General features: G+C 44.1%; 63 protein-coding genes and 6 pseudogenes (1 of these 69 cut by a window edge). 38 read left to right on the top strand and 31 right to left on the bottom strand.

Features of this window, described 5'->3' with window-relative positions; genetic code table 11:
* Positions 1-219: 219 nt before the first annotated feature.
* From EAE93_RS11840 to EAE93_RS11810, 7 genes are all read left to right on the top strand, one after another.
* Entirely contained in the window at positions 220-795 is a 576-nt protein-coding gene (locus EAE93_RS11840) for a hypothetical protein (RefSeq protein ID WP_250150995.1), read from the top strand.
* Positions 795-1,016: a hypothetical protein gene (locus EAE93_RS11835; protein WP_040150370.1), complete on the top strand. Its 222-nt coding sequence runs from the start codon at positions 795-797 to the stop codon at positions 1,014-1,016. Before EAE93_RS11840 ends, EAE93_RS11835 begins: the two co-directional genes overlap by 1 nt.
* Before the next feature lie 163 nt (positions 1,017-1,179).
* Positions 1,180-2,040 (top strand): hypothetical protein, encoded by an 861-nt coding sequence (locus EAE93_RS24530; protein ID WP_248000793.1) that lies wholly within the window; start codon positions 1,180-1,182, stop codon positions 2,038-2,040.
* Positions 2,037-2,510, top strand: a complete 474-nt coding sequence (locus EAE93_RS11825) for an Imm42 family immunity protein (protein WP_214039726.1) — start codon at positions 2,037-2,039, stop codon at positions 2,508-2,510. Before EAE93_RS24530 ends, EAE93_RS11825 begins: the two co-directional genes overlap by 4 nt.
* A gap of 201 nt (positions 2,511-2,711) precedes the next feature.
* Positions 2,712-3,323: a hypothetical protein gene (locus EAE93_RS11820; protein ID WP_250150994.1), complete on the top strand. Its 612-nt coding sequence runs from the start codon at positions 2,712-2,714 to the stop codon at positions 3,321-3,323.
* 2 nt (positions 3,324-3,325) lie between these two features.
* The gene (locus EAE93_RS11815) at positions 3,326-3,877 is read left to right on the top strand and encodes an immunity 42 family protein (protein ID WP_065824372.1); all 552 of its coding nucleotides are present in this window, start codon (positions 3,326-3,328) and stop codon (positions 3,875-3,877) included.
* Positions 3,878-3,905: 28 nt separating this feature from the next.
* Positions 3,906-4,073, top strand: coding sequence for a hypothetical protein (locus tag EAE93_RS11810; RefSeq protein WP_181148741.1), 168 nt, complete (start codon positions 3,906-3,908; stop codon positions 4,071-4,073).
* A gap of 209 nt (positions 4,074-4,282) precedes the next feature.
* Here EAE93_RS11810 and EAE93_RS11805 read toward each other — a convergent pair whose 3' ends face one another.
* Entirely contained in the window at positions 4,283-4,903 is a 621-nt protein-coding gene (locus tag EAE93_RS11805) for a TetR/AcrR family transcriptional regulator (protein WP_214039725.1), read from the bottom strand.
* A gap of 140 nt (positions 4,904-5,043) precedes the next feature.
* On the opposite strand from EAE93_RS11805, the gene EAE93_RS11800 reads away from it, so the two are divergent.
* The 3 genes from EAE93_RS11800 to EAE93_RS11790 all read left to right on the top strand — a co-directional run bounded on the left by EAE93_RS11800 (position 5,044) and on the right by EAE93_RS11790 (position 6,625).
* On the top strand, positions 5,044-5,760 hold the full coding sequence (locus tag EAE93_RS11800; RefSeq protein WP_250150993.1) for a Tm-1-like ATP-binding domain-containing protein: 717 nt from the start codon (positions 5,044-5,046) through the stop codon (positions 5,758-5,760).
* Positions 5,761-5,882: 122 nt separating this feature from the next.
* The gene (locus EAE93_RS11795; RefSeq protein ID WP_214039724.1) at positions 5,883-6,107 is read left to right on the top strand and encodes a hypothetical protein; all 225 of its coding nucleotides are present in this window, start codon (positions 5,883-5,885) and stop codon (positions 6,105-6,107) included.
* Positions 6,108-6,388: 281 nt separating this feature from the next.
* Positions 6,389-6,625, top strand: coding sequence for a helix-turn-helix domain-containing protein (locus EAE93_RS11790; protein ID WP_105399841.1), 237 nt, complete (start codon positions 6,389-6,391; stop codon positions 6,623-6,625).
* 618 nt (positions 6,626-7,243) lie between these two features.
* Here the strand turns inward: EAE93_RS11790 and EAE93_RS24525 are convergent.
* Positions 7,244-7,414 (bottom strand): annotated as a pseudogene (locus EAE93_RS24525) (transposase domain-containing protein); the annotation flags it as partial.
* 204 nt (positions 7,415-7,618) lie between these two features.
* Entirely contained in the window at positions 7,619-8,239 is a 621-nt protein-coding gene (locus EAE93_RS11780; RefSeq protein ID WP_214039723.1) for a TetR/AcrR family transcriptional regulator, read from the bottom strand.
* Between the two features lie 140 nt (positions 8,240-8,379).
* On the opposite strand from EAE93_RS11780, the gene EAE93_RS11775 reads away from it, so the two are divergent.
* The gene (locus EAE93_RS11775; protein WP_214039722.1) at positions 8,380-9,624 is read left to right on the top strand and encodes a Tm-1-like ATP-binding domain-containing protein; all 1,245 of its coding nucleotides are present in this window, start codon (positions 8,380-8,382) and stop codon (positions 9,622-9,624) included.
* Complete coding sequence (locus EAE93_RS11770; RefSeq protein WP_214039721.1) at positions 9,608-10,438, top strand: phosphoenolpyruvate hydrolase family protein; 831 nt, start codon at positions 9,608-9,610, stop codon at positions 10,436-10,438. Before EAE93_RS11775 ends, EAE93_RS11770 begins: the two co-directional genes overlap by 17 nt.
* Positions 10,439-10,910: 472 nt before the next feature.
* On the opposite strand, the gene EAE93_RS11765 is transcribed toward EAE93_RS11770, so the two are convergent.
* The gene (locus EAE93_RS11765; RefSeq protein ID WP_065823520.1) at positions 10,911-11,273 is read right to left on the bottom strand and encodes a hypothetical protein; all 363 of its coding nucleotides are present in this window, start codon (positions 11,271-11,273) and stop codon (positions 10,911-10,913) included.
* Positions 11,274-11,528: 255 nt separating this feature from the next.
* Positions 11,529-11,753, bottom strand: a complete 225-nt coding sequence (locus EAE93_RS11760; RefSeq protein ID WP_415186286.1) for a helix-turn-helix domain-containing protein — start codon at positions 11,751-11,753, stop codon at positions 11,529-11,531.
* Positions 11,754-12,166: 413 nt separating this feature from the next.
* Here EAE93_RS11760 and EAE93_RS11755 point away from each other — a divergent pair, with 413 nt between their 5' ends.
* Positions 12,167-12,511 carry a hypothetical protein gene (locus EAE93_RS11755; protein ID WP_214039720.1) on the top strand — a complete coding sequence of 115 codons (345 nt, stop codon included), beginning with the start codon at positions 12,167-12,169 and terminating at the stop codon, positions 12,509-12,511.
* Positions 12,512-12,708: 197 nt separating this feature from the next.
* Here the strand turns inward: EAE93_RS11755 and EAE93_RS11750 are convergent, their stop codons facing one another.
* Together EAE93_RS11750 and EAE93_RS25085 are read right to left on the bottom strand one after the other, a co-directional pair.
* Positions 12,709-12,867: a hypothetical protein gene (locus EAE93_RS11750; protein WP_214039719.1), complete on the bottom strand. Its 159-nt coding sequence runs from the start codon at positions 12,865-12,867 to the stop codon at positions 12,709-12,711.
* A gap of 205 nt (positions 12,868-13,072) precedes the next feature.
* Positions 13,073-13,204, bottom strand: a complete 132-nt coding sequence (locus tag EAE93_RS25085) for a hypothetical protein (RefSeq protein WP_262405196.1) — start codon at positions 13,202-13,204, stop codon at positions 13,073-13,075.
* A gap of 167 nt (positions 13,205-13,371) precedes the next feature.
* Between EAE93_RS25085 and EAE93_RS11740 the strand changes: the two are divergent.
* Both EAE93_RS11740 and EAE93_RS11735 read left to right on the top strand, forming a co-directional pair.
* Positions 13,372-14,320, top strand: a pseudogene (locus EAE93_RS11740) (Abi family protein).
* A 176-nt stretch (positions 14,321-14,496) separates the two neighbouring features.
* On the top strand, positions 14,497-14,889 hold the full coding sequence (locus EAE93_RS11735) for a hypothetical protein (protein WP_214039717.1): 393 nt from the start codon (positions 14,497-14,499) through the stop codon (positions 14,887-14,889).
* A gap of 47 nt (positions 14,890-14,936) precedes the next feature.
* On the opposite strand, the gene EAE93_RS11730 is transcribed toward EAE93_RS11735, so the two are convergent.
* From EAE93_RS11730 to EAE93_RS11665, 14 genes are read right to left on the bottom strand one after another with little or no spacing between them, the layout of a single operon-like run.
* The gene (locus tag EAE93_RS11730; RefSeq protein WP_214039716.1) at positions 14,937-16,448 is read right to left on the bottom strand and encodes a conjugal transfer protein TraG N-terminal domain-containing protein; all 1,512 of its coding nucleotides are present in this window, start codon (positions 16,446-16,448) and stop codon (positions 14,937-14,939) included.
* Positions 16,445-16,816 (bottom strand): hypothetical protein, encoded by a 372-nt coding sequence (locus EAE93_RS11725; protein WP_214039715.1) that lies wholly within the window; start codon positions 16,814-16,816, stop codon positions 16,445-16,447. The genes EAE93_RS11730 and EAE93_RS11725 overlap by 4 nt, the downstream gene beginning before the upstream one ends.
* Positions 16,817-16,818: 2 nt before the next feature.
* Entirely contained in the window at positions 16,819-18,246 is a 1,428-nt protein-coding gene (locus tag EAE93_RS11720; protein ID WP_214039714.1) for an integrating conjugative element protein, read from the bottom strand.
* A 15-nt stretch (positions 18,247-18,261) separates the two neighbouring features.
* A complete protein-coding gene (locus EAE93_RS11715; RefSeq protein WP_214039734.1) occupies positions 18,262-19,203 on the bottom strand; it encodes a TIGR03756 family integrating conjugative element protein in 942 nt (313 codons plus the stop codon).
* 53 nt (positions 19,204-19,256) lie between these two features.
* Entirely contained in the window at positions 19,257-19,667 is a 411-nt protein-coding gene (locus EAE93_RS11710) for a TIGR03757 family integrating conjugative element protein (protein WP_036807910.1), read from the bottom strand.
* Between the two features lie 19 nt (positions 19,668-19,686).
* A complete protein-coding gene (locus tag EAE93_RS11705; RefSeq protein WP_332008867.1) occupies positions 19,687-22,545 on the bottom strand; it encodes a conjugative transfer ATPase in 2,859 nt (952 codons plus the stop codon).
* A complete protein-coding gene (locus tag EAE93_RS11700) occupies positions 22,542-22,946 on the bottom strand; it encodes a TIGR03751 family conjugal transfer lipoprotein (protein ID WP_214039732.1) in 405 nt (134 codons plus the stop codon). The genes EAE93_RS11705 and EAE93_RS11700 overlap by 4 nt, the downstream gene beginning before the upstream one ends.
* Positions 22,947-22,956: 10 nt before the next feature.
* Entirely contained in the window at positions 22,957-24,435 is a 1,479-nt protein-coding gene (locus EAE93_RS11695; RefSeq protein WP_214039713.1) for a TIGR03752 family integrating conjugative element protein, read from the bottom strand.
* A complete protein-coding gene (locus EAE93_RS11690) occupies positions 24,425-25,285 on the bottom strand; it encodes a TIGR03749 family integrating conjugative element protein (RefSeq protein WP_250151002.1) in 861 nt (286 codons plus the stop codon). Before EAE93_RS11690 ends, EAE93_RS11695 begins: the two co-directional genes overlap by 11 nt.
* A 59-nt stretch (positions 25,286-25,344) precedes the next feature.
* Positions 25,345-26,001, bottom strand: a complete 657-nt coding sequence (locus EAE93_RS11685; RefSeq protein WP_214039711.1) for a PFL_4703 family integrating conjugative element protein — start codon at positions 25,999-26,001, stop codon at positions 25,345-25,347.
* Positions 25,998-26,375: a TIGR03750 family conjugal transfer protein gene (locus EAE93_RS11680; RefSeq protein ID WP_036807921.1), complete on the bottom strand. Its 378-nt coding sequence runs from the start codon at positions 26,373-26,375 to the stop codon at positions 25,998-26,000. The genes EAE93_RS11685 and EAE93_RS11680 overlap by 4 nt, the downstream gene beginning before the upstream one ends.
* 18 nt (positions 26,376-26,393) lie before the next feature.
* Positions 26,394-26,780 (bottom strand): TIGR03745 family integrating conjugative element membrane protein, encoded by a 387-nt coding sequence (locus tag EAE93_RS11675; protein WP_250150991.1) that lies wholly within the window; start codon positions 26,778-26,780, stop codon positions 26,394-26,396.
* A gap of 39 nt (positions 26,781-26,819) precedes the next feature.
* Positions 26,820-27,056 carry a TIGR03758 family integrating conjugative element protein gene (locus tag EAE93_RS11670; protein ID WP_036807926.1) on the bottom strand — a complete coding sequence of 79 codons (237 nt, stop codon included), beginning with the start codon at positions 27,054-27,056 and terminating at the stop codon, positions 26,820-26,822.
* Entirely contained in the window at positions 27,053-27,379 is a 327-nt protein-coding gene (locus tag EAE93_RS11665; protein WP_250150990.1) for an integrative conjugative element protein, RAQPRD family, read from the bottom strand. Before EAE93_RS11665 ends, EAE93_RS11670 begins: the two co-directional genes overlap by 4 nt.
* Before the next feature lie 168 nt (positions 27,380-27,547).
* Between EAE93_RS11665 and EAE93_RS24520 the strand changes: the two genes are divergently transcribed.
* The 3 genes from EAE93_RS24520 to EAE93_RS11655 are packed head-to-tail and all read left to right on the top strand — an operon-like array spanning position 27,548 to position 28,910.
* Positions 27,548-27,730, top strand: a complete 183-nt coding sequence (locus EAE93_RS24520) for a hypothetical protein (protein WP_181148678.1) — start codon at positions 27,548-27,550, stop codon at positions 27,728-27,730.
* Between the two features lie 20 nt (positions 27,731-27,750).
* On the top strand, positions 27,751-27,843 hold the full coding sequence (locus EAE93_RS24515) for a helix-turn-helix domain-containing protein (RefSeq protein WP_235201075.1): 93 nt from the start codon (positions 27,751-27,753) through the stop codon (positions 27,841-27,843).
* Positions 27,844-27,845: 2 nt separating this feature from the next.
* On the top strand, positions 27,846-28,910 hold the full coding sequence (locus EAE93_RS11655) for a PDDEXK nuclease domain-containing protein (protein ID WP_214039710.1): 1,065 nt from the start codon (positions 27,846-27,848) through the stop codon (positions 28,908-28,910).
* A gap of 217 nt (positions 28,911-29,127) precedes the next feature.
* Here the strand turns inward: EAE93_RS11655 and EAE93_RS11650 are convergent.
* The 9 genes and pseudogenes from EAE93_RS11650 to EAE93_RS11610 all read right to left on the bottom strand — a co-directional run bounded on the left by EAE93_RS11650 (position 29,128) and on the right by EAE93_RS11610 (position 34,642).
* Positions 29,128-29,880 (bottom strand): annotated as a pseudogene (locus EAE93_RS11650) (TIGR03747 family integrating conjugative element membrane protein).
* Between the two features lie 75 nt (positions 29,881-29,955).
* A pseudogene (locus tag EAE93_RS11645) lies at positions 29,956-30,660 on the bottom strand (TraM recognition domain-containing protein); the annotation flags it as partial.
* 17 nt (positions 30,661-30,677) lie between these two features.
* Positions 30,678-31,202: pseudogene (locus EAE93_RS11640) on the bottom strand (integrating conjugative element protein).
* Between the two features lie 5 nt (positions 31,203-31,207).
* Positions 31,208-31,831, bottom strand: a complete 624-nt coding sequence (locus EAE93_RS11635; protein ID WP_415186285.1) for a transglycosylase SLT domain-containing protein — start codon at positions 31,829-31,831, stop codon at positions 31,208-31,210.
* Positions 31,810-32,547, bottom strand: coding sequence for a TIGR03759 family integrating conjugative element protein (locus EAE93_RS11630; protein ID WP_214039709.1), 738 nt, complete (start codon positions 32,545-32,547; stop codon positions 31,810-31,812). The genes EAE93_RS11635 and EAE93_RS11630 overlap by 22 nt, the downstream gene beginning before the upstream one ends.
* Positions 32,548-32,549: 2 nt before the next feature.
* Positions 32,550-33,344 carry a hypothetical protein gene (locus EAE93_RS11625; RefSeq protein ID WP_214039708.1) on the bottom strand — a complete coding sequence of 265 codons (795 nt, stop codon included), beginning with the start codon at positions 33,342-33,344 and terminating at the stop codon, positions 32,550-32,552.
* 388 nt (positions 33,345-33,732) lie between these two features.
* Entirely contained in the window at positions 33,733-33,990 is a 258-nt protein-coding gene (locus tag EAE93_RS25540; RefSeq protein WP_391529937.1) for a condensation domain-containing protein, read from the bottom strand.
* A gap of 20 nt (positions 33,991-34,010) precedes the next feature.
* Positions 34,011-34,247, bottom strand: a complete 237-nt coding sequence (locus tag EAE93_RS11615; RefSeq protein ID WP_105398616.1) for a hypothetical protein — start codon at positions 34,245-34,247, stop codon at positions 34,011-34,013.
* Positions 34,248-34,300: 53 nt separating this feature from the next.
* Positions 34,301-34,642: a bleomycin resistance protein gene (locus EAE93_RS11610; protein ID WP_036807940.1), complete on the bottom strand. Its 342-nt coding sequence runs from the start codon at positions 34,640-34,642 to the stop codon at positions 34,301-34,303.
* Positions 34,643-34,721: 79 nt separating this feature from the next.
* Between EAE93_RS11610 and EAE93_RS11605 the strand changes: the two are divergent.
* The 10 genes and pseudogenes from EAE93_RS11605 (at position 34,722) to EAE93_RS11560 (ending at position 47,258) form a co-directional block, all read left to right on the top strand.
* Positions 34,722-35,746 (top strand): annotated as a pseudogene (locus EAE93_RS11605) (IS630 family transposase).
* Between the two features lie 206 nt (positions 35,747-35,952).
* Complete coding sequence (locus EAE93_RS11600) at positions 35,953-36,849, top strand: LysR family transcriptional regulator (RefSeq protein ID WP_036807943.1); 897 nt, start codon at positions 35,953-35,955, stop codon at positions 36,847-36,849.
* 288 nt (positions 36,850-37,137) lie between these two features.
* Positions 37,138-37,875: a hypothetical protein gene (locus EAE93_RS11595; protein ID WP_036807946.1), complete on the top strand. Its 738-nt coding sequence runs from the start codon at positions 37,138-37,140 to the stop codon at positions 37,873-37,875.
* 336 nt (positions 37,876-38,211) lie between these two features.
* Positions 38,212-39,195 carry a glycosyltransferase family 9 protein gene (locus EAE93_RS11590; protein WP_110086125.1) on the top strand — a complete coding sequence of 328 codons (984 nt, stop codon included), beginning with the start codon at positions 38,212-38,214 and terminating at the stop codon, positions 39,193-39,195.
* A gap of 1,196 nt (positions 39,196-40,391) precedes the next feature.
* Positions 40,392-40,916 (top strand): fimbrial protein, encoded by a 525-nt coding sequence (locus tag EAE93_RS11585; RefSeq protein WP_110086126.1) that lies wholly within the window; start codon positions 40,392-40,394, stop codon positions 40,914-40,916.
* Between the two features lie 57 nt (positions 40,917-40,973).
* Positions 40,974-41,642 carry a fimbrial biogenesis chaperone gene (locus EAE93_RS25305; RefSeq protein ID WP_110086127.1) on the top strand — a complete coding sequence of 223 codons (669 nt, stop codon included), beginning with the start codon at positions 40,974-40,976 and terminating at the stop codon, positions 41,640-41,642.
* A 23-nt stretch (positions 41,643-41,665) separates the two neighbouring features.
* Positions 41,666-44,173: a fimbria/pilus outer membrane usher protein gene (locus EAE93_RS11575; protein WP_332008858.1), complete on the top strand. Its 2,508-nt coding sequence runs from the start codon at positions 41,666-41,668 to the stop codon at positions 44,171-44,173.
* Positions 44,174-44,200: 27 nt separating this feature from the next.
* Positions 44,201-45,181 carry a fimbrial protein gene (locus tag EAE93_RS11570; RefSeq protein ID WP_040150311.1) on the top strand — a complete coding sequence of 327 codons (981 nt, stop codon included), beginning with the start codon at positions 44,201-44,203 and terminating at the stop codon, positions 45,179-45,181.
* Between the two features lie 277 nt (positions 45,182-45,458).
* Positions 45,459-46,469, top strand: coding sequence for a fimbrial protein (locus EAE93_RS11565; protein ID WP_214039706.1), 1,011 nt, complete (start codon positions 45,459-45,461; stop codon positions 46,467-46,469).
* 45 nt (positions 46,470-46,514) lie between these two features.
* The gene (locus EAE93_RS11560) at positions 46,515-47,258 is read left to right on the top strand and encodes a 4'-phosphopantetheinyl transferase family protein (RefSeq protein WP_214039705.1); all 744 of its coding nucleotides are present in this window, start codon (positions 46,515-46,517) and stop codon (positions 47,256-47,258) included.
* Between the two features lie 76 nt (positions 47,259-47,334).
* Here the strand turns inward: EAE93_RS11560 and hpaR are convergent, their stop codons facing one another.
* Positions 47,335-47,781 (bottom strand): homoprotocatechuate degradation operon regulator HpaR, encoded by a 447-nt coding sequence (hpaR, locus tag EAE93_RS11555; protein ID WP_214039704.1) that lies wholly within the window; start codon positions 47,779-47,781, stop codon positions 47,335-47,337.
* A 375-nt stretch (positions 47,782-48,156) separates the two neighbouring features.
* Here hpaR and EAE93_RS11550 point away from each other — a divergent pair, with 375 nt between their 5' ends.
* From EAE93_RS11550 to hpaX, 10 genes are all read left to right on the top strand, one after another.
* Positions 48,157-48,789, top strand: coding sequence for a fumarylacetoacetate hydrolase family protein (locus EAE93_RS11550; RefSeq protein WP_214039703.1), 633 nt, complete (start codon positions 48,157-48,159; stop codon positions 48,787-48,789).
* A complete protein-coding gene (locus EAE93_RS11545; protein WP_214039702.1) occupies positions 48,786-49,547 on the top strand; it encodes a fumarylacetoacetate hydrolase family protein in 762 nt (253 codons plus the stop codon). Before EAE93_RS11550 ends, EAE93_RS11545 begins: the two co-directional genes overlap by 4 nt.
* Positions 49,547-51,013 (top strand): 5-carboxymethyl-2-hydroxymuconate semialdehyde dehydrogenase, encoded by a 1,467-nt coding sequence (gene hpaE, locus EAE93_RS11540; RefSeq protein WP_214039701.1) that lies wholly within the window; start codon positions 49,547-49,549, stop codon positions 51,011-51,013. The genes EAE93_RS11545 and hpaE overlap by 1 nt, the downstream gene beginning before the upstream one ends.
* Positions 51,014-51,077: 64 nt before the next feature.
* On the top strand, positions 51,078-51,956 hold the full coding sequence (gene hpaD, locus EAE93_RS11535; protein WP_036807978.1) for a 3,4-dihydroxyphenylacetate 2,3-dioxygenase: 879 nt from the start codon (positions 51,078-51,080) through the stop codon (positions 51,954-51,956).
* Between the two features lie 13 nt (positions 51,957-51,969).
* Positions 51,970-52,356 (top strand): 5-carboxymethyl-2-hydroxymuconate Delta-isomerase, encoded by a 387-nt coding sequence (locus tag EAE93_RS11530; protein ID WP_110091165.1) that lies wholly within the window; start codon positions 51,970-51,972, stop codon positions 52,354-52,356.
* Between the two features lie 2 nt (positions 52,357-52,358).
* Positions 52,359-53,588: a Bcr/CflA family multidrug efflux MFS transporter gene (locus EAE93_RS11525; protein ID WP_214039700.1), complete on the top strand. Its 1,230-nt coding sequence runs from the start codon at positions 52,359-52,361 to the stop codon at positions 53,586-53,588.
* Positions 53,578-55,050: an NAD-dependent succinate-semialdehyde dehydrogenase gene (locus EAE93_RS11520; protein ID WP_214039699.1), complete on the top strand. Its 1,473-nt coding sequence runs from the start codon at positions 53,578-53,580 to the stop codon at positions 55,048-55,050. Before EAE93_RS11525 ends, EAE93_RS11520 begins: the two co-directional genes overlap by 11 nt.
* Positions 55,051-55,054: 4 nt before the next feature.
* Positions 55,055-55,858, top strand: a complete 804-nt coding sequence (gene hpaH, locus EAE93_RS11515; RefSeq protein WP_214039698.1) for a 2-oxo-hept-4-ene-1,7-dioate hydratase — start codon at positions 55,055-55,057, stop codon at positions 55,856-55,858.
* A 12-nt stretch (positions 55,859-55,870) separates the two neighbouring features.
* The gene (hpaI, locus tag EAE93_RS11510) at positions 55,871-56,677 is read left to right on the top strand and encodes a 4-hydroxy-2-oxoheptanedioate aldolase (protein WP_214039697.1); all 807 of its coding nucleotides are present in this window, start codon (positions 55,871-55,873) and stop codon (positions 56,675-56,677) included.
* Between the two features lie 98 nt (positions 56,678-56,775).
* Positions 56,776-57,333: the 5' portion of a 4-hydroxyphenylacetate permease gene (gene hpaX, locus EAE93_RS11505; RefSeq protein ID WP_214039696.1), read on the top strand. 828 nt of this gene lie beyond the right edge of the window; only the first 558 of its 1,386 coding nucleotides appear in the window; its start codon is at positions 56,776-56,778; the stop codon falls past the right edge of the window.

Below are 57,333 nucleotides of genomic sequence, written 5' to 3'. Positions count from 1 at the left end.
GCATTAGAAAAAATCAGGTTCGGCGTCAGACTTCACGACAGAGAAAGTTGTTGCTGAGAATAATGCCCTAGGTGCAGCAGCCGGGTCAGACTTGGGATTTTGGTTGGCTAAAACACCGGACTGTGATACGGCTTGCAAAAGTAATGTTGCTAAAGGTATAGCTAATGGAAATCTAATTGTCTCTGTGGGTGGAATGGCAGTAGCCGGGGGGCCCAAATTGTGGCCGCTACGCCTGAAATTGCTGCGATGGCACGAGCAGCACTGGAAGGATGTAAAGCTGCTCCGACAATCTGCCTGAACAATGCGGGTATTCAGGTCGCTGAAGCATTAACACCGGGTGGTGTGGGTGCCGCTGGCGTAATCGGTGTGGGCAAAACAGCCGCAGAAGCTGCTACGGCACAAACAGAAGCTGTAGCGGTTAATGCAACCAAAAGTATATTTAATAAGCCTATTGTCCAAACAATAGATGCAGGAAAATTTGGTAAATTAGAGGTAACCGAACTTGCTAAAACAGGAACTAAAATTGATCCGGCAGCTAAAGCAGGAAATTTAACTGTTGCTGGTAGAGCCTTGCAGAAGCATGGAAGCCGTGAAGGTAGCGCATTCCCTGTTGCTAAAGGAAATCCAGAACAGATCAACCAGCAAGGACAAAAAATTTTGGATGGAATAATCAAAACACCAGGAGCTAAGGTTCAAGAGGGTAATCGTTTTGGTGGTTTCGATGTAATAGCATCGGATGGTCGTGGTGCAAGATTTGATACTCAGGGTAACTTCCGCGGATTTTTGGAGCCATGATGAATAATAAATATCAATTAAAAATTGTCGTAGCAAGTGATGTAGATTATGAATGTTTAATAGCTGAAATTTATTGTAATGGAGAGTTTTTTGCTCTTTTGCAACAAGAGGAGGGACTTGAAAACATCAAAGTGGAATTTTCTCCTAATGCTAGGATAGTTGATCTTGATTGGCTTCAATATGCTTTATCAAAAGCTAAGGAACATTTATTGAATAATTGAACTTACCCGAATCCTAATTTCCGGGCAATTTCATCTGGAAGCTAATATGGCCTAACTTCGGCATCATCCGTATTTTTAGTACGTGACCTGCTGAACTGAAAAAGCGCATCGGGGCATAGACTGATTATTTTAGAAAAAATCGGGGTCGGCGGTCAACTTCGCAATGGAATGCGTTGTTACCGATAATAATTTCCTGGGAAAACTGGTAACAGAAGGGTGTGCAATAGCTGCTCCGTGTCGAGCCAAAGTGACAGAAAAAGTCCTGGAGATAGGCGTTAAGGCGGGTATAACCGGAATAGTCGCAAAGGAAATTGCTGATAAGATTTCTTCAGAAGACTTAGACCATCTGATTATGCTTCAGATGATGGGAAATGATGAAATCACACAGAGTTACCTAAATACACTTCAGGATAAATACACTCAAGTTGTTGATCCCGCTAATCTGCCAACACATACAGGTGGTAATCAGTCTGACGATATAAGGAAATACCCTAATCATACCGGTGGAAACCAACAGTTAAAGCCGGGTAGTATACCGAACCATACAGGCAATGAGGAAAATCGGTCTGACATTACACCAAATCATACCGGCAATACGGAAGGTAAGCCGGATGTAGGTGGTAATACGACGGTGACCCCAATTCCTGATGGAACAACGAAAGATAATTTAGCTTATTTGGCCGAAGGACGGGATAACAGATTACCTATTCCCGAAACGACAGTTGCAGGTAATGGACTAAAAATTGAATCTAACTCTAAGCATACACCTGGAGCTCAAGGGTTCAGACCGAATGCTGGTATTGAACCACGAGACTCTTTGAGCATTTTTGAAGGTTCAGTATCTATAGATTCTGATAAACATAGATATGCTAAAGACTCCAATGGACATATCCATAGATTTTCACCAAATAATACAGGTGTTTACCATTGGTCTGGTAGTACTGGAGACTCAAAAAATAAATTGGAATTAACTGGAAAGGTGAAGTCTAGGTTACAAAAACAAGAAGGGTGGAAAATAAAATGATTATTGGAGATCCTTATCAAATTGCTATCCATATTGAGCAAATTGATGTCCTGTGTTCACCGAGTGGAATGTTTAATTTTATAATTAATGACACATTAGTTCCAGGGAAAGGAGTAACAATGGATCTATACATGGTGATATCTGAACTAAAAGAGAGCCTTGAAGACGGAATGCGCAAGAACTTGCGAGATGTTGGGAATATCCCATTGTCTGATTTAGATTTTTCTGAAGGAGAACTGGAGAACTTTATCTCATTATCCTCTGAATTATCAGATTATGGCTTTATTTTTTGGTTGGGTTTTGATGGCGATGAAGATCGTCTTATTTATACAACAAATTATGAAAAAACATTCCAAGAAGAACGATATCCTAGAGGAACAATAGAAAAATTAATTAGAGACCTACCGTTAGCAGAGGATTTAGTAATGAAAAAAACAGGAGCATCTATTAATACTGAACTGAAATCATAAAGAGTTGTTGTAGACAATAATCATCTAAGCGTTGACCAGAATCGTTCAAGAAGTGAGGAACTGGTTAATTATCAGGATGATACCAGTTGTCGTGCGACTGTCAGGGATAAATATCGGCAGGAATATGACAAAGTTCAGGAGCGGATAGCAACGTGTTCAGGCGCTGACCAGTGCGTTGCCGTTGCCAAAGAGCTGCGGGCATTGCAAGGTGACTACAGTGCCCGGATAGGCGAAATTCAGGAAAAAGCCAGAATGCAGGGGCTGGATTCCCTTACGCCGGCAGAAGTGCGGGAATGGGCAGATTTACGCGGTGCGATGTCAAATATTGACGCATCACGGAATTTGGTGCTCCATCGTGCCCAAGTCACCGGCGGCTCAGAAGAAACCACCCAGGAAATCGTGAAGATTATGGGGCAGACGGGAATTGCGGCGTCTGCGGGGGTGGCCGGAGGGATCAGTAAGGCTGGAGCAAAAGGAATAAAGGGAAGCCCTATACCGGTTCCTGATCCTGTGACAACTAATAATGGATTAGTGTATAAATCAAACCCTAAACATACCCCAGGACAAATAGGTTATCACCGTAATGCCGGGACTGAACCTAAAAATTCGGTCGAATTGTTTGGCAATTCAGTTGCAAGTGGTAAAAAAAGATACGCATTGGATAGTGATGGTAATGTACATCAATTTACCAATACTAATGATGGTACGTGGCATTGGTCCGGTAGTACAGGTGATAAAAGTGCGGCATTAAGCAAGAGCGACGTTCCATCAGACGTTAAAAAGAAACTTGGTTTACCAGAAAAATGGAGATAATTATGATTTTTGGTGATCCAAATCATTTTGCCATACTTATAGAGTATTTATCTGATTGGAGTACAGAAAATGGATATAGAAATGGCTTATTTCATTTTTGTATAGATGGAAAGCTGTATCCAAATAGTGCGAAAGTAGCAACATTAGGAGGAGATATCCTGTGTTTATCTGATGGGAATGCTTTGGCATTACCTGTTGAAAATAATAATATTTTTAATATGGAAAAAAAAGAAGCTTACTTCTCTATGTTAAAAACAATGTTGCCTGAACGGGCTGAACCAGGGAAAGAAGTATCAGACGATTTTGTTACTTCTTACAAATATCAAGCATCTACATATAATTTAGAAAATGACTGTTGTTATGTTTTTGCTGTATCTAATGGCAGTATGATAAGAATCTTAGGTTCAAAACTGAGTGTTTTAAATGGTAATGATGATGTTGGATATCATTGGGAGGAAATACTAAAACCACATATTACTGATATTATTTTAGAAAAGGAAACAGTGAAAAACATTGTCACTTCGACAATAAATTATTATTACTGCCTAAAGTAAAATCCCATCCATGTGAACTGCTCCCCAAATGTTAGATAATCATCCGGCATTTAAAAGGAGCAGTTCATTACGTCTGAGAAAAGTGGCTTACAGGCTAAAAAGTCGCGAAAACACGCAGAGAGAACAACAAGCTGTACCGGCACAGAGCAATGTGTTGCTGTTGCCAAAGAGCTACGGGCATTGCAAGGTGAGATGACTGGAACATTACATAACCACTCACAAAATGCCCAATCCCATACACCAAAAGAAACTTTTACCGGGCCTCGTGCCCGGTTTCTTTCAGGGCTTTGTCGAAATCGAAAGATTGAGTCATTTATCATTCCTTTTTGAGATATATTACTGGAATGACACAGAATTTCTAACACTCCCGTTTCTTTACCCTAGTGTTAAAAAATGGCCTTCGGATTATTTTAGCTCCTCATTAATGACCTGCCGAACAATCAACTTTGCGGCCCAACTCGTTAAGTTGATAATTTCATCATTTTCTAAACCAAAAGTATCTTTCAGAATAGTCATGGCCTCTGTACCATATAAAACTGAAATCAACATAATAATCTTATGTATTGTGTCATCTTTAAGCTGACCTTTTAGAGGCGCTAACGCCGTAGAAAGTGTCTCTTTACGGTTACTTTTTTTCTTCAAAACAGGTTGTTTGTCGTTATCTTCACCGGATAAAGACTCCTGCCAGCGTAACTGAGAAATGCGTAAGGCATCCCTCATCAGTGCCTCATTGGCTTCTATTTCTTCATAACCCCATCTTAATAATTTCTCAATATTGTCCTCTGCGTCATCACCCATCGGGGGGATAACGAATGATCCAATGACTTGTTTTACAACATATTCGACAAAATCACTGTGGGTTGAAAAGTAGCTGCGCAACGTGACCTTTGCATATTCAGCTTCATTAGCAATCTCTTCAGGAGACGGAAATTTTTTTTCACGATATAACTTCAGAGCTGAATGAGTGATACGTTCCAGGGTACGACGCCGGACTGGCGACAGATTTTCTTCATCAAACAGAATCATTTAACCCCCTTAAAGTTTTAACCGTATAGCATTCACAATAAAAAATATCACTAATGATAAAAAATAACTTGCATGTTGTAAAATATTACAATAGGTTTACATTCGTCTTTGAACTAGGTATACCACATAGGGTGAACACTATGACGCGATTTGTGGTTGTCGTTGGCACAGCAGACACAAAACTGGGCGAGCTGGTCTGGTTGAAATGTTGTTTATACCTCACAGGTGTTGATTCAATCATCATTGATGTGTTTACATCAATTCCTGGGAAAAATTATCAGAATAAAAAGATAGATATTCATTCACTTCCGGTGGCTGAGTATCATCCCGCTGGCGCTGACACTGTTTTTTGTGACGTGCGGAATAAAGCAATAACCACGATGTCTGTCGCCCTCACGAATTTCCTGAACAGCTCAATCGACGATATCGCGGGGATGATTGGTATCGGCGGAACAACGCTGATCACTCCGGCTATGCAAAGCCTGCCGATCGGGTTGCCTAAAATCATGGTATCAGCGATGACGTCAGGGAATGTCTCGGCCTACGTGAGGGCCAGCGATATTACCATGCTTTATACGGTAACCGATCTCAACGGACTCAACCGTATTTCTCGTTCAGTCTTGTCTAATGCTGCAAATATGATGGTCGGCTCTGTCAATTATTTTACGCCATTGGCTGATATTCATAAACCCGCTTTAGGGTTGACGATGTTTGGTGTGACAACTCCGTGCATTAATCAGACTAACATTAAAGATTATTTGGCTGTTGTTCGGACTATTGCCTGTGAGTTAAGTTTGATTGTTGAACCTAAATTAATAAGAAATAAAGTGTGGAAACAAGCTGAACGTACTTGTTAATATGAAATCCCTTTAATGAAATTTACGATTTTTATTCTAATTAAAATAAAAAACTGTCTTTACTGTTGATCATCAATGAAATAAAAATATCCATGTAAGAATAAGGGTTTTAATGATTTGATATGTCAGATAATCAGAAAGAAATTTTAAAACGGCTCAGGCGAGATCCATTGATGAAACCATCGGGATTGGCCTATATTTTTGGGATTGAACGTTCCTGTATTTCAGGGCATAAAGACATTGTTCACTTTGAAAAAAGATGCTCAGTTTTAGTCTTGTCCTTAAAATTCACCAATAATCCCAGCGTATCTCATAATAAAGTGAAAAACTTTTTGGAATCAAAATGAAAATTATTTTGGCAGGGTAATAACGCAAAACATTACTTGCAACAGTAATGTTCATGAATGACAAGGACGTTTTTTAGTAATAGTAATTTGATAAATAACTAGGAATCATGGTCCTGTGTTCATGGACATTGGTAAGAAATTTTTTGCCGATGTGTCTGTTATTAGCCTTTTCATAGCGGTTCTGGCGGGAGAGGTTTTGGTTTTGCTTGCCAGAAATGAACACTGATTCATGTATCCTATTTGAATAGCCACCACAACTCAATTAGGGGAAGTAAACAGAGATGATAACGACTCAAAATGACTGGCATCCGGCAGATATTATTGCTGCATTGCGTAAACGCGGCACAACACTTGCCGCATTATCACGAGAATCGGGACTGAGCCCATCGACACTATCTAATGCATTAATACGCCGGTGGCCTAAAGGGGAGAGGATTATTGCGGACAGATTAGGAGTACATCCTTCAGAAATTTGGCCCAGCCGATATTTTAATAAAGATGAGGATCTCATTAAGTGAAATTTTCGAAATTATTTGAATAACAGAACTCATGATAATAGTCGATATGCTATCCAGTCCTAATTTTAATCCACTATGATTTTTGTGTATTCAGAGGAGACAATATAAAAAAACAGGTTTCATTAGATCAAGCTATGTATAAATAGCGTTTCATAATTCTGCTACACATAGCCTTATCCAACCTGTTGTTATACATGGAATTATGAGTGGTATAAGGTGTAGCGCTATTTTGGAATCTTATTTATATCAGTTCTGGCAACTTCTTTATATGAGGTGATCCTTGAAAAAGTAGCTAAAGAATGTTTATAACCCTTATCGGGTCTTATTACATTGACGTGTAATATAAATCAAGAATTTTATCGTATCCTTGTCGCATATAATGAGGAAAAAGATGTTGTTGTTATTAATAATCCAGGGTTGGTTAAAACTCTTTTAAAAATTTACATAAGAAAGTTGTAAATATAATTTAAGCGCTACCTTTGAACCTTTATTTATACCTCTTAATCAAGGTCGGTAGCGCTTTCTTTGGTAATGACTCTGATTTATTGATAGTGATGAATATTCAAATACTCCCGCTCCCTCAATGTAAGCGGCGCATTCAGACTGTATTGACGGTGGCTAAGAAGTGAGATCGACCAGTTCATGCATCCGGTTTGCAGGCCAACCCGCGATATGACCGATGACATGGCGTAGCCAGACCTCTGGATCCACTTTATTTAGCCGATAGGTACCGATAAGACTGTACAGAAGGGCTGTTTGTTCACCACCGTTGTCAGCGTCTGCGAAGAGACAGATGGTATGACCTTTACATAATCACTTTAATTTTCTTGGCCGAAAACTCTGTTTTTCGAACAGGCATTTAGTTCAATTTTTTATCCAGAACTCAAATTATATCTAATAAAAAGATTGGTGACAGAAGTTATCGGCACCAAAAGAAACTTTTACCGGGCCTCATGCCCGGTTTACCCTTTATGTTAAAAAATGATCTTCTGATTACTTTAACTCTTCATTAATGGCCTGCCGAACAATCAACTTTGCGGCCCAACTCGTTAAGTTGATGATGTCATCATTTTCTAAACCAAAAGTATCTTTCAGAATAGTCATAGCCTCTGTACCATATAAAACTGAAATCAACATAATAATCTTATGTATTGTGTCATCTTTAAGCTGACCTTTTAGAGGCGCTAACGCCGTAGAAAGTGTCTCTTTACGGTTACTTTTTTTCTTCAAAACAGGTCGTTTGTGGTTATCTTCACCGGATAAAGATTCCTGCCAACGTAACTGAGAAATACGTAAAGCATCCCTCATCAGTGCCTCATTGGCTTCTATTTCTTCATAACCCCATCTTAATAATTTCTCAATATTGTCCTCTGCATCATTGCCCATAGGGGGAATAACGAATGAGCCAATGACTTGTTTTACAACATATTCGACAAAATCACTGTGGGTTGAAAAGTAGCTGCGCAACGTGGCCTTTGCATATTCAGCTTCATTAGCAATCTCTTCAGGAGACGGAAATTTTTTTTCACGATATAACTTCAGAGCTGAATGAGTGATACGTTCCAGGGTACGACGCCGGACTGGCGACAGATTTTCTTCATCAAACAGAATCATTTAAACCCCTTAAAATTTTAACCGGATAGCATTCACAGTAATAAATATCACTAATGATAAAAAATAACTTGCATGTTGTAAAATATTACAATAGGTTTACATTAGTCTTTGAACTAAGTATGCCACATGAGGTGAACACTATGACGCGATTTGTGGTTGTCGTTGGCACAGCAGACACAAAACTGGACGAGCTGGTCTGGTTGAAACATTGTTTACACCTCGCAGGAGTTAATTCAATCATCATTGATGTGTCTACATCAATTCCTGGGAAAAATCATCAGAATAAAAAGATAGATATTCATTCACTTCAGGTGGCTGAGTATCACCCCGCTGGCGCTGATCCCGTTTTTTGTGGCGTGCGGAATAAAGCGATAACCGCAATGTCTGTCGCCCTCACGAATTTCCTGAACAGCTCAATAGACGATATCGCGGGGGTGATTGGTATCGGAGGCTCAGGCGGAACAGCACTGATTACTCCGGCTATGCAAAGCCTGCCGATCGGGTTGCCTAAAATCATGGTATCAACGATGGCGTCAGGGAATGTCTCAGCCTACGTTAGGGACAGCGATATTGCCATGCTGTATACGGTAACCGATCTCAACGGACTCAACCGTATTTCTCGTTCAGTCTTGTCTAATGCTGCAAACATGATGGCCGGCTCTGTCAATTACTTTACGCCATTGGCTGATATTCATAAACCCGCTTTAGGGTTAACGATGTTTGGTATAACGACTCCGTGCATTAATCAGCTCACTAATGAGTTAAATACTCAATACGATTGCCTGGCTTTTCATGCTACCGGCAATGGTGGAACAAGCATGGAAAAATTGGCTAAGGATGGCAAATTGGTTTGTGTTTTAGATATTACATTAACAGAAATTTCCGATCTGTTATTTGGGGGTGTTTTGAGTTGTCCTGACACACGTTTAGACGTCATTGCAAAAAAAAGCATTCCGTGGATCGGCAGTGCTGGTGCTTTGGACATAGTTAACTTTGGTGCAAAGAACACGATCCCAGAACACTACAGCAACAGGATATTTTTTGAGCATAATTCTCAGGTGACATTGATGCGAACCACACCTGAAGAAAACTATCAGCTTGGTATCTGGATAGGGAACAAACTTAACAAGTGTAATGGACCTATTCGATTCATTATTCCGGAAGGCGGATTCTCTGCGCTAGATTGCCCTGAACAACCTTTTTATTTACCTGCATCAACACAGGCTTTCTGTCATGGATTAAAAAAAACAATAAAACAAACAGAATTGCGAAAAGTTATAAAAACACCTTTTCACATCAATTCACCACAATTTTGTACTCTTGTAATACAACAACTCAAGGAAATTATAGAACACCAGGGAATCTCTTATGAAGAAAAAATATAATCAGATTATTGAAACTCTAAAACAAAAAGTCGAACGTAACGAAACTATTATTGGAGCGAGTGCAGGCACGGGTCTTTCGGCGCGTTGCGAGGAAGCAGGAGGGGCAGACCTCATTATCGTATATAATTCTGGGCGCTTCAGAATGGCTGGCAGAGGATCATTGGCCGGATTAATGCCATACGGTAATGCAAATGAAATTGTCAGAGAAATGGGTAATGAAATATTGCCGATAGTTAAGGAAACACCTGTATTGGCGGGTGTCTGCGGCACTGATCCATTCTGTAATTTATCTCTTTTCCTGGATGAACTGAAAGCACAAGGTTTTGCTGGTATTCAGAACTTCCCAACAGTAGGACTGATTGATGGAAAGTTCAGAAAAAACCTGGAAGAAACAGGCATGGGCTATGCACTGGAGGTGAAGCTAATCCGCCTGGCACATAAAAAAGGAATGATTACCACTCCTTATGTTTTCAATGCAAAAGAGGCTGAGGCTATGGTACAAGCAGGTGCTGATATCATCGTCGTACATCTGGGGCTAACCACTGGCGGTGATATTAGTGCTAATACATCATATGATCTGAAATCTTGTATACCAATCATTAACGCTTGTGCTTCGGCAGCTAAAACTATCCGAAATGACATTATTACGTTATGTCACGGCGGCCCAATTTTGGAACCGGAAGATGTCGCCTATATTATGGCTCATTGTCCCAATTGTCATGGGTTCTATGGTGCCAGTTCAATGGAGCGTTTGCCAACAGAACAAGCCATCAAACACACGATCCAGAAATTTAAAGAAATTAATCGGGATTAGTGGGAATTATACTTAAGCTATGTGGGAACTTAGTACTACAGCCGTAATTTATGATGACGCATTGTTTTCTTTTCCTCAAAATATGGAAAGGTGCCCAATATGCCATACCCAGCCAACATATGCCTGTCTGGCTCCCTTATTTCATCCTACCAGGCCGCAACAACTCAGCCTCACTTGTCTCCGGGGCTTACTCAGCAATGTTAACGAAAAAATGTCTGAACAGAAGCCCCTGCCGCATCACGCTGGGTTGCTGATCAGGGGCAGTCAGCAAACTGCTGGAGCCGTTGTATAAGACACTGCGTCGGTATGCCAGGAAAAGTGCACGGTGACGACATCCCGGTACCACCTCAGACCCTGGGAAGGGGAAAAATCGACCCGATGAGTATCGACAATATCGAATACCCTGTCGGCGATAATTTATGCCTTTAAACCGGAAAACCATCCAAAAATTTTCCGGTTTCATTTGAAAAAACTATTTTATTTCGTTTTTCAAAGCCCTACGGTGACATTCACCACTCGCTTTTTCATGCAAAGTAAACAACATCGGTAATAGAGAACTCAATGCCTCTAGGCTATGCCCGAGCTGACACAAACTCTCTGGCGTAAATTCATGGATGTTATTACTGGCAAACGACAACATTGAGTCACCAAGAAAAGTTACACCATGACACATGCCCATAGTATTTTCTTTGGATGATTCAATTAACTGACACAGTACAGTATCGCTAATACATGAAAAATCCAGTGATGCAATTGCATCCGACATGGCAGACCATAAGATATCCAGATCAGGTATATTACTGTCGTCGAGAATGTCTGGGATGCTACTGTGCATAATATTGCTTCTCAATTGATTTAGAAAAAATTAAAACCAAAGAAAAGTCTGTAAGCAAGGTATGTGCTTCGGTTTCTACATTAGATTGCGCGTTAAATGTATAACGCTTTGAGTATGAGGATATGTTACTATTCATATTAGCCATAGCATTAATTCCCATAATGTTGTGGTCAGACGCTCTGATTGTGTTGCTTCACTTTCAGAGCGTTGCTTTTATGGCTCCTATAGCAGCCACCATATTTTTTCTCTTCGAGATCAATATCCCCTCCTTCTTTTCTGATAACGGGAAGGCCAGATTTCATCAGGCTTCTGTCCCAATGCATTCGCAATGATTGTCTCACCTTTGTGCCAAGGACGCTGTAAAGCATTGGATAATGTTGACGATGCCAGTCCAGCTTCCCGAGAAACGGCAGCCAATGACGTTCCTTTCTTCCTTAATGCAGCAATAATATCGGCCGGGTGCCAATCTTTTTTCTCCACAAGAATTCTCCAAGCAGGTATAACTATTTAATAACATTGTAAAACAAAAAGTAACTTCGCTGCTTTAAGCTCTGCTAATGGTATGTTTTACTTCAATCTATATTTCAATTACTCTAAAAAGATATCAGTGCAGATAATCCTTGGAGGATCATTCACTGCTGTAGATTATCGTTCTATAAATAGAAATTCATTCGTAAAAAGGAAAATATGAACAATAAGACTAACGAAGCTTCTTTCCTTGAAGAAGGAAAAGAAACCTTTAAAAACAGGTTAAAACAGCTTCTTAAAGGAGTCTTCGAGCTGTTTCAACAGAATGGCAAATACCTTATTCGACGTTAAATAACTACTTCGATAAAAAGACACTACCATCTCTATATGTAGCTCAGAAAATCGCTAGAATAGAAGGTGTTTCTTTGGAATGGCTAGCTTCTGGGACTCCGAATGAAAAACCTACTGATGATTCCCAAAGAGACGACACAGGCTATGGATATGATGAACTAAAAACAGCATGGTCCCTCATTTTAGATTCTCTTGATGTCAAAGAAGCAAAAACATTAATTAATTTAATGCATCGAAAAGGTATTGAAGGGATATTAACCATGATCCATGAAAAGCAAGATATCGAAGAACTTATTGATAAGCTTAAAATTAGATCAAATTTGAAACAAGCAATCAAAGTAGCTCTTGATGGGAATGAATCAACAGATAAAGAAATTTTGCGTTACATTACTACCCTGATAAGTCAAGAAAAAAATTAAACACCGTCAATCAGTGATCATAATAGTGTAGAGCTAAGCACAAGGTATAGAATGACGATACCTTTCAATTCTCGCTTAATCAGGCTAAATAGCCAATTAAGAATGCAGTACACTTAAGAAGCAGCACGGAGAAATGAGTGTGCGAGTATTAAAACAATTGGATAGAACACCCAAAGAATAATTACCAACCTGGCAAGCTAACGAAAAAAGCAGCACTCAACGATAACAGGACACTTTGTTAACGTACCTGTACGTTCAGCCAGATCAAAAGCAGCCTTAGCTCGACGCATGCCTTCAATTTTGCGCTCTTTTACGGACATTTGCTTAAGTTCAGAAATTCGGTGTTTTGATTGCATAACCTTCCCCTATCATCATTTAGTACTACAGCTATAAAAACCAAAAATCTGTGTTTTTCTGATGTTCACGATGCTGAGAAACCGCATGACTTAAAGCTTTCTTATGAATATACCTTCTGTTGAGACAAAAAAGATGTACGATTGATTATAGTACTAACAAATGCCTGTATATAGGATTTCCGTATACTAATTTTTGCCTTTTTAATTAAAAAAGCGAGAAAACCCCTGTTGATTTCTCCACAAAGGGTTTACCCCAAATATCTTTCGGCATCAGCAGCATGATTTCCATCATCTGTGACCCTAGCACGTTGCTGGCAGCAATAGCCACAATCAGCAACAGGGATCCTACAGCAACAAACAGATAGCGTCAAACACCCTACTGTTAAGGCAAAAAACCATCAATATGCTATTGACATCTTTCTCTTCTCTGGTAGCATAAGCATCGACAACGCTCGCTACCTTCCTCCTGGAACGTAAGCGGGCTTTTTTTATGGAATTTTAATCATGGTTCATATCCCCTACGCAAAGTCGCATCGCAAACCTATAGACCTTATTAGTGATTTAGAGGAAAAGGGGCTAAATTTCAAAGATAAAGCATTAGCCGAACACATATTATCATTTATCAGCTATTATCGTTTTAAAATTTATCTATTCCAGTTCATGTATCAAGATGAAGAAGGAAAAAAGCAATTTCGTGATGGCATTTTTTTTGAAAACGGCCTTGATATTTATCGTTTCGATGAATCATTACGCAATTACATATTTCGCATAATTTCTCGACTCGAAATAAAATTTCGTAGTAGGCTAGATCACACTATATCAGAATATACAGATGATCCATTTTGGTATCTCGACGATAAAAACTTCTTTAATAAAAAAGAAAATAAACTTATTACGTTCAAAGTTATCAAATTCATTTACATCTTGTAATGAAAAATATGCCACTCATTATAAGGAAAAGTACTATAATGAGAAAAATGATAATTATAAATCCCTACCCCCTTTTTGGATTATCGGTGAATTAGCAACATTGGGAAATATATTTGTTATTTACGATTGCTTGGACAAACGTCGTTTTCAAATATCAGAACGAGAAAACATCCTTAACAATTTAGCCAAAGAATTTGGCGTAAAAAAATTTGAAACGCTGGTTGGATGGATTAGTGGATTAAGAGATGTAAGAAACAAATGTGCACATCATAATCGTCTTTGGAATTCAAATTTAAGAGCCCCAGCAGAAATTATCCCACACCTTTCTATACCTCCAACTAATAACAATCGTATCTATGTTTTTCTTGCAACCCTTCACCATTTAAGCAAAATCTTAAAACTGGGCGTAAACGTGGGCCAAGATATTCACACTTTAACACATGAATTCCCAAGAGTAATACCACTGTTACATTCTGCTGGTTTTCCAGAAAGCTGGAATACAGATCCATTCTGGGAACTTTAGAGTTATCATATATTTTGGCGATGCAAAAATATCTTAATACATGGTTAAAATTTGCCAATAATACTAAAACAATATCCTTTACATCCCATACCATAGACGCCACTCAGACTTTTAGCTAACCTAACCAAGAAATAATTATGTTATTTATAAATACCATCTCAACAAGAGGCTACTCAATGACTGACAATCATGACACACAACGTACAATACGTGCTCAAATTAGGGGAGCAAAAGTTGCTGGAATTTATCTCAACTTATGCCAACGTTTACGTACTTGGGATGCAAATTGTGTTACTAAAGCCCACAAACATAATCTCCCTTGCTGGGTGGGACACTTGCCAATTTATTTATTTGTTGGCAGTTCAGCTATTGCATTACTCCTGAGTTCATTAGCTATAGCAGGAATAATTATACTAATTTTCGGGCTGTTGTTAGGACTTTCACAGACTAACAAGGAAGAAACATTACATCTTTCAAACACCCCAGAAGATGAAAATGGCTACCGGAATGGCTATGAGGGTTATGGATACTACATGGGAGGATTTAGAACTGACTCCGATGACAACTAAAGCAGGGTCTTAGCCAAGCCTCGCTTTTTTCTTAAGATGTTATTGACTTATTTTGTCAGTTTATTCCCTGCAACTCCGCCTACTTTTCCCCCTGCATCTTGTGTTTGTTTTACCCCATTACCTAACATTCCAGATATTACTACTCCACCTTTAACTCCAGCCCACGACAAAGCACTCATCCACAATGCCGGCAACACAATAAACATCGTCCCCATCACAAAACTCATAATGATATCGTCTGTGCTATTCTGAAAACCAGCCATATTCCAGCGGCTGTGCGTATCCGAACCATACAATGCCTCCAGTAACCAGCTGTCCAACCAGCGTGCCAATTCCCACCAGAATGTCAAAAAATTCAGCGCAAACACGACAAAGGTCAGCGTAATAACTGTCTTATATTCGTAAACCGCAAATACTATAATCAGGGGTAATATGATAGTCACCGCCATCAATATAACAGCCTGCACCATCGGTAAAGCCTGGCGCATGGCATCAAACGCCGGAAATGCCGCCAGACTTCCCAACAACACCCCGCCCAATGAGGCTATCCGGCCCACCGAATTCATCAGGGTAAAATCCGCGTTACCGCCGTAACCTGCATAGACATGTCCCCCTTGAGATGCGGTCAAACTTTCCGGGCTCACCAGACGCCGTATCACCGCTTCTTTGTATTCTGACGTATCTTTGCCCATCAGTTTCAATGCTGCCGATAGCCGAAACCACATGCCTGGCTCAACCTGAGCCATCACCCGTTTTTCCAATCCTACCTGACTGTCTGACCACCATTCCTTACAGGTCGGATATCCCCCCTGCCCCATATTAGCCAAACCGTCATCCCGGTGCGGTTTCCAGGGAAAATCCGACCGGGGCGTTTTTGACTGAAGCACATCATAATAACCCGCACTATTCAGAAACGTTTTTGACCCTAACCATTCAATATCCCGTAATACCGCTTCATCCAAAGTTCTTCCCTCGTCCCGACGTTTCCACTGATACAATGCCAGCGCATAACAGTCATGAGTGAAATCCTGTAATATCTGCGCCAGAGCCGGATTATTAATCCGTGTATGCTGGACCTCAAAACGCAGTTGCCTCAGGTCGGGACGGCAGGGAAGAGAAGCTGTTGCGGCCTGAGTCACCCCTTTGGAAATCTGATGAACCAGTATCCACCAAACCGGAGCCGCCGCGGTTTTACCATCCAGCGACGATATCACGGACGCATAACCCGTTTCAGCCGGTTTCGGTGTCCAAGTACCGCAACTTTTTGCCCGCGAATCATCATACGTAATGGTACTCAGACTCACATTGACCAACGGCACACAGAAAGCAATCATCACCAAGAAAGCGCCATACAAGGTGTTTTCAATCCGGGTCACTGAGAGCAGGCCCTTATTTCCTTCATCCTCCCCTTCTTCCCGGACTTTCAGCCAGATACCTATCATTTTGAATGTCAGCGGCAGCACAAATAACCCGGTGGCCAGCAGCACATTCCACAAGCCGTTATTCACTATCCAGCCCAGCAGGGTCAGAAAATATTCCAGATAGCTGTAAGTTGTCATGACTGATCTCCGGAGACGAAGAACATGGCATACTCACAACATCCCACAAATCCCAGCGAAATGAGTGCGATCCGTTTCAGAGCCGCTTTCTGTGTTAACGGCAATGGAGATCGCCAAAGCTGCCACATGAAACAGGCAATAACACTGTACATGACCAATCGCCAGGCCAGCCAGCCGTAACGGGTCGTGTACATCCAATGTTGTAAGGCATTGAACTGAGACGGATACGCCAAGCCAACTGCGGCAACAAGCAACATGCCCCCCATCATCAACGTGACGATTAACCCTCGCCTGAAATTCTGTTTCAGTCTCACGCTCAACCTTTGTGTAGTGCCAGCAGGTACCCGGATTTCACTTTGCTCAGACATCATTATTGTCCTTCGCGCCCTTTCGGCGGCACGGACAAGGTGTGAATACGGCTGTCGGTATTATCGATGGATTGCCGTTGCAGATTCATTTCAACCCGATTTTGTTCACGCTCAAGCGTGGTCAGCGCGGTATTTTGTGCAATCGCCCGGCGCAACTCCATTTCATTCTTGAGGGCAGTAATTTCTCTGTCCAGTGTCGCAATACGGCGATCACTCTCTGCCATAGCCTGCGCCTGAGCAGCGGCATTCGGTTCTGCCTGCCCGGTCATCAACATTCGCCGCATAGTGAGCGCAGTCTCAATGGTGTCGGCCATCGCTAACTCACTGGCCAACCGACTCACCAGCGCACCACTGTCCGGATCACGTTTCAGGGCCTGGACAACCCCGCGAGTCACCGCCAAGCTACCCGTTTTGAGTTTTGCCAGATTGACTACAGTAGGCGCATTTTCCCCGCTGACCAGTTTCATCAATTGCTCAATGTTGGTTCTGGTAGCCTCTTCCAGCATCGGCGCAAACCCCGTCCCGGCGACACTTGCACCCGGCTGGTCTTCGGTACCGCCACTGGTACACTGACGACTGTCCGTACAGGTACGAACCGAACGATCACCTAACACCCTGACGACCGCGGCGGCGGCTTCTTCACTGTTCTTGAATTTCTGGCAAGCAGCGCCATTACATTGTGTGCGGTTGACATTCGCATGGCTATTCGCCGGCAGGTTGTTCATCATATTGAAGCCGGCTTTTGCCAGATCCCGGATAGGCTGAATGGCTTTCTGCCCTTTTCCTCCCCGTTTTTCACCCCCAATCCAATTTGAACCTTGTGTACCGTCCGCAACCTCCATTTTTTGTGTCGTGCCGACCGCGTCACCATTGCCGGTATTCACCAGCGTTTTGTATTCCTCCATCAACGCCGCTTTAGTCCATTTACTGCTATCCGAAAAATCCATCATACGCTGTGACATGTTCTGACAACTCAGTTGTGATTTGTCGAACGCAATACCTGCCTGTAACACCCCGTTGGTCAGCATTTCATATAATCCCGGATTAGCACGCTGGATAACCATTGCCGGCAAACTGGCTACGGCCCCAGTAGCCCCCTGTATTACTTCCCCCATCAGGTTTTTAAACCCCGAAGTCAGGCCATTAAGCTGATTCCCTACCGTCGTTTTTAAATCAAAGTGACCGCACATCAGGTCACTGCTCCAACCGAGGTTTAATCCGCCCAGATGTTGCAGATGACTGCGGGTCGCCGGCTGCGATATCACGGATCCGCCACCTATGTTGTAAAACAGTTTGTCCGATACAGCCCCATTCAGGCTTTTCCCGTAACCTATCGGGCTGTCAGCAATGGCAAAACCTGCCGCCTGAACAACAGGAGCACGCATAAACGCCAGTGCTATCAATACAGGCAAAAATAATCGTTGTCTCATCCCATGATCCCAGTCTCAAAAATCGGTACTGTAGAGAAAAGTCTGCCCACGTTGCTGACAACAACTGTACGGTTGCCACAATGCAAAGACATAATTCCCGTCCCTCGCTGTTTCCCCGCTGTTATCCGGAAAAACAGCACAAGAGGTGCTCATTTTCGGCGCTATACGTTGCCATTGATGATTTTGGCTACCCGTATTTTCGACTGCTTCGCCTGGCGGCCAGTAACCCTGTTTACGGTTCCCTTTCAGGGGTTGATAAACATGCCCCTGCCCGGTACGGGTGATGATATCAGCTACCCGTTGCGCCACTACGGCAGCGGCCTTGTCATCATCCTGTTGTGTCACAAACCCGCTTCGCGGATAAATATTGCCCCACATATTGCCCCGAAACGAATCACCCAGTTCACGTTTACCCGGAATAAGCGCCTCGGGATAAAATGATTCCGGCATACCGGTCCGCCAAACCAGGCTATCCAGAGTACTCAAAAAGTAAGGCATAAAAGGCGTGGCGGCACTTTTACACGCATACCCCGAAATTCTTCCACCCATCATGGCAGTTGCCGGATGCCCAATCGCATCGGCATATTTAAAATGCAGATTGTTTTTTCCGTTGCCAGGGATTTTCAGCTGATGATTGCCACCACCCATGACTATCCCGGAAAGTGCACCGGTGACCATATTTTCCACCTCACCGACTGCCTGGCTGACCGGCGACATTTCTCTCCAGGGATTACCGCCAGGAGTGTTATAGACAGAAACCACGGCCTGAGGAATAAAATGTTCCACTTTCACCGAGGTACGCACCTTGCATCCCCAGGGAGAACACAGCAGCCAGTAACAGAGACCTTTTATCCGCCAGCTGATGCACGATACCGACGCGGCACTGGCCACAATCTGGGCCGTATTCACACTGGCAACGGCCACGGGTGCCAGAACAACCGTTAGCAGCAAGACCATGCCGAACTTTTTCAGCCGGGAATGCCATGTTAATGACGGTAAATCCGGAGATTTCATGGCTGTTTTTCCCGCTGATAGGTATCCCAAAGTAACCGGGCCTGTCTGACGTCTGTCGTACCGTACACAACAGAACCATCATCAAAAACCACTGCCGGGAACTTCTTAAGGCCCAGAGTCCAGGCATTCAGTAACCCCTGGTAAGCCTGACGAATATGTTGCCCCTGTTGATGCCACGATGGAGACTGCAAAATCTGACGGGCCTGTTTGACTGCCTGTTGAGGATCAGCGGATAACTGACCGAACAGTTGTGCTTGCAGCTGTTCGGCCCCATCAAGGTACACAACCCGGACACGTTGATCCGCATTGCGCGGTGGATGGCTTGTGTCGGTATATATCACTGTGCTGGCAAACACCGATACCGGCATTAACAACAACAAAAGCGTCCAAAATACCCTGATATTCATATCCTACACCCCTGCATGGCTAAGAGACCTCATCACGCACATTTGCCGCTTCCCCGGATATCAGACCACGGGCACGGTCCAGCCTGCGCGCCACAACAAAGGCGGCATCCAATTCGCTGCAATGAAGCGCTTTCATAATCGTCCTGCGCTCTGCCTTTTCCTCTTTCTCCGTCATACCCAGCGCCAGATAGACACTGGGCGGCACCACCCGAAACAACGCCTCCACTTTTTTCGACAACACCACGCCTTCGGTGTAACAGCCCGGGAGTTTGCTGGCTGACAGCAACACCGATTTTTGTTCTTCAGACAGCTTTTTAAAACGCGCTATCTGCTCAACTTCATCCGGCGGCATTGTCAGACACAACCACCACTCCGCCATATTGAGCATTTTCTCCGCACTATCCGGATAGTCCGCCAAATTCTGAGTAGCCAGCCACAACCAGGCGCCCAGTTTTCGCCACATCTTGACCACTTTGGTCATGTAGGGCGACAACAGCGGATTAGTGGTCAATATATGCGCCTCATCCACCACAAAATTAATCTCCCGGTCCTCAAACTGGTCGCGCTCCGCCATATTGTTGATGGTATTGACCAGAGACACCATCGCCAGCGACATCTGGGCACCATACCCTTCACGCGCCAACGTACCGAGGTCAATCAGCGTCACATCGGCTTCTGGCCACGGAGTTCCCGGACGATTAAACAATTCCCCCTCAAAACCACTGGTGAACATTGACATCGCCCCCGCCATCTCTTCGGCACGGGCACGACGCTGTTCGGTACGTAATGATCGCCCCTGTTCATCCCGCCGGCTGTCCCGGGCAATTACAGACAATGCCTTTTGCAGATCTTCCGCTATCATCTGTCGGCCATCGTCAGCACTCGCTTTTGCCGCCATCATGATAGCTTCGCGGATCATGCCCCGATCCGCCCGCGTCAGACGTTCTTCCTCTTTCTTCTCCCCGCCGGTGATCATCATGCGGGCCGCAATTTCCATTTCACCCAGAATATCGCGCTGCTCATCGTCCCCGTCGTCTTCAATTTCCTCTGCCGGCTTTTCACCCGCCAAATCCAGCTGAGAAGATGCCATTTGAAGCAATTGGTGAGCATCAGCAAACAGCGCCAGACTGACACCACAGCCCGGTTTAATGCTGATTTTGTTGACACTCAGCCCCAGACGTTGACAGTAATCGGCAAACAGCCCAAAACTGTTGCCCGCTTCCGCCACAAATAACCGGGGACGGTGCACCGCCATCAGCTGCGATAAACTCGCACAAAGCGTAGCCGACTTCCCCGCACCGGTCGGCCCGAACAGCAACAGATGCGCATTCTGGGTACGGTCATGTTTATTTTGCGGATCAAAGGTCAGCACATCGCCGCCCCGGTTAAAAAAGCTCAGACCCGGGTTACCGGTGCCAGTTGCCCGCCCTGTCACTGGCAACAACCCGGCCACATGCTGCATCCAAGTCAACCGGGTATACCAGTGATGCTTGTCTCGTTGCGGGTTAAAACACATAGGTAAGGCACGCAGATAGCCGTTTAACGGCGCGACGTCGCATTCGGGTTTGACCGGCTGCAACCCCGAGACCAACAGGGTTGCGACCAGTTGCTGATGCCGACGGTTCAACTCGTCAACATCAGCCCCCTGTAACAGAAAGGTCAGTGCAGAACGGCACAGTTTATGTCTCAGCCCCAGATGTGCCTTAGCTTCTTTTACGTCTGCGCGTACTCGCCCTGATTCAGTATTTTCTCCCACTGCATTTTTTGACAACCGGTCAAAATCCTGTTCCAACCTATCCTGGGCCGGTATGACAACGGTCAATGAAACAAGGGTACCCGAGGGTAATAAATCCATCAGCGCATTAATATATTCACCCCGGGTCACTTCACCGGTCAGCGTCCCCGGTTCTGGTGGGCGACGCAGCCGTTCAACCGGTACCGCCCGGTGAGCAATATTATCAAACCACCATATACCGTTTTTCACATCAGAACGCGGCGGGGTAAACCACAAAGTTTCCGTGAAGTCATTATCCGGACGCAATTCACCCGCCTGCCAGGCCGCGTAGCGGGCCTCCCAATATAGCGTCGCTTTATTAATCCAGTCTGGAGCGGGATTGAATAACCGCAGTAACCAGTGATGAACCTGTTCACCATTTTGTCGCTCACACAAAATGCTGGCGCTGGCCAGCGAGGCCGTTAGCCGGTTACAGACCTGATTAAGCAACGCTGTCGGTGACAGAGCCTCCTTCTGGCCTGCCGGGACCCAGCGATAAACGACCATTCGGGTACGGCGTTGCTGTCCTCTCCAAGGTTGACCGGTAACCAATGTGTCGTTAAACAGCCCTTCAGGCCGGGCAATGCTTCGCAGATGACGTTCAGTCTCAGCCAGCCACGTTTCGGTAAAGGCTGTGCCCTGTGCCCAGGGCTTGATATATTGACGAAGCTGCATCAGCGATGACGACGAGTCATCTTCATCCTGACAAAAAAACTGTACCACCCAGGGAGAAATATCTTCTTCCTCCAGGCTGTCCTGCAACGCATCCTCCACCTGGTCACGGATCTCTTCCAGACGAGCAGCGGGGCGTCCTTCTGTCGGGACCGGAGAGACGGTATAAACCGCCCCGACTGACAGACCGTCATCCAGCAACAGACACTTTTCCTCGTCCAGGTATTCTGCCCAGGGCAAATAATCAATGATAGACGGTGAAGGGTTATACAGTGCCGCTTCATCAGCGTGCGTCATTTTGCTAGGCCGCCTCAAAGGTTCACGCCCAACAACGGTGGAAGACGACGGTAGTATGACCTCAGTTTCACCCAAAACTTCCGATAGATTACTCCGTTTACGCAAGCGGGCTTTATTCAACAGCGACCACATCACAATGCCACCGTCCGCTCACCCGGCAGAGCGTACTGCACCTGACTGTAAAACGAAAACACCGTGCTATATCCCGGCACCGGCGAATTTCCCGCAACCAAATGGGAAAAGAGATACATCACCATGTCCGGATTGGGTAGCCGTGGGAAGGTTTGACTGATTTCATTTTCCTGCGTACGGCTATAACTTTCCGTGTAATTCAGAGTAGCCTGCTGTTCCCGTTCGTTCAGCTCCCGGCGCAGTGTTTTACGGGCCTCCATCGTAATTCGTGACGACGAGACTTTCCCCTGCCACAGAGCTAGCATTGTGCTATCTCCCGGTGGAAGCATCTCTTCTTTAGACGTGCTGCAACCGGTCAGGATCGTTATCACCACCAACATCACTATTTTTCGCGCTTTATTCATACTCGTTTTCTCAGTCCAAACCATCACGGACCTCCTGTCCAAGACCAAAGTTATATTTCACCCTGCGTCCCTGTCCTTCATAATCAATCGGTATTTGCTGAGTAATGTGCACTGCTACTCTGGCACCCGGTGTTACGTAAACGGCATCAAAAGTTTGGCCATAACGGGCTTTGACCCATTCGGATACGGCCTTAAATCCTCCGGCTGCTGCTTGCCCCAAAACCGCTTTACCGGCATCCCCGGTCAGTGATGACGTCGCGCCGCCATAACCGTTAGTCTGGGTGGTAAGCTGACTCTGTGACAACACATCACCCGCCGCTGTACCGCCAGAAAGAGCAAATAAGGTTGGTAAGTAACTGGCTGCATTGGATTTCCGTGTCCCGCTGATACATGGAATACCATTATCATCAGACAACCAGCCGATACTGCCGCCATGATTATCCTGAACATGATGGCTGCCATTGGTGCGATGATCCGATTTCGGCACGGTTCTGACGGTGCCGTCTGCAAAGACAAAGGTTAAGGAGGTGACATTGCCGCGCACACAAGACAAGGTCCAGTCACCGGTAGCTGTGCCCGAAACAATCGCGCCTTCCACATCCGGTAGTTCAATGCCGTTGGCAGTCAAGTTATCTTTACCTATCAGTATCTTAAAAGGATACGGGTCAGTGACTTTATCATTCACCGGCACCCGGCCTAATAACGCCGTCATCGCCTGGCTGCCGACCAGCGTCGTATTTTCGGGCAGGGTATAAACGGGCCGGATAGTCTCGTTTGTATCACCCTCGGTAATGGCTTGCTGATTTTCAGTCATACCGTCATATTCCAGTTTCTGACGGCTCAATGCATTGTCTTCCAGAAATGACACGGGAAAACAGGGAGTCGCTGGTTGACCGCTCATTGCAACCTGTGAGTCAGCCGGTAACACGTCCTGTGGGGTAATCCAGACCAGCCTGTCCCCGTCTGAGGTCGTATTTTGGCCGGTATCGTCCAATCCTAATCCCAGCGGAATATCACGCTCAACCAGAGGGGTGTTTGTACTCATGCTTTTATTGCCTAACTGACGGGTCAACTGATCAAGTCGGCTGAACAGCGTTTGCTGCTCCGCTTTCAATACCTGCTGTTGCTTTTCTGTTTCCTCACGGGTGCCCGCTACCGCCTGGTTAATCTGGTCAGTCATGCTCTGACTGCCGTTTCGCCATTTCTCATTGTCCGCCAGTAATTGTGCGTTTTGTTTTTCCAGCACCGCCTGCTGAACACGGATACTGCGCAAAGCTCCAATCAGGGTGCGCAACGTGTCTTCCGGGGTATCCCCCTCAATCCCCAATGCCAGCAGCTCCCCGGAAGACAGTTCCGCCAGGGCCTGATGACTCACTGTCTGGTTGACGGGCGTCTCTGATTGCCGACAACTCTTGATCCCCACGACCAGCCCCGCAATAACAAAAGCAGGCACGACCCACTTCACCAGACCGTTTGACTTAATTTGCATGGGGATTTCCTTGTCGCTTCATGGGCGTTTTTGACCTCACCGGTTCAGGCAGAAAGGCACGCTCAGGCCGCCCTTTCACCACCAAATAGACGGTAGTCGTGTCTTCCGGCGTGCCTGACGGTCCCAGCCAACGATGCTGAAAGGTCGCTGCTATGAATTGCCCCTGTAACCTGCGTGGATCAAGCACCACGTTCTCACGGTGGGCATTACGTACTTTCAACGCCACCACAGCAAGGTTATCCACGCCCCAGCCCCCTAACGGGGAAACTATTACCGGCTCTGAGGGATACAATGTGGTTAATCGGGGTGGTAGCGCCAATGATACGGGGTGAATGCCGGGAACAGCTTCTACTGTACGCAGCGGCGCATACAGACTCTGCGCAGCATAACGGGTCAGGACCACCGGCAGCGGAGCCGTGTAGGACAGTTTTTGACGCCGGGCGGCCTGACGCTCACCCTCAGGAGAGGGAGACGTTGCTGACGTGTTATCCCCTCTGGCGCCGTGATGAACCTGGTGGTTGTCCGTCAGCGTGGTCACATCCCCGTGGTACACCACACGAACCGGCTCAAGGGTACCTTTTCCATTTGTAGCTGTCACATCCAGCAAAATCACTTCACCACTTTCCACATCCTGAAGTTGCAGTCGGGTCTTGGTAAACGTTTCACTCGGATACAGATACACTGCGCCACCGGTGCTTTGTATCCGCAATTTGCCATTCAACGCACTCGGAAAACCTACTCGGACATTTTTATCCACAAAAACCACCCGCTCCTGTCCGGCATGCAAGGCAACCGGCAGCGGGATGCGTTCCCACTTCATCAACTCCACGGCCTCTACGGGTGAAACCATCACCAGTCCAGCGAATAATAATGCGGTCAATACCAATAACTCGACGAGTACCTGTTTTTTCACTGGAATATCCCCTTTTTCGCCGGTACCGGCTGCAATGCGGCTTCCAGCCGTTGCGGTGTACTGTCATAACAATCCAGCGCCAGACCAAACGGGTTACGCTCTGCATCCCCTTCCCAACGGGTGATTCTAATTGGGTAACGTACCAGTGCCCGTTTGACCGGCTCAGCGTGAAAATATTCATCAGCGACTAAATCTAACTTAATAACCCAGTTATCCCGGTCTTTTACCATCACATTGCTGTCACGAAAGCCCCGTTCCGGAATTTCATACACCACCCGCACGCGATCTTTTAACTCACCCACTTGTGACCGATTTTGAGCATCCTGTTCCAGAAACACCTGACAGGAGGGAGTCAGATAAGGAGAAAGCGCTGCTATTTTCGCTGGATAATCGACTTCCCCGTCTTTAGGCCAGGCATTCAGTTGCTGAAAAATATAAAAACCAAAGGCATAGACCTGGGAGACCGGCACTTGCCACCACGGGCGGGTACTGCCACTACGGACATCCGGCGGCGTATAAATGGTTAACGCTCTCGGCGCCATCATCCAGCCACTCAGACTCAGTAACAACAACAAAACCAGCACACCACAGGCAGAGCGTAACGTCAGGATATGCTGGTCCCGGTTTTGAATCGCATGACGAAAACGGCTCATAACCGCCCCATTCGGGCCATTACCCGGTGATGGCGGCGCAACGACCAGCGTTGTGATGTGATAATCAGTGACGGGTCACCCAGACCCCAGCCCCGCTTTTTAACCTCCAGCCGTCGATAGAGATAATGCGCCGGTTTACCGCGTTTCATCCGGGCCAGGTATTTGCCGCCAAAGGCAATCAATAATAACGGCGCAATCAGGGCCACCGTCGGTATCATCACCCAACCCGTTACCGGTGCCAGTAACAAGCCAATGACCGTGCCAGCTATCAGTCCCGTTAATGCCGTCCAGCCCAGCTCTGGGGTAGTAAATCCCCGGAACACGACAGGTTCGGCGTTAAGACGGTCAGGTAAAAAACGAATAGTCTGAACCATACTGACGCTTCCCTGGGGTTAAAAGAGAATGGCAGTCGATTTGCCCAGCAACCAGATAACCGCCACTAACAGCACCACGCCAACCACCACAATCGCGCCAAATTTAGTCCAGGAAGCTCTGTCACTGCGAACTTCAGAAAAAGTATGGATTGCCGCTGTCGCCACATTGATAAACGCGATCGCGGCAACGACCAGCCCGCCTATCACGATGCCGTCCTGCAAGTAACCTTTGACGGTATTAAAAATGCCGCCGCCACTCCCGCTGGAAGGCGGTTCAACCGTTGGCAATGCCGCTGTCACGGGTTGACAAACCAGATAAGCCAGCACACTGAGTGACACTACACAGGTATTGATACGGACAAACAGGCGGAACAGTGACTGACATCCCCAGTTTAACAGATCCATTTCCTTTCCCCTTTTTTCCATTACAGGTTAAAAAACCGATTAGCTGGCAAACATCCAGATAGCCATCACCAGCAACAACGCCACACGAATGACAAAACGGCTCATCGCCGCTTCACGGACCTTTTCATTGGCCCAGCCCTGCCAGACGTCCACCATTCCCCATGCGGCCCAGAGAAACAGCACCGCTATCAGTAAACCGATACAGAGAAATGGCATCACATGGGGATCGAGATTGCCGGAAGCGGCCCTGAATGCATTGCGTTGTACCTCGTTCACCGTATTCGCTCCTGACGATATTGACCGGTCACATCCAGCGCAGCCGAAGAAATCCCGGGTTGGGCACGGGAGGGGGTCAAATAGCGGTTAATGCCTTCACGGACAATATTGAGGTCCCGGTTAGCACGTAGATAATCAAAATAAAAACGGTCTGCCTGACCCTCCTGAACGGCCAAAACCCGGGCATGCTCCAAACTGGCCTGCACCTGGTCAAGTTGTTTGAGTGTGGTGGCCAGCTCATCTTTTTCCCCGGCCAGCACAGGCCAACTCATTAGTATCGTCAGGACAAAAAGACTATGGGAAAATAAACGGAAATAAACCATAGCATTACCCTAAATCTGCGTAGATATATACATCAACAGAGTGACGAAAAAGAGTAACGATTACAGTGAATAATTGTTTATCTGATTTTGAAAATTTTGGGTACTTGAATTTAAGGTTGAAACAGAGCTATAAACATCCTGGCTCACTTAAAATAAGCGGGTTGATAATTGATATTTTCTAATATCACCACTGAACACAACTATTACCTGCTTGAGATGGATGTAACCGTCTGGTTCTTGGACGACAGGAGCACTATCCGGTCAACCGTGGCTCAGACCGAACGGCAACGGAGACTGGAACAAACTAACGAAGGGCGAATCGAAGCCAAGGGCGTCAGGTTCCGTCCATAAACCGACAACAGGTTTTGGTAATGAAAGATGAAGGTTTTGGGGCTTCTGAGATTGCCAGGCAACTGGGTATTAACCGCTCCACCGTCTACAAAATACTGAAAGAAACAAGATAATCATGACATCAGAACTACAGATTTACACCTCGTTACTCACCGATGTAAAGGAACGGATCCGTGGGGGTCAGTTCAGAGCCGCGCAGTCCGTCAATGCTGAACTGATCCAGATGTACTGGGACATCGGTCACATGCTCCATGAACGTCAGGAGCAACAAGGGTGGGGAGCAGGGATCATCCCGAAGCTGGCACGGGATATTGTTAATGAATTGCCAGAGGTCAAAGGCTTCTCAGAAAGGAACCTGAAACGCATGCTACGTTTCTACCGCGAGTACGCCTTGCCACGAATGGAGCAACAAGGTTCCGGAAAGCCCGTATCGACAATTGTGCCACAGCCTGTGGCACAATTGCCGTGGGGTCACAACATTCTGCTGATCGAGAGGATAAAGGATCAAACCGAGCGATTCTGGTATGCAGAACAGACTCTGATACAGGGATGGAGCCGAGACTCCCTGCTTCATATGATCAAAAGCAATGCCTATGCCCGGCAAGGCTCGGTTGTCAGCAACTTCAAAAACCGGTTACCCGTATCTCAATCGGAGCTGGTACAGCAGACCCTGAAGGATCCCTATGTTTTCGATTTCCTCACCCTATCGGAACCCTTCAAAGAACGTGAGCTGGAAACGGAGCTTCTCAAACACCTTGAAAAATTCCTACTTGAACTCGGCGAGGGATTTGCTTTTGTGGGGCGACAATATCGTATTACCGTAAGCGAACAAGATTATTACCTTGACCTGCTTTTTTATCATCTGACTTTGAGGGCTTTCGTTGTGATCGAGCTGAAACGAGGAGAGTTCAAGCCTGAACATGCCGGTAAGATGAATTTCTATTGCTCTGTGGTCGATGAAAAGCTACAGCATTCCACTGATCAGCCCACCATAGGTTTGATTTTGTGCCAGACCAAAGACCGGATACTGGCCGAATATGCCTTGCGCGGTATTCAAAAACCAATTGGCGTTTCGGATTACGAGTTAACCCGTACATTGCCAGAGGACTTAAAATCCAGCTTGCCAAGCATTGAGGAACTGGAAGCAGAACTCAGTCATAATGATGAAAACACCCCCTAACAAATGAAAGGAATTTCCCCTCAATTTGGTTACTGTATCCATCTTCCGTGTCATTATGAGAATAACCAATATACTGCTAAGTAAGTATTATAACCGTTGGCCTCGTATTTGGAGGCCATATCTTTCAGCAACATAAAGGCATAAAATCATTCTTACTATTATTAAAGAGGTACTTGAGACGTTTTACCAACCAATCCACATCACACCGCTTTTACCTCTAAAGATATTTTTTAAAAGTACTCATCATCACGGTAATAGCAAGCCCTAATAGGAGAGCTGCGGGTAACAAGAGTAAATTAGGATACACAGCCGATGGTCAGGAGAGATATAACAGACAGGGTACACAAAACGCCGGTTTCACAAACCGTTTGGCGTGATGATAGACAAAGCTCGATTCATAAGCGGCACCATAACGTCTCAAGTCACGTCGATTGAGTCCTTCAACAACAGCAACACCTATAACCATCACAAACAATGGCAAAAACAACACTAGAATAGTGAGCCGGATAATAAAGGTTACGGTCACATATACCGTTGCCAACAGGTACTTCCGCAAACTTTCCGCCAGCCATACACTCCAATCGCTCAACTCTCTCACCATTTCATAATGGCTCCGAGCTTGTACTGTATGCTGTTGATTAATCCAGTCCAGTGTACCACTGTCTACAAGCACCCACTGATAACCCCATTTTAACCAGATATTGAGCGTAGTAGCGGGCTCTGATAACAGTAAGCTGCGGGTAAACTCTTTAGACAACCAACCGCTTTCCGTGATCATAACTTGTTGGCTGTGTCTCTCTCCCTGTTCCGGCCAGAAAAAGGCTATCCCAAAATATTCAATCACCAGACTGAAAAACAACGAAGCCAGCAACAAGCCAATAAGTATCCACGGAAAATCCCACAAAACTGTTTTTAATGGTCCTGATTTTTTCGGTGGAATCTGCTGCGATTTAGTTTTCTGTTGCGTCATCGTCAGCTTCCTCATCAAGAGTCAGCACCGCTGGATTTAACATCATATCCAGGTCAGCCTGACTGTCACTTGGCATTAGCCCGCTGACCACCAGGATTCACTGGTACGGTAATGTTTACGCATATCATCAGCGATTTTTTGCAGACTTGCCGGCATCAGGTCATCATCATCGACTGTCGGCAGCGGCATCCGGATCTTCCATAACCGTCCCCCTTCAAGCAGAGCAAATGCCTGACCTTTCGGCAAATTAATCACCTCGGCAGGGGTAATTAACGGCGTTCTGATCGTGCTAACCCGGTCCTGAGTGTTAGAGGTAAAGTGACTCCCCTGCTCCGGACTGGAGATATCAGTAATCCCGGAGACCAAAGTTTTAGTGTACACTTCCACCTCTGGCAACTGGCAGGTTAGCAGCTCAGCGGTGTTATTTTCCCTAACACGCAACATAACTAAGGTATTAAAATTTCCTGTTACCTGTGCCGCTTTAGCACTGCTGCCAATGCGTGCTTCAATATCAGACAAGGTCTGAGTGTAAGCGGTTACCTCTATCCCGGCACCGCCCCCCTTGTTAATCAGCGGAATAAATTCATCGCCCATCAGCTCATTGAATTCATCACAATGTAAGCTAATGGGGAGTTTTCTCGTTTTACTTTCTGGCAAACCGTCATCCAGACCAAATTTGTAGATATGGCCAGCAACGGAAACCAAGTCTGCGAACATGGAATTGCCTACTGCCGAAGCCACTTCTGCATCCGATAAAGCGTCCAGACCCACATAAACTATAGGATGACGGGGCCACATCAACGCACCTGCTGAGTTAAACCGATATCGGTTATCAACACTGGGTAATGCCGCAAGTTCAACCGCCGGGCCAAATCACTGCCGGAAGCGGGGGCTAATACCAATCCCTCTGCAAGCTAACGCAGTTCATCCAATTGTGCTTTATCCCGCACACTGACCAGCAACCCCACCGCCTGCTTTTTCCGAAGGCCAACCAAATTTTTCTTCAACCACTGTTTTGACCGGGCATCATCCCCAATCATGAACAACGCCCCCATTCCCGGCAATTGCAACGGACGAGCGTCAACAGGTCCGGGAGACAATTCCGGCGTTTCCATCGGTAACATGCCCCCTTCGGTTAAATCTGGCGGGGCCGCCTCCGTATTTGAAGAAGTCGTCGGTTCATTGTCCTGAGCGTTAATGGCATCAAAATACGCTGCTGTAGATTGTCCACCTAAATCAGCCACAATAGTCAGTGCAGCCTGAGAGCAGGGCGTCAATATCATCATCATTAAAAATAAACGGCAGCGATAACGGATTAACATCTTCTTTATTTTTCCTTCGGTTCAATCCAGGTCTGTGTCGTATTAGCCACAGCAATATTGGTGGACAAAACAAGATATCGGGTTTCTAGCGTACTCAGTTTACGTGCGACGATTTTCCGATACTTACTCGCGGGTTGACCGCCAGCGGGATGGTGATAACAGCCTGCCGCATTCAACCAACTACCCGGATTGGATTGATAACAGGTTTTCAGAATACGGGCTGCCGCATGAAGATTAGTATAGGGGTCCAATGCATCCCAATAAGAACGAAAATAATGGCCGTTCCAGCCTAAATTCACTTGAGTAATCCCCACATCAATACGTTTGAGGGGTACGCTACGCATAAATCCCTGCAACGCCTGCCAGACCGCTTGTCGGGTTGCATAACGATAACTTTTTCCAGCCACACTGAGCGTCCACGGCCAGGGGCGTTCATGTTTCTCCTGTGGCAAACGTTTTGCCGATTCAGCCAGTGCCAACGCATAAAGCATTTCAGCGGGTACGCCATGAACCCGCGCAATCTGCTGGTACCCAGGCGGAACGACCTGTTTTACCGCAGCGGCCATACCTTCTGTCATCCAAAAGAGACTTCCCGCCACAGCGAGACTCAAAATGCCACCACACGCCATCCGTCATTCTCATGTTGTAGTACGACCGGCATTTTCCCCTGACCAAATTGTCGCCAGTGTCCTTTGCCATGATTAAGCGTGATTTTTCGGCTACGGACTTTTTCTGATGGAATATGATGTTTACCTGCCCAGGTACGTAAAACATCATCGTTGCCTTCGCTATCTACCAGGTAAATATCCACCTCACGGTCAGCTGACAAGACAGCAGCCAGCCGGGTATCACAAGCCGCGCAATCCTCTTTCACAAATAACGCCAGCCGCCCTTGATTACCCTGTGCGATTCCGTCCCCCTTCCCTAAATTAACCGGCAAAATATTCGGCGCCAGACGCTTCCAGGCCGCATCCACCGCCCGCTGGAACGCCAACTCTTTTTCAGTACGGACATATTCCTGTTTAACCCACAATTCTGCATAACGTTGACGCGCTTGTACTGTTTCGGCCTCAATGCCCAATGCACTCAACGGATAGAGCCCGGGAGACTGAATGCCCCGTTGCCCCTGCATCAATTGCTGATAACGCTGAAACTCTGCTTCTGTCAGCCCCCATATTTGCGCCTGAATACGGTGGTTTTCAGCCTGCGTGACCTGTTGCTGAGTCGCTTTCATTCCCGTCTCTGTCTGTTCAGAGATAGCAACCTGTGCCGCCGAAGCTGACAGAGACATAACAACGCCAATCAGCACCACCCCCTTCCTCTGGCTGAAAAAATCTTTTCTCATCATTACCCTCCATTGACTGACAGGGTTTGACGGTGCCCTTGTACCTGGAACAAAGCCTGATGATCGGAGATACTGACCAACGTCCATTCAAATGCGCTTTCACCCGGAGTCAGTAAACGCATTTGAGATATTTGGGAATGAGGATCTGTGTCTCGTGGAATAATAACGGCATAAACTTGTTCTCCCCGACGTTCAATACCAGAAAGCATGAAAGGAGCCACTATCCGTTTCTTCGCTCGAAGAACTTCCCGATCAGGTGTGCCCGCTTTTCTACCAGAGTACTTTTCCTGCTGAGATTTCCACGTGATTAATGCGTCAACGCGCATTTCTTGCTGTTTCACGGTATTTTTCAATACACTTACTGCTTCGGTAAGATCCTGATGCGCACGGCTTAAATCAGTCACTGACCATACCAGCGATTTCTGTTGGTCGTTGACGGATCCCTGTTGCGCTATCAATGCCTGATGAAACCGGTCATTTTGCATTTGCCAGTCCTGACGGGAGACAAAGCTGGTATCCGCTTTATCAAGCCGCTCATGCAGCTTTTGCACCTCATCAGGCAAATGCTGGAATGATCCATTTCGCATCAATGACTGAAATTCCACTAACTGATGATGTTGCTGCCGTACCACGAATGCCAGCAACGCTATGCTGACAATAACAAGCAATATTGACAGATACCCCAGACATTTTTTTAACGACAACAACCTGGGTTGGGTCTCTTGAGAAACCTCCCGCCGCAAGCTGTCAATTTCAGCTTCAGACGTCGGTGACAGAGGAGGGATTTCAGTTGTCATACACAACATCCTTGTTTGTTTTATTTAGCGCTGTGCCTGGCGTACTTTTAGTATTATCGGGTTGCTTGACAAAAATGTGACTTATTCAGACAGTGATTAGAGTCTAATCATATGATTACCCGATATAAGGAAGCATACTGTGCAAAACCAGAGAGGATGACGATAAAAAATTCAACATGAAAAAATGAAAATTATCCCTACAATATAGAATAGAGCATAAAAATTTGTGGGGCACTACATTGGCGTTTATGCCGCTATAGCTAATGTAAAACCATCAACCATATTCCGACTAGTTCATTAATTTTGACGCTGGGATACCTATGCCTTTTAGCTCGCCATTCAGAACTGCCGTCCGAGGGGAGCATTTAAATGATTGCCCCACGGTTTTTTATGCTTTCATCTTTACCCGCTTGTGTATGTAGTCAGTCACCTCTTCATGTGTTTTTACACTTTGTATAAAAACAGGTTGTAATTGCTCCAGGACACATTGAGAAGGAATGCCGTCGAACACCGGAAAACACGTTCTCAGGCATGCATGGCGTTCAACCAGTTTTACAAAACTTTGCTTTAACTTGGCAACATCAAGACTGCCTGTTATCTGCAGTGCAACAGGAATATTGTAGGCAATAGAATGGGTGTCGCTTATCTGACTCAGCTACCACAGCCTTAAACTGAGAACTTGTAACAGGGGACAGAGCTTCTTCCTTTTTGATTTCCATTGTTATTTTCCTGATGAAGTTTCAACCACTCTATGAATGATTCTCCGCCCTCCTTTTCATCAGCATGCCTTTCTTTTTTACTCTGCTCAGTGTTGCTTGCGCTACTTAGTTGCTTGACCTTTCTGGCAATTTCTATCTTCTTTTCAGCGGAAAAAGAAGCCATACGTTTGAATGGATTTTTCAAGTTCGATGTCCATATACTTTGAATAAACAGGGGTTGGGGAGAACGTTAAACAACTAAACTGGCTGCCCAAACTTAAGTAAATTTCCACTTGGATCAATTAGGTGGAACTCCAACATGCCCCATGAAGTTTCCGCAAGCGGAGAGACTTCAGTCTGCGCTTGTAGTTCTTGAAACACACTTTGGATATCTTTCACGAAAATATAGCAAGAAGTGTTCTCTGCAATGTACTTATCGTTACATGCCCAAAAATGGATTTCAGCTTCCCCTCTGCTAATTATCGCATATTCATTAGGAACAAAATTGTCGCAATGGAACCCAAGTTTACTTGTGTAAAAGTCAACCAACTCATCTAGATCCAATGCAGCCAATACAGGGACAGCCTCCCAATCGCTCATACATTTTCCCTTTTATTTATATACCCGTAATCATTGAAGATGCTTAATTTTATCCGAAATGGAGATCATTATCCTCGCTATGAAAATATTCATTACATCAGAACAAAAAATCAAACTTGAGCGTCTTCACGACACCACTCGTGATGGTCAAGTACGAGACAGAATAAAAGCTATCCTTCTGGCTTCTGAAGGATGGAGTTCTGTGATGATCGCCCAGGCATTGCGACTCCATCAGACCACCGTTGACCGCCATATCAGTGATTATCTCAATCAAGGTAAACTTAAATCTGATAATGGGGGGTCTGATAGTTTACTTTCTCGAGAGCAAACTGATTTTTTAATCAACCATTTATCTCAAAATCTTTTCCATCACACACATGAAATCGTGGCCTATGTTGCTCAGCTCTGGAATATTACCTTTAGCATTCCCAGCATGAATAAATGGCTACACCGTCAGGGTTTTTCTTATAAAAAGCCTTGTGGGATCCCTCATAAATTCGATGCAGAAAAACAGAGACAATTTATTGAATATTATGAAAATCTTAAAGTCGCCGCGAAAGACGACCCCATCCTCTTTCTTGACGCGATTCACCCGACTCAAGGCACCAAACTCGGTTATGATTGAATGCGAAAAGGCGAGAAAAAACAGTCAAAACAACAGGAAGCCGAACTCGCCTGAATATCTTGGGCGCGCTCAACCTGAATGCCATTTGTCGTACGGTGTTCCAGGAATATCAAACCATCAATGACGACAACATTTGCTGTTTTTTCAATGAAATAAGGAAATCTTATCCTGACTATCATCAAAAAATTCATCTTATTGTGGATGGGGCGGGTTACAACAAAGCTCATCTTGTGAAGGAGTGGGCTTATGTTAGCAATATTGAGTTACATTACCTTCCTCCCTATAGCCCAAATTTAAACCCGATAGAGCGATTATGGAAGGTCATGAATGAACAGGTTCGAAATAATCGTTATTTCGCTGATAAACATGAATTTCGAGACAAAGTATTCAAATTTTTCACCACAACACTACCTGATATAGCGGCCTCGCTGATGTCGAGAATTAACGACCATTTTCAGGTGCTAAAAACTGCATCTTGAAGTTTCTTGGGTATAAATCAGTTTTTCGCCCTGCGGGCAGCCATAGTCATCCTGCGGCTTGTCATAGGTAAATTCAGTTGGTTAACATTATGGTGAGTTGCATATTTCGATAACAGAATGACATAAAATAACATATGATCAAACATAATCGTTTATCTCTGTTTATTAATACACCTGCCAGTTAAACTCATTCAACAGTGGTGCTTATGGACAAGTTAAGAGCAATCAACGTTTTCCGGCGTGTTGTGGAACTAGGCAGCTTCAAAGCCGCCGCCCAAGATCTAGGCTTATCCAAGGCTGCTATCAGTAAGAACATCAATGAGCTTGAAGAGCATCTTAAAAGCCCTCTAATTAACCGAACGACCCGAAGCATGCATATAACCGCAAGTGGCAGGAATTACTATCATCAGGTATGCAACATCTTGGATGAGCTTGAGAATGCTGACTTATCCGTTATGAAAACTTCTCACACTCTGACAGGCTCGATAAAAGTGAGTATTCCAATGTCTATAGGGCTCAAGGTATTAAATCCACTAATATGCCAGTTTACACACGCTCACCCCGGTATTTCTGTCGAAGTGGTCATGAGCGATAAATATACCGATCTTATTGAGCATGGAATAGATGTTGCGATACGTGGGGGAGGCGAACTGAGCGACTCCAGCCTTCGTTCCAGGAAGCTGATAAAAGTGCCCCGAGTCTTATGCGCCTCACCGGCATATATTGAAGCTTCTGAAAAAATACTCATCCCTGAAAATCTCGCTTCTCATAACTGTCTTATCTACAGTTTATCTTCTTCTCCACGGCGCTGGATGTTTCACAATCAAAATGATGTGAAAGTCGTTGACCTTAAGCCCGGAACCTATGTGGTGAATAACGGGCTTGCGCTCAAACAGGCAGCCCTTTCTGGACACGGCGTAGTTTTACTGCCTGAATTACTGGTCATTGATGAGCTACAGTCAGGCGAACTTGTCAGACTGCTTCCTGAATGGGAAGCGGACACACAGGCACTGTATGCCATACAACCCTTTCATAAAGAGCGCTCTATCAAGGCAAGGGCTTTTATCGACTTCCTTGTCAATGCACTGGATGAAACTTGCTGAATATCTTGTGATTTTAACGGACGCTTTATTACAAAATCACAGCACTCGCCCTATCTTCATTTTTACTTTTTCTGAATACCGACAATCTCTTAAGTAGCAAATTTCCGATTGAAATAAATGCCAAGCAAACTGGTCATGAAAAGTAGTGGTCATATCAGCGAGGGATCAAAATTGTTTACTATCAGTGTATAATATTTTCACATAACAGGCATTTTAATAAACTATCCATCTCTCTATACTCGGTTTTGCAGATGAATTTACCGGTTACATCAAAATTGGGGTGTAGATATGAACAATTCCGCTATTTCAGCATCAGAAAATCTTGTCCTATCTTATCTTGATGGACGTCAACCAACTGTTGGCATTGAGAATATCAACAAGATTTTATTTTCCGTCGGCGTTCGAGTCAGTACAGCTCCGATCCCTGAAGAAGCTAAACCTATTCTTGAAGTGTCAAAAACGCGCGCACTCACTGGAGAAGAGAGCGAGAAACTGATTTCGCTATTTTCTTTACACCGCGGAGAACTTTTGGAGCAAATCCGACTGGCTGGCCGCCAGCCGGAAGCTCACCGCGGCGGTTTTCTGTCGATATCGGAAATAGGTGTCGCACCTTATCCCAAGGTCTACGATATGAAAGCAATTTCGGTTGAAGCCAGAAAAACCGTTCTTGAAAAATTCGGCAAACTGCACGTGAACAGCTCTGAAGACGGGATGGGTATTGATGAAGTCATGACGGTTGTGGCTGGCGGCCCGTGGACCTGGTTCTTCCGTCTGCCGGCCGGAGAGATTGCAAAACTATCGATAGGACGCGTGGAAACTGGCGATCCCGCTTGGCGTCTTAGCTATCCCGGACTCGGAATGCATGCTGGCTTCCTGGATGCTAAGGATGGACTACTCGTGGCATTTGCCCACGGGCCGAAGCATTTTGTTATGCGCTATGACGAACCAAGTGTTGATGGTACAGAGATGCTGGGCACCAACCCGTGGATTGATTTCAGCGGTGATATCCCGAAACTAGTAAAATAAAAGCCCATTTTCCGGTTGTCGCTTCATGCACAACCGGTTTGTTATTTCTGAAATCTATATCAGAAAGCTGTGATGACTCGGTAATTCTGGACACTTCAATAGCCTACAGAAAACAGAGATAATCGATATCGAATCACCCATCAACAAGTGGATATCCATAAGGAGAGCAAATTACGCTGTTCCCCAATTATGACAAGTTCAATGCAAGCGATTCTAAGAATTTCCGTATTACTTACGGTATGCAATTCGCGGATACAAAAGTTACCATAATCACTTCAAGGTATCGAAAATTACAATATTATTAGCACTATTTTTCCATATGTTAGTTAACAACAAATGAAAATTGCAATTTTACGCCGTAATGGTCTTGGTGATTTGATTTGTACTCAGCCATTAATCAAATATTTACAATATACATTTCCCATAGCTGAGATTCATCTATTTCTCGAATCTAACAACAATGAATTAGCCGATTATCTCTGTCCAGAAATAACTACACACATTATTCCAAAAGGGAATAAATATATCACTACTCTGGGAACCGCGTTGAAATGGCGTAAATTACATTTTGATATCGCCATTTCAGCAAAGCCCACTCCCATGAAACTGAATAACCTATTTTTATGGCTTTTAGGGGCCAAAAAACGTTATGCTGTAACACAATCGCATCAATGGCACGAAAAGCTAATCAATTACCCAACCTGTCCGCAGCATATTAAGGGATATCATCAATCACTCAAAATATTAAAAACATTTGATTCTGAAATAAACAAATTGTCCTCTGAGTTACTCCCTAAAATTTCATCTCAATATTTGTTACCAATCAAACAGCATGGCTCTCCCACTATCCTATTTTCTGTCTCAAATAATCGGCAAAGTAGCTGTATTACTCATGAACGGATAGCATTAATTGCCCAAAAAATTAGAAATCATTTTCCAGATGTGAGATTTATTATCTCCACTCTTCGACATGACAGATCACATGCTGAGAAGTTACTTGCAATGATAGGAGATCAAGCTCAGATAGTAGAGTGTCAATCACTACACTCTTTTTTGTCACTTCTCAACAGCACAGATCTGATTATTGTTGGTGATGGTGGAATATGCCATTTAGCCGCCGCATTAGACAAAAAACTGGTTGCTCTCTATGGTGTCACTAAGCCGGAGAATTGGGCTCCCCTTGCTTCTGAAAACCAATGTGTGACACTTTATGATCCCCAAAATGTAAACAATATTCCTCTGGAAGATATCTATCAGGCAGTTTTTAAATTGCTCTCTCCAGAAAAAACACTCTTATTATTCGAATCAAGCTGTAGGTAAAGTTATTTGCACTTATTCATGCGAATGCACAGTAACTTGTTAACTGTTTCGATGTTACTCCACCAGGCAGAAACGCTAAATGTATACACCACATAGATTGACATCTGTTAACGCTCGGTTCCAGCCCGGTTAATTTCTTCCATGACTAAAACTGTGATTAATGATTTTGATGATGAAATATACAGTCACACTAATAGCAATAGAATATCCGAATTAATAATAAGACAAAAATGAATCAATTTGTCTAATTTATATCATGATGAAAAATAAGACATTAAATAAACATCATTATTATTTCTTAATTGAATTAACTCAATCAATCGATTAATTTAATCTTATAACACAATGAAATAGAAAGAAATTTTAATTAATTGCAAAAAAAATACTATTTTTTTGTTTAAGTTGTTGAAAAAGATCATATTTTAGTTAATACTATTTTCCGTCGAGTGAGAAATAGACCTAAAACAAAGAAGAAACTCTGGATTGGAAATCAACTTAAGATTCTAACAAAAATAAGAAGAAATTTTCGTTATCTTAACTGTGGTTAAGATGGCAGTTTATCCGATCGTATTGATGTCATTAATGCGATGGCATTACATATTACGGTTCGCCCAATCAGAATATTCACTTTCTTTGAGTAAGATACTAGTGTGTTGCGTTGAGTAGCTATAGACTACTTTTATTAATATCGCTATTGAATTTCCATTTCAGTAAAAATAGTGAAGATGAATTTATCCATATGTACTATACACCTTGCCTATAAGCACTTTTCACTGCATTATTAGCAATACATTAAAAGAATTTTGCTATTAACACGAGACTTATCGTGTCGTAAAATTTTAGAACATCTTAATAAAAATAAGAATCATTATTAACAACACGAGTAGATTTATAACGATAGATGATATTTTAGAGAATAAAACAACTCTTTTCTGAAAAGAAATTAATATCAGACATTATTATCAATAATATGAATATAGATGAGGCAGACTATAACATGGTGAGAAACAATGACTAAGTTAGGATAAATTAAAGATATATGTAAAAAATGGTTAAATATGCGATTGCATTATATTACCATGTAAAAATGACTTTAATGATATCATCAACCATTAAACTATAATAATGGCTGGATGTATATTTCTATTGTATAGACAGGACTAAAACACATATTTATTAAGGTAAGGTATTTTTAAATGAAAAAGAATTTTATTTTGGCTTCTTTAGTAGCAGTATTAGGGATTTTTAGTAGTTTCAGTGCATTATCTTATGATGGAACTATTAAATTCCGAGGAACGATTATTGAACAAACTTGCACTGTTAAAGGTACTTCTGGTAAGGATATAGCTGTAAATTTTGATAATGTACATAAATCGAAATTAGATGGAAAGGCAGGAAAATTCTCTGATCCTAAATCATTCACAGTTAACCTTACAGGCTGTCCTGATCTGAAAGGATTTGATGTTAAATTTGATGATACAGATAAAACTAGCGATGGTAATTATTTTAAAATTTTATCATCTAGTACAGCTAAAAATATTGCTATTGCTCTATATAAATCAGGTAGTAGTACTCCAATAAAACCTGGAGATTCTATTAAAATACCCGGTGTAGCAGGAGATACAAGTTTTAATCTTGAATCTAAATTAGTGTCAACCGCGGCTACAGTCACCGCAGGTAGTTTTACCCGCGATATAAATTTTACAATTTCTTACCCATAAGATAATACACAAGTATTTATTTCATCCTGTGAGTCATTTTTAGTTTAAGGAATAAAAGTGTTTCGTATTATTATTTCATTTATTCTTGCCATATTTACATTTCAGACACAGGCAGGAATAACCTTAGGCGGAACTCGCCTGATCTATAATGGCTCACAAAAAGAAGCCACAATTTCTATCACCAATTCGGATACAGAAAGACCTTACCTTGTACAGTCGTGGGTAGATAATATCGATAACAGTCAAAATAAAGTACCGTTCGTTATTACCCCACCATTGTTTAAGATGTCGAAAGAGAGCGAGCACCAAATTCGTGTTTCATATATCGGCAATCATCTGCCTGCGGATAGGGAATCGATATTTTTACTCAATGTCAATGCGATTCCGGCAGTTGAAAAAAATGACAATAGCAAGATGATCATCACGATAAAAAACATTATCAAATTGATTTATCGTCCATCCGGGCTATCTGATAACGATGCTAATGATGCTATTAATCGTTTGGAAGCATCACGTAATGCCAATGGTGTTCAATTAACTAACCCCACGGCTTATTACGTTAATCTTAATGAGATGAAAATTAACGGAACATTAATACCCAGACCCGGATTTATTCCCCCTTTTAGTCATAAGGTATTTTCAGCCCAAAATGGCATAAAAAACGTGACTCTGACTGCTATCAATGATTACGGTGGCACAACAGAAGAGCGCCAGTTTAATTTCTGATAATATTGTCTGATGAGTGTATTGTGAAAAAAATAATCAGTTTTGCTTTAATGATTTGTTGTTTATCGTTGCCAGCATATGCAGAGCTGTATTTCGATATCAATGCATTACAACTATCAGACGAAGACAAAGAAAATATTAATCTGGAGAGTTTGGCAAAAACGGACTCCCACATTCCAGGCGTCTATAAAGTTAATGTTATCGTCAATAAAAAGGATATCGGCGTTAAAAGCCTATCCTTTATTAACTGTGGTGAAAAACTTTGTCCTGAATTATCTATCAGTTTATTGAAAGAAATCGGGGTAAAAACAGCAAGCTTCCCAGAATTAGCATCCCTTGCTGAACAAGAGATCATTTCTCAACCGGAAAAATATATTAAACAGGCGTCAGCAGAACTGGATTTAAGCGCTCTGACGCTGATGTTGAATTTTCCGCAAGCTGCCATGCAATCACAAATCAGGGGAGATATCTCTCCTGATCAATGGGATGATGGTTTGCCGATGTTTTTCACCAATTATCATTTAACAGGAATGCAATCCTGGAACAAAAATCAAAGTGAACAGAATCAATATCTGAATTTACGTAGCGGCTTTAATTTAGGTCCGTGGCGAATTCGTCATAATAGTTACTACAACCATACCGGTACAACATCTGAATGGAAATCGCTTAAAGCCTATGCTGAACGGGATATTCGACCATTGAGATCTCGACTGGTATTAGGCGAAACATCCACCGATAGCATGGTATTCGATAGTTTCACCTTTAATGGCATTAAATTGATGTCTGATAGCCAAATGTTGCCAGATAGCCAACAAGGGTTTGCGCCTGTTGTACGCGGTATCGCGATGACTCACGCAAGAGTAGAAGTGCACCAGAAAGATAATATTATTTATCAAACTTTTGTTCCACCCGGCGCTTTTGAAATTACTGATATTTACCCCAGTAACCTGAATGGTGATCTGGAAATATCCATTTATGAAGAGAATGGCAATGTCAGAAAATTTACTCAGCCCTTTGCTGCCTCACCATTGATGATCCGTTCCGGTCAAATGAAATATTTTGCTAATATCGGTAAATTCAGCGGTGGCAAACAGGCTAGTAAAAAAAGATTTATTCAGACAGAAGCTATTTACGGGCTATGGGATAGCACCACCATTTATGGCGGAGTTATTGTTTCTTCTGACTATCAAAGTCATGCATTAGGTTTAGGACATAATTTAGGAAAAATTGGCGCGGTATCAATCGATGTCACCAATGCAGCAACTCATTTCCCAAATGGAGAAAAGAAAAGCGGACAATCTTATCAAATACGCTACAGTAAAGGTTTTACTGAAACCAATACAACGGTGACATTGGCAGGTTATCGCTACAATACCAATGGTTATTACAGCTTTAGCGATGCTAATAACTATTCCTATAATAACTATACCAATAATAACCACCAATTTACGGATAATAACAGAAATAGCGCGCCTAAAAACCGGATGCAAATAACAATGGGCCAAAGCTTAGGGCAATATGGCAGCCTTTCATTATCGGCCTGGCAACAAGATTACTGGCAAGATAAAACCAGTAAGAATCAGTCATATTCTATGTCCTATAATACTAATATTCGTGATATCTCTTTGTCATTGAGCTATAATTACCATCGTAATCGCTCAAACATTAATAACGATCAAGTATTTTCATTCAATATCAGTATTCCTCTGGATAAATGGCTGCCATCAAACAATCATAGTGCATCGGTAGATTATGATACCTCCTATAACATCAACGGCAGCAGCCAGCATTCAATGACATTATCCGGCTCTTTACTGGAACAACAGAATCTGAACTATACTATTTCTCAAAATTACAGTTATGAAAAATCAGAGAAAGAAAAAGAATCAGGTAATGCCGCTAGTTTATATTACCGAGGTTCATATGGTTCAATTAATGTAGGTTACACTACTGATCATAGAAAAAATCAGCGGGTTAATTATGGATTAGAGGGAGCGATTATTGCCCATCCCTATGGCGTTACCCTGGCGCAAAATATTAGCGAAAGCGGCTCCAGTGCTTTAATTCGTGCCCCCGGAGCAACCAATGCCAAGGTACTGAATAATACCTCTATCAGTACAGATTGGCGAGGATATACCGTTGTGCCTTATATATCGCAATATCGGGAAAATATGTTATCTCTTGATACCAATACATTCGGTGATGACGTAGATATTGATAATCCAACCACAAAGGTCATTCCAACCAAGGGGGCTTTAGTATTGGCGGATTATTCTATTCGTGTTGGTCATCGAGTATTTTTAACTTTACAACATCACGGTAAGAAACTTCCATTCGGCACAGTCATTACGGGTCCAAATGGCGTTAATGGTATGGTGAATGAAAAGGGAGAAGTTTTCCTCAGTGGTGTGAGTGACACAGCAAAATTAACAGCCGATTTAGGCGATAAACAAAACTGTCATATTCAATTTGATAGTAAATTATATCAAAAAATTAATGGTATTATTCTGACTTCATTGCATTGTCAGTAATTAAAGTAGTATTTATTCAGGGAAAGTATGAGAAACAAACTAATTATATTAGCAATATTATTATTAACATTATTCAATGTTACAAAATCAATTGCCTCATGTAAATTAAGCAAGAATTTTAAAGCAATTGATTTAAATGTTGATATAAATGAAATTATCAATTCACGTAATAACCATAACGCATATATTCTCATCGCACAATATGGACCAATGGAACTAGCTAGCAAAATAGATATTAAAGCTGACTCAGCTATTGCTAATTGTGACAGTGATGCAACAATTCTCTTTAAAACAGCACCAAATAGAATAGCATCTGCTAATAATCCTAACGATAGCGGCCTGATAAAAACAAATGCAAATAATATATATTTTTACGTAAAATACCTTGGAAGTGGAAAAAGTAATCCTGAAAATAAAAAATTAAGTTTAAAGGATATAGGTGAAGTACAGGTGTACCTTTACCAAGATGGAGATTTAACACCAGGAGATAAATTAAAAAAAGGATTAATTTCATCTTTATCAACATATGATAATAAAGAGTTAATAAGAATCAAATATGACAAAGAAAATGTCATTGAAAATACCAGTTGTATGACATCAACACCATACCGGAAACTGGTTTTAGGCCGCCATAAAATTTCTGATTTCAATGGGAAATGGCAAGCAGCAAGTAAACGTTTTTCCTTTTATATATCGATTGAATGCAAAGGTAATATTCTTCCTACCATAGTTTTTTCAGGAGAAACCATTGCAGAAGTACCTGACAAAGATAAGGATAGTGTTATTAGATTAAACAAATACGGTTCAGGAAAAGAAGCTAAAGGCGTTGGTGTTCAAATGATCCATAAAGGAGTACCTGTTGCTATGCGAAAACCGATTACAGTCACTCCTTCCGGTAGGATCGGGGTTTATTCTATTCCCCTTTCCGCTCATTACTATCAAACTGATGATACCATAACAGGTGGAACCGCTAATGCATCAGTGCAATTTACAATTGAATACAAATAGCTTTACAAACCATATAATTTAACTTAAATTATTAACATCACGATAACATTAGAAACAAGAGACATTTTCCTCAGTGATGTTAATAATACAGCAGAATTAAAACCTGATTTAGACACTAGATAAAGCTGCCATATTAATTTCACTAATAAATTATATCGGGAAGATAATGGCGCTACTCTCGCTTCGTTGTATTATTAATAAATCGCGTTATTAGTAAATTGCGTTATTAGTAAATTGCGTTGTCAGTAATTAAGAATAAATCTCAACAGGCATAGATATGAAATCTTATTTACGGTTATTAATTTCTGCTGTTTTACTGTTTAGTATCAATAAAGTATATGCTGCTTGCATCTCAGAATCCACAACGAGTAGCGGCACTGTATATTTTGATTTAAATTCACTTAAATTAAACTTAAATACATCAAACACTAAAAGTATTCATGTCGCCAGATTTAGTGCTGAACAGTTAGCTAGCAGTATGGGGCTTAATATAAATGATCCTATTTTTTCATGTGATGACAACGGATATTTGGTTTTTGGTGAAAGTGTTTATCCTAGCATGGCAGGTAATACGGAGCATGGGACCGGAAAATTAACAACAGGTATAGATAACCTCTATTTATATTTTGTTGCTTCTACCGGTAATTTAAATAATATGAAATATCCCACAATGGATGGCAGAAGTTATATCTATTATCCTCCAGAAAAGAAAAAAATCACCTGGAAAGATATCGGTGATATTGATGTTTATCTCTATAAAGAAGGCGCAATTAAATCGGGAAGATCACTACATGCTGGAATAATTTCCCTATTACAAACATCGAACGGCATCCGTCTAATAACAATAAGAAATAAAACAAGATATCATGTTACTGCTCAAGGCTGTATGGCGCTATCTGGCGATCAAACCGTTAGATTTCATGATGTTTATAGTTCTTCGTTTAAAGGAAAAGGAACAACTGCCGGTCATGCTGATTTTAATATCGGCATTGAATGTACAGAAAGAATCGAACCTACCATTACATTTTCAGCAAGAACAATCAATGGCGCCCCAGAGAGTATTATTCAATTAAACAAAGATAATCCAACAAATACAGCAAAAGGGGTTGGTGTGCAAATCTTATATATGGGAACACCCGTTCCTATTGGGAAACCATTTGTCGTCGGTCATTCTGACAGGAATGCTCGTTATAATTTACCTTTCACTGCCCGCTATTACCAAACCGATGATAGAATAACAGCTGGAAAAGCTAATGCCACAGCACATTTTACCGTTCAATATGAGTGATATTAAGTATAGACTGTAGGATATTTCATTATCAGGATAATCAACATGGAACAGACAGTTATACACACCAATCAAGCGCCGCTGCCAGAATATGACAACGGATTTATCACTCAAATCGAGTATGGAACGGTTGTTAATAACCCCCAAGTGCATTTCTGGCAAACTCGTTTTGAACTTTCACATTATCACGATGAATTGTTCAATCAATTAAATCTCCCCTTCCCTGCTACATTAGCTAAAGCCGTCAAGAAACGGCGGGCTGAATATCTGGCGGCTCGTTATTGCGCCAGACAACTTTTAGCGCAATTAGGGCAACCGGAATTTAATTTGATCTCCGGTAATGATCGCGCTCCAATCTGGCCGGAAGGTATTTGCGGTTCTGTTTCTCATTCAACTCATTGTGCAATTGTGCTGGCTGCGCCGCAAACTCATAACAGATTAATTGGTGTCGATGTAGAAGCTATCGTCGATCGTCAAAATATGGATGAAATCACAAGAATGATTGTGAATGACAGGGAAATTCAACTGCTAAAACATTGTCATTTACCACTTGAACAAGCGTTTACCCTTGCTTTCTCTGTAAAAGAGAGCTTGTATAAAGCGCTATATCCACAAGTAAAACGGTTCTTTGGCTTTGAAGCGGCTGAAATTACTGCCCTATCCCTAGAAAATAATGAAATAACATTAATGTTGCGGGAAACGCTCACCCATCATTACCCAACAGGCACAATATTTCGTGGGCAATTTATTATCTACCCACAGGAAATATTAACGTTAGTTATTCAATAGCCAAAACTGATAATTGCTGATTCTGTTCAGCAATTTTACTATTATTCATTACCATCATTTTCAATAAAGATGCTATTTATTTAATATCCTTTTCCGTATTTATCTGTGAGTTATTGCCCACAGCAATTAATTCTTCCAACAAAGCTGAAAGCTGAACCAGTTTTTCCGGCGAAAAGGCTTTTTCAATAGCCTGATATCCCTGTTCCACCTGCTCTTTCGCCTTTTCATAAAGTTTCTGACCATCCGGGGTTAAAGAAACATAAAGTTTACGTTGGTCATTCATCGGTTTAAGACGAAAGATCAAGCCATCACGCTCCATGCGAGTCAATATCCCAGTCAAACTTGGGCGAAGAATACAGGTCTGGCAAGATAAATCATAAAAATCAATCGACCGATTATCAGCCAGGACACGGATAATACGCCACTGCTGTTCAGTCAAATTATGACTTTTAAGGATTGGGCGAAAAAAACCCATCGCGGTTTCTCGCGCTTGAAGTAATGCAATTGTCAGAGATTCATGCATGGGTAATGAAGGCTCTTATTTAGTTAATTACTGATTTACGAGTGCTATCTCACTCTATAACCACAATAAAAAAGACTAGCACGTCCCTCAATCAACCACAAAGAAAAAATCATAAAAATATTAATAAGTAAATAAAAATAAACTCTGAAAATCAGGTTAATAAAAGGTTAATACAGGAGCAATCACTTTATCCACAAAAAGATTAACACACTGATTAATAACGATAAAAAATAAATTTAGTAGAGATATTGTTACTGAGATCACAATTAAAATTAACAAACACATTAACATATTGCAACAGTGCGCCTTGTGGTTTATTAATATATTAATAAATGCATCTTAAAACCACCAGTTTAAGTTCATGAGGAATCGTTAATGAAAGGCACTGTCTTCGCCGTAGCCCTCAACCATCAGAGCCAGGTAGATTTCTGGCATGACTCATTTCAGCAAGCACCGTATAGCACTTTACCTAAGACACCTGTGTGGTTTATTAAACCACGGAATACCGTTATCACCTCCGGTGAAGCGATTCCCCATCCGGCAGGTGAAGAGGTTCAAAGCGGCGCGACGCTGGCATTAATAATAGGTAAAACCACCCGCAAAGTTGCTATCGAAAACGCAGCCGAATATATCGCAGGTTATGCATTAGCTAATGAAGTCAGCCTGCCTGAAACCGCTTTTTATCGTCCGGCAATTAAAGCTAAGTGTCGTGATGGTTTTTGTCCTATAGGCCAAATGGCTCATCCTGAATCCATTGATGCGTTAGATATCATTACCGAAATCAATGGTCAGGAAGTCGATCGCTGGTCAACCGCCGATCTGGTGCGTTCAGCCACGGAATTAGTCGCAGCATTAAGTGATTTCGCAACCCTCAAAGAGGGAGATGTGATCCTGCTTGGGACGCCACACCAACGTGTCGCTATCAAACCGGGCGACAAAGTTGTTATTCGGGCAGCAGGTTTCCCATCACTGGAAAATCAGGTTGTGCAAGCGGGAGAAAAAGCATGAAACACGCAAGAGTTCACTATCAAGGTTGCGATTTGATTGTTACTGTCGATGAACAGGAAAATGTCTGTCTGACAGATGGCAGCAAAATCAGCGGCGAATCCGTCCAATGGTTGCCCCCCGCAAACGGTACCCTGTTCGCCCTCGGTTTGAATTATGCTGATCACGCCACCGAGCTGGAATTTAAGCCCCCCAAAGAACCGCTGGTTTTTATCAAGGCCGCCAATACGCTGACCGGTCATCGTCAGGTCTCCGTTCGCCCTGATAATGTGGAATACATGCATTATGAAGCGGAGCTGGTTGTTGTCATCGGCAAAGCCGCCCACAAAGTCACCAAAGAACAGGCGATGGATTACGTTGCCGGGTACACCGTCTGTAACGATTACGCAATCCGTGACTATCTGGAAAATTATTATCGCCCTAATCTCCAGGTAAAAAGCCGCGATACATTGACGCCCATCGGTCCGTGGTTCGTCGATAAAGAAGATGTACCCGATCCACATAATCTGACACTAAGCACCTGGGTTAATGGTGAATTACGTCAACGCGGTACAACCGCTGATCTGATCTTCAATATTCCATTCTTGATCGCTTATCTAAGTGACTTTATGACGTTGCAACCGGGAGACATGATCGCCACCGGTACGCCAAAAGGATTATCCGATGTGGCGCCGGGAGATGAAGTTATTGTTGAAGTTGAAGGTGTTGGGCGTCTGGTCAACCGTATTGTCAGCCAGCAAGAGTATGAGGAGAGCCTGTAATGACCATAATTAACCATTGGATCAACGGCAAAAACGTCAGCAGTAAAACCTATTTTGAAACAACAAATCCTGCTACCGGCGAAGTGCTGGCAGAAGTCGCTGCCGGTGGTCAAGAGGAGATTGATCAAGCCGTCGCCGCCGCCAAGGAAGCATTCCCCAAATGGGCAGATCTGCCGATGAAAGAGCGTGCACGCCTGATGCGCCGTTTGGGTGAGTTGATCGATGAAAATGTGCCTGAAATCGCCGCAATGGAGACCAAAGATACCGGTCTGCCCATTCATCAAACACAAAATGTCCTGATCCCACGCGCTTCTCACAACTTCAACTTCTTTGCTGAAATTTGTCAGCAAATGAACGGCCATACCTATCCCGTTGATGACAAGATGCTCAACTATACGCTGGTGCAACCCGTCGGCGTTTGCGCGCTGATTTCCCCGTGGAACGTGCCCTTTATGACCGCCACCTGGAAAGTTGCCCCTTGTCTGGCGCTAGGTAACACCGCAGTGCTGAAAATGTCAGAACTCTCCCCATTAACCGCAAACCGTTTAGGCGAATTGGCACTAGAAGCCGGTATCCCTGCCGGTGTGCTGAATGTGGTTCAGGGATATGGCGCTACCGCCGGTGACGCGCTGGTGAAACATCACGATGTACGCGCGGTTTCGTTTACCGGCGGTACCGTAACCGGCCGTCAGATTATGAAAAACGCCGGCCTGAAAAAATATTCAATGGAGCTAGGAGGAAAATCCCCGGTTCTGATTTTCGAAGATGCTGATATTGAACGGGCACTGGATGCCTCTCTGTTCACTATTTTTTCTATCAACGGTGAACGTTGTACCGCAGGTTCACGTATTTTTATTCAGCAAAGTATCTACCCTGAGTTTATTAAGCGTTTTGCTGAACGCGCTAATCGTTTACGGGTGGGTGATCCACAAGATCCAAACACTCAGATCGGCGCACTTATCAGCAAACCGCATTGGGAAAAAGTCTCCGGTTACATCCGTCTGGGGATAGAAGAAGGCGCCACGTTGCTGGCTGGCGGCCCAGATAAACCGATTGATTTACCGGCGCACCTAAAAGAGGGCAATTTCCTACGCCCAACGGTTCTGGCGGATGTTGATAACCGTATGCGAGTTGCTCAGGAGGAGATCTTCGGCCCTGTCGCCTGCCTGCTGCCATTCAAAGATGAAGCAGAAGGTCTGCGCCTGGCAAATGATGTGGAGTACGGTCTGGCTTCTTATATCTGGACGCAAGATGTCAGCAAAGTATTGCGTCTGGCCCGTAATATTGAAGCCGGCATGGTATTCGTCAACACCCAGAACGTCCGTGACCTGCGTCAACCATTCGGCGGCGTGAAAGCCTCCGGCACCGGCCGTGAAGGCGGTGAATACAGCTTTGAAGTGTTTGCTGAGATGAAAAACGTCTGTATCTCTATGGGGGATCATCATATCCCGCGTTGGGGAATTTAACCGTTTCATCAGCGTTAACCACGGCGAATTCCGGTTCGCCGTCCTGATATCAAATGAGGATTTTATGGGTAAGTTAGCGTTAGCAGCCAAAATTACACATGTGCCATCCATGTATCTGTCTGAATTACCGGGAAAGCATCACGGTTGCCGTCAAGGAGCCATTGATGGTCACAAAGAGATTAGCCGCCGTTGTCGCGAAATGGGGGTCGATACCATTATTGTGTTTGATACACACTGGCTGGTGAATAGTGCCTATCACATCAATTGCGCCGACCATTTCTCCGGCATTTACACCAGTAATGAATTACCCCACTTCATCCGGGATATGAGCTATGAATATGACGGCAATCCTGAATTGGGACAAATGATCGCAGAAGAAGCACGCAATGTCGGCGTGCGTGCTCAAGCGCATGAAATCCCAAGCCTGAAACTGGAGTATGGCACGCTGGTTCCAATGCGTTACATGAACAGTGACCGGCATTTTAAAGTTGTCTCTGTCTCCGCATTCTGCACTGTCCATGCTTTTGAAGATAGCCGTCGTCTTGGGGAAGCGATTCTGAAAGCGATTGAGAAATATGATGGCACCGTGGCGGTACTCGCCAGCGGTTCCCTTTCTCACCGTTTTATTGATGATCAGCGTGCCGAAGAGGGCATGAACAGTTACACCCGAGAATTCGACGAACAGATGGATCATCGGGTAGTTCAGCTCTGGAAAGAGGGCAAATTCAAAGAGTTCTGCAAAATGCTGCCGGAATATGCAGATTATTGTTATGGCGAAGGCAATATGCACGATACGGTGATGTTATTAGGACTACTTGGTTGGGATAAGTATGACGGTAAAGTGGAATTTCTGACTGAATTGTTTGCCAGTTCCGGCACCGGGCAAGTCAACGCTGTATTCCCTCTACCTGATTACATCACCAATAAACCCGCTATCGCCTGATTTGGAGCAACCTATGCCACATTTTTATGCTGAATGTACAGAAAACATCCGTGAACAAGCCAATCTGCCAGAGTTGTTCGCCAAAGTGAATCAGGCGCTGGCAGATACCGGCATTTTCCCATTAGGCGGCATACGCAGCCGCGCCATCTGGCTGGATACCTGGCAAATGGCCGACGGTCAACATGATTATGCATTCGTCCATATGACACTAAAAATCGGCACAGGACGCAGCCTCGAAAGCCGTCAACAGGTTGGTGAGATACTGTTTCCTCTGATCAAACAACATTTTGCCTCGCTGATGGCCCAACGTTACCTTGCTCTCTCTTTTACGATGGAAGAATTAGACCCGGTATTGAACTACAAACAAAACAACGTCCACGCCCTGTTTCGTAAGGAGTAGTGATGCCGAAATCTTTTCATCAGCATCCTCCTCGTTGGTTAATCCCTTTATTAGGCGCGCTAGTGGCCTTCGGGCCTCTGTCGATTGATATGTACCTGCCAGCCTTGCCGGAAATGGCAAGGCAATTACAGGCAACACAAGGGCAGATGCAACATACCTTAGGCGTATTTTTCGCCGGTTTCTGTATTGGCATGCTGTTATACGGCCCACTGAGCGACCATTTAGGGCGCAGAAAACTGCTGCTTAGCGGTATCGCATTATTTGTCGTCGCCAGTGCGTTGTGTACCTTGGTGACACAAGTTGAACAGCTGATTTTACTACGCGCATTACAGGCATTCGGCAGTGGCGCCGCGGTGGTCATGGGCAGAGCTATCGCCCGTGATATCTATAGCCCACAGGAATTACCACGTGTGCTATCGCTCATGACTTTAGTGACCATGATAGCGCCACTTATCGCCCCATTACTCGGTGGCTTCTTGTTAACCTATTTCAATTGGCAGGCCATATTTACGCTATTGGGCCTGTTCGGTTGTATCAGTGGAATATTATTACTATTTTTCTTGCCAGAAACGCTGCCCGCTCAGAGTAACAATGGAAAACTTATCACCGCGTTTAAAAATTACGGCAAATTACTGACTGATGGCGAAGCTATGGCAACTATCGGCACATTGGCATTTACTTGCGCCGCCATGTTCGCATTTATCAGTGGTTCCCCTTTCGTCTATATCAATTATTTTCAGGTTCCGGCGAATTACTACGGATTACTGTTCGCCTGTAACGCATTAGGCATGATGGCAATAGTGCTGCTTAATGTCCGTTTACTAAAAGTCTACGATGTTTCTCGTCTGTTATTTATCCAAACCAGTGCTCAATTACTGTTCGGCATCTTACTGGTTATCTTTTATCAGCAAAGTCTGACTGTAGTCGTCATTTTGGTCGTACTGTTTATCTCGCTGGTTAATGCCATTGGTACTAACAGCCTCTCTTTATTACTTCAACATCGCGGTCAACTTGCCGGCAGCGCCAGTGCGCTCGCTATTTCCGCGCAATTCGGTATGGCCGCACTCGCCAGTGTCGCCGTCTCTTTACTACAAGATGAAACCCCTTTTGCTATGGCCTTTGTGATGGCAGTTTGCGCTGGATTGTGTTGGTTATGCCAGCAGCTAGTAACTTTCTACCAGCGAAAACTTCTCACACAAGTGTCTTTAGGAGAAAAAAATCATGACAAATGATGTAAATACAGAATTACTGCGTCAACAAGCTTATATCAACGGGCAGTGGGTTGATGCCGACAACCAAGCAACGTTTAAGGTGACTAACCCGGCAAATGGTCAAGTTATCGCCCATGTCAGTAATATGGGTGCGGCTGAAACAGAACGTGCAATTGCAGCCGCTCAACAAGCCCTGCCTGCCTGGCGAGCAATGACAGCCAAACAACGCAGCCAGATTCTGCAACGTTGGTTTCAGTTAATGATGGCAAATCAACAGGCGCTGGCTGAATTGTTGAGCCGGGAGCAAGGGAAGTCACAGGCAGAAGCTATGGGCGAGATCGCTTATGGCGCCAGTTTCATCGAATGGTTTGCGGAAGAAGGTAAACGCACCTACGGTGAAACGATCCCAAGCCCGATGCCTGGCCGACGGATCGTCACGATCAAACAACCTATCGGCGTTGTGGCGGCGATCACTCCGTGGAACTTCCCCAATGCCATGATCACCCGCAAGGTTGGCCCTGCGCTGGCTGCGGGCTGCACGGTGATCCTAAAACCCGCCTCGGAAACCCCACTTTCAGCTCTGGCTCTGGCCGCACTAGCGGAACAAGCAGGCATTCCCGCCGGGGTATTCAACGTGGTGACTGGAGTCGATGCAAAAACCATCGGTGGTGTTTTGACCCAAAGCCCGATTGTTCGCAAACTCTCTTTTACTGGCTCAACCCGTATCGGCAAATTATTGATGGCACAAAGTGCCGACACCGTGAAAAAGCTATCGCTGGAATTGGGCGGCAATGCGCCATTTATCGTTTTTGACGATGCCAATATTGATGCCGCTGTACAAGGAGCGTTAATAGCTAAATTCCGCAACAGTGGTCAAACCTGTGTTTGCGCTAACCGAATTTTGGTTCAGGAAACCATTTACGACGCCTTCGCCGAACGTCTGGCACAAGCGGTCAATAAGTTGCAGGTCGGCCCGGCCAGCGATGCCAAATCACAACAAGGCCCACTGATCAATCAAGCCGCCGTCGATAAAGTAGAAGAACATATCAACGATGCCGTTTCCCGTGGCGCACGCATATTGGCCGGGGGTAAACCACACGCTCTGGGCGGTCTGTTCTTCGAACCTACCGTACTGGCTGATGTCAACGAATCCATGCTTATCTCCCAAGAGGAAACATTCGGGCCTGTTGCTCCTCTCTTCAAATTCCGTGATGAAGCAGAAGCCATCCATCTGGCGAATGATACTGAATTTGGTCTGGCGGCTTATTTTTATTCCCGCGATATCGGCCGGATCTACCGTGTGGCAGAAGCGCTGGAGAGCGGCATGGTCGGGATCAATGAAGGTTTGATCTCTAATGAAGTCGCCCCATTTGGCGGCATTAAACAATCGGGCTTAGGACGTGAAGGTTCACGTTACGGCATCGAAGATTATCTGGAAGTGAAATACCTCTGCTTCGGCGGCATAGAGGACACAGGAGTTTAACCGCATGTTACAGAAAGAAGTCGTATCACAGGTTGCACATCGTCTGCATCAGGCAGAAAAAAGCCGTGAACAAATACGCCAGATCTCATTGGATTACCCTGAAATCACCATCGATGATGCTTATGCTATTCAGCGTCACTGGGTGGAGTTGAAAATTGCCGAAGGTCGGGTACTCAAAGGCCATAAAATTGGCCTGACCTCAAAAGCGATGCAAGCCAGTTCACAAATCAGCGAGCCGGACTACGGCGCTCTGCTGGACGATATGTTTTTTCCTGATGGCAGTGATATTCCATGCGATCGCTTTATTGTGCCCCGTATTGAGGTTGAACTGGCATTTATTCTGGCAAAACCTTTGCGTGGCCCGAACTGCACCCTGTTCGATGTTTACAACGCGACCGATTACATCATTCCCGCGTTGGAACTGATCGACGCCCGTTGCCATAACATCGATCCGGAAACCAAGCGTCCACGCAAAGTGTTCGATACGATTTCTGACAATGCCGCCAACGGCGGCGTCATTATGGGCGGCCGGCCGATTAAACCTGATGCGTTTGATCTGCGTTGGATCAGCGCCCTGCTCTATCGCAATGGCGTGATTGAAGAGTCCGGCGTCGCGGCTGCGGTACTTAATCATCCGGCCAACGGTGTCGCATGGTTGGCAAACAAACTGGCGCCACATGGCGTTCAGCTTGAAGCAGGACAAATCATTCTCAGTGGATCGTTTACCCGCCCGGTTCCAGCCAATAAAGGGGATACCTTCCATGTGGATTACGGCCCCCTCGGCGCTATCAGTTGCCGTTTTATTTAAGGAGGAAAAAATATGGATCGGTTAACCAATAAATTTAAACAGGCATTAAAAGCAGGCCAGCCACAAATCGGTCTATGGTTGGGGCTTTGTAACCCCTATAGCGCTGAATTAGTGGCCGGAGCCGGTTTCGACTGGTTACTTATCGATGGCGAACATGCGCCGAACGATGTTCAGACGATTTTAAGCCAATTGCAAGCCATCGCCCCTTATCCAAGCCATCCCATTGTGCGCCCGCCCTGGAATGATCTGGTCATCATTAAACAACTACTGGATATCGGCGCCCAAACTTTATTAATCCCCATGATACAAAACGCCGAACAGGCTTATGAAGCGGTTCGCGCAACCCGTTATCCACCGGCGGGTATCCGTGGCGTGGGCAGCGCTCTGGCAAGAGCTTCTCACTGGAACAGAATTCCTGATTATCTACATCGCGCCAACGATGAAATCTGCGTTCTGGTGCAGGTAGAAACCCGTGAAGCACTGCGTAACCTGCCGGAGATCCTCAAAGTCGAGGGTGTGGATGGTGTCTTTATCGGCCCGGCGGATCTGAGTTCCGATATGGGCTTCACCGATAATCCGCATCACCCCGAAGTAAAAGCCGCAATTGAACAGGCAATCGGCCAAATCAAAGCGGCGGGTAAAGCGCCGGGCATTCTGATGTCAGCGCCCAATATTGCCGAGCATTACCTGAAACTCGGCGCACTGTTTGTTGCCGTTGGTATTGATACCACTTTACTGGCTCGTACAGCGGAAGCGCTGGCAGCACGATTTATCAAAGATACAGAACTGCCGACAGCACCTTCATCCGGTGTTTATTAATCTCAACCAATACCACATTAACAACCGATTTACCCGACAACCTTTTGATTTGCCATGACCATGTAATACAAATAAAAAAGCAATTAAGGAAAATGATAATGAGCGATTCATCAACCGCTGCGCAACAACCGGGTAATCCCGCGGTTCAACATAAGCAACTCACGGCACAACAGCAATCCGTCATTAACAAACTATTCCGTCGCCTGATTATTTTCCTATTCGTCTTATTTGTATTCTCGTTTCTGGATCGAATCAATATCGGGTTTGCCGGTTTGACAATGGGTAAAGATCTTGGACTGAACGCAACTATGTTCGGTCTGGCGGCAACGTTGTTCTATGCCACTTATGTCATTTTCGGTATTCCTAGCAACATCATGCTCAGCATTGTCGGGGCGCGACGCTGGATAGCGACTATCATGGTGTTTTGGGGGATCTCCTCCACTGCCACCATGTTCGCCGCCGGACCAACCAGTCTGTATATCTTGCGTATGCTGGTCGGTATCGCCGAAGCAGGTTTCGTGCCGGGTATCCTGTTATACCTGACTTACTGGTTCCCGGCTTATTATCGCGCCCGCGCCAATGCGCTGTTTATGGTGGCAATGCCGGTAACGATGGCGTTTGGTTCTCTGGCTTCCGGTTATATTCTGGAAATGGAT

This window comes from Photorhabdus akhurstii (assembly GCF_018448925.1).
Taxonomy (GTDB): domain Bacteria; phylum Pseudomonadota; class Gammaproteobacteria; order Enterobacterales; family Enterobacteriaceae; genus Photorhabdus; species Photorhabdus akhurstii.
Note: the sequence above shows the minus strand (reverse complement) of the source record. Positions and strands in the feature narration are given on the sequence as shown.

Excerpts from the sequence above, each read along its gene's own strand:
- EAE93_RS11685 (WP_214039711.1), bottom strand. The coding sequence starts at position 26,001 with ATGAGCCGTTTTCGTCATGCGATTCAAAACCGGGACCAGCATATCCTG.
- EAE93_RS11635 (WP_415186285.1), bottom strand. The coding sequence starts at position 31,831 with ATGGCGTGTGGTGGCATTTTGAGTCTCGCTGTGGCGGGAAGTCTCTTT.
- EAE93_RS11775 (WP_214039722.1), top strand. The coding sequence starts at position 8,380 with ATGACGCGATTTGTGGTTGTCGTTGGCACAGCAGACACAAAACTGGAC.
- EAE93_RS11630 (WP_214039709.1), bottom strand. The coding sequence starts at position 32,547 with ATGAGAAAAGATTTTTTCAGCCAGAGGAAGGGGGTGGTGCTGATTGGC.
- EAE93_RS11585 (WP_110086126.1), top strand. The coding sequence starts at position 40,392 with ATGAAAAAGAATTTTATTTTGGCTTCTTTAGTAGCAGTATTAGGGATT.
- EAE93_RS11810 (WP_181148741.1), top strand. The coding sequence starts at position 3,906 with ATGTTAGATAATCATCCGGCATTTAAAAGGAGCAGTTCATTACGTCTG.
- EAE93_RS11595 (WP_036807946.1), top strand. The coding sequence starts at position 37,138 with ATGAACAATTCCGCTATTTCAGCATCAGAAAATCTTGTCCTATCTTAT.
- EAE93_RS11715 (WP_214039734.1), bottom strand. The coding sequence starts at position 19,203 with ATGGTCTTGCTGCTAACGGTTGTTCTGGCACCCGTGGCCGTTGCCAGT.
- EAE93_RS11730 (WP_214039716.1), bottom strand. The coding sequence starts at position 16,448 with ATGACAACTTACAGCTATCTGGAATATTTTCTGACCCTGCTGGGCTGG.
- EAE93_RS11565 (WP_214039706.1), top strand. The coding sequence starts at position 45,459 with ATGAAATCTTATTTACGGTTATTAATTTCTGCTGTTTTACTGTTTAGT.
- EAE93_RS11590 (WP_110086125.1), top strand. The coding sequence starts at position 38,212 with ATGAAAATTGCAATTTTACGCCGTAATGGTCTTGGTGATTTGATTTGT.
- EAE93_RS11835 (WP_040150370.1), top strand. The coding sequence starts at position 795 with ATGAATAATAAATATCAATTAAAAATTGTCGTAGCAAGTGATGTAGAT.
- EAE93_RS11600 (WP_036807943.1), top strand. The coding sequence starts at position 35,953 with ATGGACAAGTTAAGAGCAATCAACGTTTTCCGGCGTGTTGTGGAACTA.
- EAE93_RS11725 (WP_214039715.1), bottom strand. The coding sequence starts at position 16,816 with ATGTCTGAGCAAAGTGAAATCCGGGTACCTGCTGGCACTACACAAAGG.
- EAE93_RS11790 (WP_105399841.1), top strand. The coding sequence starts at position 6,389 with ATGATAACGACTCAAAATGACTGGCATCCGGCAGATATTATTGCTGCA.
- EAE93_RS11780 (WP_214039723.1), bottom strand. The coding sequence starts at position 8,239 with ATGATTCTGTTTGATGAAGAAAATCTGTCGCCAGTCCGGCGTCGTACC.
- EAE93_RS11805 (WP_214039725.1), bottom strand. The coding sequence starts at position 4,903 with ATGATTCTGTTTGATGAAGAAAATCTGTCGCCAGTCCGGCGTCGTACC.
- EAE93_RS11655 (WP_214039710.1), top strand. The coding sequence starts at position 27,846 with ATGACATCAGAACTACAGATTTACACCTCGTTACTCACCGATGTAAAG.
- EAE93_RS11795 (WP_214039724.1), top strand. The coding sequence starts at position 5,883 with ATGTCAGATAATCAGAAAGAAATTTTAAAACGGCTCAGGCGAGATCCA.
- EAE93_RS11710 (WP_036807910.1), bottom strand. The coding sequence starts at position 19,667 with ATGAATATCAGGGTATTTTGGACGCTTTTGTTGTTGTTAATGCCGGTA.
- EAE93_RS11680 (WP_036807921.1), bottom strand. The coding sequence starts at position 26,375 with ATGGTTCAGACTATTCGTTTTTTACCTGACCGTCTTAACGCCGAACCT.
- EAE93_RS11520 (WP_214039699.1), top strand. The coding sequence starts at position 53,578 with ATGACAAATGATGTAAATACAGAATTACTGCGTCAACAAGCTTATATC.
- EAE93_RS11690 (WP_250151002.1), bottom strand. The coding sequence starts at position 25,285 with ATGGTTTCACCCGTAGAGGCCGTGGAGTTGATGAAGTGGGAACGCATC.
- EAE93_RS11695 (WP_214039713.1), bottom strand. The coding sequence starts at position 24,435 with ATGCAAATTAAGTCAAACGGTCTGGTGAAGTGGGTCGTGCCTGCTTTT.
- EAE93_RS11700 (WP_214039732.1), bottom strand. The coding sequence starts at position 22,946 with ATGAATAAAGCGCGAAAAATAGTGATGTTGGTGGTGATAACGATCCTG.
- EAE93_RS11770 (WP_214039721.1), top strand. The coding sequence starts at position 9,608 with ATGAAGAAAAAATATAATCAGATTATTGAAACTCTAAAACAAAAAGTC.
- EAE93_RS11550 (WP_214039703.1), top strand. The coding sequence starts at position 48,157 with ATGAAAGGCACTGTCTTCGCCGTAGCCCTCAACCATCAGAGCCAGGTA.
- EAE93_RS11720 (WP_214039714.1), bottom strand. The coding sequence starts at position 18,246 with ATGAGACAACGATTATTTTTGCCTGTATTGATAGCACTGGCGTTTATG.
- EAE93_RS11765 (WP_065823520.1), bottom strand. The coding sequence starts at position 11,273 with ATGCACAGTAGCATCCCAGACATTCTCGACGACAGTAATATACCTGAT.
- EAE93_RS11735 (WP_214039717.1), top strand. The coding sequence starts at position 14,497 with ATGACTGACAATCATGACACACAACGTACAATACGTGCTCAAATTAGG.
- EAE93_RS11800 (WP_250150993.1), top strand. The coding sequence starts at position 5,044 with ATGACGCGATTTGTGGTTGTCGTTGGCACAGCAGACACAAAACTGGGC.
- EAE93_RS11545 (WP_214039702.1), top strand. The coding sequence starts at position 48,786 with ATGAAACACGCAAGAGTTCACTATCAAGGTTGCGATTTGATTGTTACT.
- EAE93_RS11610 (WP_036807940.1), bottom strand. The coding sequence starts at position 34,642 with ATGAGCGATTGGGAGGCTGTCCCTGTATTGGCTGCATTGGATCTAGAT.
- EAE93_RS24515 (WP_235201075.1), top strand. The coding sequence starts at position 27,751 with ATGAAAGATGAAGGTTTTGGGGCTTCTGAGATTGCCAGGCAACTGGGT.
- EAE93_RS11750 (WP_214039719.1), bottom strand. The coding sequence starts at position 12,867 with ATGCAATCAAAACACCGAATTTCTGAACTTAAGCAAATGTCCGTAAAA.
- EAE93_RS11665 (WP_250150990.1), bottom strand. The coding sequence starts at position 27,379 with ATGGTTTATTTCCGTTTATTTTCCCATAGTCTTTTTGTCCTGACGATA.
- EAE93_RS11675 (WP_250150991.1), bottom strand. The coding sequence starts at position 26,780 with ATGGATCTGTTAAACTGGGGATGTCAGTCACTGTTCCGCCTGTTTGTC.
- hpaI (WP_214039697.1), top strand. The coding sequence starts at position 55,871 with ATGGATCGGTTAACCAATAAATTTAAACAGGCATTAAAAGCAGGCCAG.
- EAE93_RS11815 (WP_065824372.1), top strand. The coding sequence starts at position 3,326 with ATGATTTTTGGTGATCCAAATCATTTTGCCATACTTATAGAGTATTTA.
- EAE93_RS11525 (WP_214039700.1), top strand. The coding sequence starts at position 52,359 with ATGCCGAAATCTTTTCATCAGCATCCTCCTCGTTGGTTAATCCCTTTA.
- hpaR (WP_214039704.1), bottom strand. The coding sequence starts at position 47,781 with ATGCATGAATCTCTGACAATTGCATTACTTCAAGCGCGAGAAACCGCG.
- EAE93_RS11560 (WP_214039705.1), top strand. The coding sequence starts at position 46,515 with ATGGAACAGACAGTTATACACACCAATCAAGCGCCGCTGCCAGAATAT.
- EAE93_RS24530 (WP_248000793.1), top strand. The coding sequence starts at position 1,180 with ATGGAATGCGTTGTTACCGATAATAATTTCCTGGGAAAACTGGTAACA.
- hpaD (WP_036807978.1), top strand. The coding sequence starts at position 51,078 with ATGGGTAAGTTAGCGTTAGCAGCCAAAATTACACATGTGCCATCCATG.
- EAE93_RS11825 (WP_214039726.1), top strand. The coding sequence starts at position 2,037 with ATGATTATTGGAGATCCTTATCAAATTGCTATCCATATTGAGCAAATT.
- hpaE (WP_214039701.1), top strand. The coding sequence starts at position 49,547 with ATGACCATAATTAACCATTGGATCAACGGCAAAAACGTCAGCAGTAAA.
- EAE93_RS11625 (WP_214039708.1), bottom strand. The coding sequence starts at position 33,344 with ATGACAACTGAAATCCCTCCTCTGTCACCGACGTCTGAAGCTGAAATT.
- EAE93_RS11570 (WP_040150311.1), top strand. The coding sequence starts at position 44,201 with ATGAGAAACAAACTAATTATATTAGCAATATTATTATTAACATTATTC.
- hpaH (WP_214039698.1), top strand. The coding sequence starts at position 55,055 with ATGTTACAGAAAGAAGTCGTATCACAGGTTGCACATCGTCTGCATCAG.
- EAE93_RS11530 (WP_110091165.1), top strand. The coding sequence starts at position 51,970 with ATGCCACATTTTTATGCTGAATGTACAGAAAACATCCGTGAACAAGCC.